The sequence below is a fragment of the Psychrobacter sp. Sarcosine-3u-12 genome, assembly GCF_002836005.1.
In the GTDB taxonomy this organism is placed as follows: domain Bacteria; phylum Pseudomonadota; class Gammaproteobacteria; order Pseudomonadales; family Moraxellaceae; genus Psychrobacter; species Psychrobacter okhotskensis.
This window is the reverse complement of the sequence record NZ_PJBY01000075.1, coordinates 1-41,362: the sequence shown is the minus strand read 5'-3', so window position 1 is coordinate 41,362 and position 41,362 is coordinate 1. Positions and strand designations below refer to the sequence as shown.

Here is a 41,362-nt window from a genome sequence, read left to right as displayed (position 1 = left end):
TCATATAAGCGGCTGTCGTTGTTATAATTATTAATATTTGAGAGTTTTTGAAAGCCGAGAACTATTAAGAATCGAGAACTATTAAGAATTAAGATTGTCGTGCAGTTGACCATGATTGGGCATGCCATACCAGTCTAGCAGTTGCAGAAACGGCAAATCTGCCAGGCTGTCACCAAAGCCAAAACTTGGACGCTGACTGTCTAAATGATGGTCTAATAAAAACTGTACCGCATGATGCTTATGAACCGCATGTGGCAGTATCGCTAGATTGTTAGCGTTAACATGGACATAGAAATCCTGATCAAAATCACGTATTAGATTGGGTAAATGTGCAGCTAATTCTGCCAATGCTTGATGATCTTTTTGCGCGTGTTTAATAGCCAGATAAATGGTTAGCTCTTCATTAACAGAACCATTATTAAAACTATCAATATGCGGTGTAAATACTAGCTGACTGTTATCGTTTCTACTGTGACCCGCGAATAATTGGCTCAGTTGGTTAAGTTTGTCTTGCAAAGGACTCAGCTGTTCATACATACGCTGTTGCCATGCGCTTAACAGCTCGCCATTAGCTGTCAAAATAATTGCACCGTGAGTCAAAACTTGCCAACTGTCAAAAGGCAGCTTTACACGTTTGATTTCGCTACGGTCGCGCGCGGTAACCACTATTAATTCAGTGCTAGCAAGCAACCAATTAAAAAACGTCGCTTGACGTTGGCTCATAAAACTTAACGGCTCGGCTTGTTTATTTACCGTGGCGCAGACTAAGCTTTCAGATTCAGCCGTTGGCAAGTCCCATGCATCAATTTTGCGTTGGGTTTGAAATAGGGTATCGTCTAGATCCATTAGCGCGTAAGGTTTGATAATGTTGGAGTCGCTCTTGAAGAATGGGATGGTCATAAAAGTGTCCGTAGTAATAGATTTGAAAATCAAATAGTGGCTTAGAGGCTAAGTTAAATCGAAGGACTCACCACCAATACATTATCCAAACCTTTCCACATGTCATCAACGCTATCCGCTGATGTCTCTACACACAAGACAATCACATCCCAATCGCTAGGCTCAACATTATAAGCAAAGTTGGTCATACCAAGCCCATAGTTATCGCTAAAACTTAGCATAGTGGTAATTGCGCCACCAAGGGCGATCGGTGAACGTGTTAACGCACTAAAATTAACGGTAGCGTTTTGAGTTTGCGTCTCAAGCCATTCCGCCAATAAAAACGGCAACCACACAAACTCATTACTACCCAATACTAAAATACGCTCAGGCAACTGCACTTCATTAAACTTTGCTTGTTCATTAAAATTGGTAAATGCTGCTTGAAACCTCATCAGATAATTATCAAAACCATCGGTGCTATCAAGTGTCGGAAAGCGCCCCCAATTTCCCGTGTCTCCTAGCGCCTGACTGCCAGCTTCCGTCGTACCGACAGATGGCATGGTAATTGGCTCAGGGTTGGGCGCATCCGCCCATTGCCACGCACCAGATAATAGGTGATGACGATGAAAGTCAATGTTAGGCAAACGTGCAGATATATTGTCGTCTACGTCAACTTGAGCTTGGTTCTGATTTAGAGACCAATCAACCAAAGTGGTCAGATGTACTTGCTCTAATTGATCAAGCCCTGCGTTACGAAGGGCGGTAACTACATTGACGCAAGTATTGCCCGTTGATGCTTCGTCATCAACCATAATCAATGTTTTGCTCGCTAGTAGCTGTGCTTGGATAGCTTTATCTGCACTTTGATAAATCAGATGCTGGCTAGCGTGACTGTGATCTTCGCTAAAAGTTGTTAGCAAGGTTTCAGAATTATCGTCGTTATGTTGTGCGTGACGGGTAGAGTTCAGTAGTAAGGCATTGGGATAACGCGTTTGTAGCGCTTGATGCACCCCAGCAGATAACCCAACGGCAGTCTCTGCCATACCGATGACCAAAATTGGCTCGGGCAAATCGCTCGGCACTAGGCTTGCCAAATCAGTAAAAGCATGTCGCATGGTGTTAGGGGCGACTGGAATATGGCGACCTAAGACTTTTGACACAAACAAAAATGCGCGTTTAGGATTAATGCGCTGCGCAAAGCCAAGCAAGTCTTCTAATTGATAGTGATTGCTTGTTTTTGTTCCATCTTTTGCAGTGGCTGAATTGGTTTGATAAGTTAAATCAAGAGTGCCGCGTGGTAGGGTGATGCTGCGTTTATACATAGTATTAGATATCATGGTATTAAGTATTGTGTTATTTTTAAGATCAGTCATCGCTTATTTCTATCCCATATTTTTCACAAAGATAACGTAGGTCGCCATCTATATTTTGATGCCTTGGCATAAATTGCCATTGTTTGCCTGCTCGGTTTAATGTAAATAGAATCAAACTTTTGCCTGACTTATCTTTTATGTCAAATTCACCTGAAAATAATAATGCATTCTGTTGCTTGTCAAGGATGCTCAGCTGAATAGGTGTTTGTGGAGGATCAGTCGCTAAGTTCTCAAGCTCACTTGATAAAGCAAAGTTAAGTTGTTCAATATTGGCAGGCTGAAGGTTTAGATCACAACTAAATTCAGATATGGACTTCTCAGATTCAAGTTGTTGATCCAGTTCGACTGCACCATCTTCACTATGGGTCTGTCCGTAAAATATCATGTCTTCATCGCCCCGTACTTTTGCAGTGGCATCTACTCTAAACAATACAGCATTGATAGTAGGTGCCGTTGTTATTTTGACAATAATGGGCGCAGCGGCAAAGAGGTTGGATGCTGATTTAGAAATTTGTTTTTCATGAATGGTATTATTAGTTTGTAAGTCTAACGCTGATTTACTGTTAGTCATCACAGGAGATTGTGTAATTTTTTTACTTTTTAATTTAATTAACATAACCTTATTTTCACGGCGCACATCGTATAGACGTAGTGTCGTAATAAGATCAGAGAATTTTTTATAGCCATATTTATCTAGTTTGATATTTTCATGGTTTTTATGAATTTGGCTAGCAATATAAGATAGGTTTGACCAACCATCTTTAGCATTAGGATTTTCATTGATTAGTTTATTTATTACGCCAATAAGATGATTTTGGGTATGTAATTGCTTAGTCGTCCAACGTTCTGATGCAATGTTTGAAGATGGGGTATCATTCTTATTCGGTGTAGGACTGACTGTAATGGAGTCGTTTTTAGCAGTTAATAAATCCTCTACATAAAAGAATTTATCACAAGCCTGTGAAAACGCGCTAACCGTATTACGCTTTCCAAAGCCAAATACTTTTACATGGTTTTTGCGGATACGTAGCGCTAATGAAGTAAAATCACTATCACTTGAGATCAAACAAAACCCATCGTAATTATCACTGTATAGCAAGTCCATTGCTTCTATAACCATGCCGATATCAGTGGCGTTTTTGCCTTTCACATAAGCGAAATGTTGCATAGGGTCGATGGCGTATTTAAGCAATGCTTCTTGCCAACTCTGGATATGCGCATTGCCCCAGTCGCCATAGATTTTTTTACAAGTGACATGTCCAATATTCTCTATCTCTTGCAGAATATGACCAATATTTTTTGCTGAGGCGTTATCGGCATCAATAAGTACGGCTATACTTTTGAGTTTAGCGGTCATCTATTTTCCTTAACACACTTTGTTAAAGTGGCTATTTTTATATTAACTTGATTTTATATTAACTTGCGTTGCTTAGATATTTTAACCCTGACAGCCGACCAGCCAAAGCGCTCCGCGACTTTGTTTACTAAGCTGCGGGGTAGTCAGTGCAGCAGTTGTAGAGCTAGATGTGGTAGACGAGCTAGCCAAACTAATGCCAGCGCTCGCGAGTAGGGCCGATAATAACTGGAACTTCACCGCATAATTCATGTTTTGCGCATGCTCATGGACGAGGCTAGCAGTCACCATGCCGATGACTTCACCTGTCGGCAAGAGCAGCGGACTGCCACTAGAGCCGGGCTGAATCGGTGCGGTAAATTGCATATAACGAATATCATCACTTAAGCCTGTTAATCCTGAGATACAGCCTTGTGTGACTTGTAGCTGGCTACTGAGTCCTGATAGCGGAAAGCCCAAAGTGGTAATGGTCTCGCCCAAGATATCCGAACACTGCTGCGCTAATGGTAGGTGGCAAGCCAAAGGATCGTTTACTCTGATAATGGCAGAATCGCTACCGATATCACTAAGTACCACTTGCGCCTCACGGTCAGGCTGGCCCTGCTGGCGCACACCAATCATCGCCGCCGACTCAATGACATGATAGCAAGTCAATAGATGATAAGGGTCAATAGCAAAAGCCGTGCCTGTCCATGTTTCACCAGCTTGGACTTGGCGGGGCGGGCGAGAGTCGCTATCTGGGTAACCACGCTGCTGCTGCTGCGCCGCTTGAATGAGTGCATGAGTATCTGGCGGACGAATATCAAGACTGACTTGCACTCGTTGCTCAAGGCTTGTCAGTCCTTGGGTCGAGCTTTCACCAAGAGCGCGACATTTAAACTGCCCATTACGCTTGTAAATCTCAAAAACAATAGCGGCTTTGACATGGCGCTCGCTTGCTATGAAGTCATAGTGAATAGCACCATTGTTTAAAGTTAGGCTTATATTTTTTAATTCGACAGCGGGCAAATTAAGTGTCGGCTCCTGATAAGTATAAGCGATTAGTTGTAAGAAGCTCACCCCTTGCGTGTCAAATAACGTGAGTAAATCCAGCTGCCATTCGCTGGGACTGTCATCATCGTCTAGCTTTGCCCAGTCTTTAGGCTCATGCAAATAGGCGGGGCTACAGACTGCCTTGCGCTGCTCATTTAAAGGTAGCCATAATAGTCCAAGCTGCTGCCCAAACCTAAGCGAATTTGAGGTCGTAAAAGCAACAATACAGCGCTCTTGAGTGATCACCGTGTTTGCGCCTAATACTAATGTGGTCTGTGCTGTCATCACCCGCCCCCTCATTGACTTTATAATGGCTCAGTATATTTTTATTATCCTAAGATATTTTACTTATTCAACGATGTCTTCTTCAATTTTTACACTTACCATTAGCGAGCGCACCTGACAAGGTTTAATTTTTTGAGCAATGTTTTCTAACTGTGGCTTGTCCGTTAAGCCCAGCCAATAGGCAAACCCCAGTTGTGTGAGATCGATCCCGCTATGCGCCGTATAACCGATGCCACCAGAAGGGCGACTGTTAATTTCAAGCACACGGTGCTGACCATCATCATCTGCTTTAGTTTGAACACTGACGATACCATCGCAGCCAAAGACTTTGATTAATGGTATCACCACCTCCATGACGTCCTGCTCGTAACCGACATGCTGGATTTTTCCCGTTTTATGACGAGTAACGGCTGCCAGTACTTCACCATATTCACAGACCACATCGATAGAGTACTCTTGCCCTGATAAATAAGGCATCAATAACATGGGAATAGGGCGCTCACGTATCATTTGGCTGTTTGTGTAAGCATTGACAAACTGCGCTGTATTAATTTTTTTCTCTTCGGTAAAGTATAAATGCTCAAAGCTATCGTACTGCTCGCCATCGTCTTTGGCCAAATCAAGCCGCCAAAAGCCTTGTGCAAAAATACCCGTGACCGGTTTGACACATAAAGGCTGATGACCATGCTCGCTAAGTAGGGCCTCAAGCTCAGCAGTATTGTCAAAGCGCCACGCGTCTGCCACTGGAATATCGTGGCGATGACATTGCTGCATAAAGGCAAATTTGTCATCGATACACTCTAGGGCTGCGACGCTGGTTGCTCCTGTTAATAAGCGAATACCAACAGCATCAAATGCTTCACGCTGTGCTTCATAATCGATACCATTACGACCAGTCAATAATACTTTTACATTGTGTTGCTTGGCTTGCTCCAGTACAAACTGCCAACGCGGTGTGACGGGTTCAGATATGACTTGCTCATCGCTGTCGAGCGCCGTTGCAGACGGCTCAATATATACGCTGTCGGCAAATTCAAAAATCTCGGGTCTGTCATGGCGGTGTGAGGCGATGATATTAAAGGGCGAGTGCGTTTGTGCTTTTAGGGCTTGCAAGCTGGCTAACATATCGCGTTGGCTAGACTGACCTTCGGCCAACCAAGCAGCTGGCGTTATAAGGTTGTCATTGGCAAGGCTATCGTTAGCAAGGTTACTCATAATTCTCTCAGCATTATTATCAATGTTATAGATAAGGGTTATAGGTATTGGATAACTGGGTGTGATTGTCGCACGTTTCATATCAAGATGGTCAATACTTATCTGTTGCCAAAAAAGCCACGCTGCGCCGTCGTTGATAGCAAAGTCTATTATATAGAAATGCTACGCTCTAGGGCGTGTCCGCATTTAAAAAATGGCGATAAAAATGAGATAAGTTGTAGTCAGACAAGGAAAACAGCGCAGATGATATCGAGATATTAGTCAACTATTTGATATTGTTTGGCAAGATTTAGCCATTTTTAATCCATTTAGATGACCATCGATTGAGTTGAGAGCACGCCTTAGTGTGCTGATTAAAAGTCTGGCATTATCCATGCTACTATATAACGATAGTGAACATAAAAAACGCTAATATAATAAATTTAAAGGATATAAGATGAGCCAAACCGAACCACAAAAGCTGATTGCTGGTGCCAATGCGCCACTACCGACTGACAGTATCAGCATCCGAATTTTAAGTCAAAACGCCATCGATTGTGCCGCTTATCGTCTGACTACTGATGGTAAAGTGCGCGGTGATGGCGATATGATATTTTATGGGCAGACGCGTAGTGATGACGGCAATGTCAGCTTCCGAGGTCACGACAGTGATGGGTTTTTCGACATTAATTTAGCAGCGCAACCGGCGAATATTGATAAAATTGCCTTGGCATTTTCTAGTACGCAGACATTGGCGCAAGTTGGCGATGTAGATATCCAAGTATTGCAAGGCAGCCAAGTGCTGATGACTTGTCAGCTTAGTAGTGCTGGGCGTAATGAAAAAGCCATTATTTTAGCAGAATGCTATCGTCGGCAGGGCAGCTGGAAGTTTCGCTTTATTGCCCAAGGTTTTGAAGGTGGCTTAAAGCCTTTGTCCGAACATTTCGGTGTAGAGATTGCCGATGAAGCACCAGCGCAGCCCCCATCTCAAAATAGCAATCAGGCTCAACCTATCAATACTCAACGTCCAATCAATACGCAAAAGGCGGGCAGTGCCACTCAAGCAAGCGCGCCGCCACCGATTCCAGCCAGCCCTTCGATCAACTTGAGCAAAATTACCTTAACCAAAAACCAATCCAGTATCAATCTAAAGAAACGTGATGATTTTGGTAAAATTTCTGTCAACCTAAACTGGAACCAACGTCCGGATATGGACAAGCAAGCACCGAAAAAAGGCTTGTTAGGTGACCTGTTCAAACAGCATAAAGCGGGCGGTATTGACCTTGACGTCGGGGCAATGATTCATCTAAAAAACGGCGAAAAAACTTTGATTCAAGCCTTGGGCAATCGCTTTGGTAGTTTGCAGTCAGCACCTTACGTCTGTCTGCGTGCTGATGATAGGACAGGACAAGTGAGTGGCGGGGAGTGGCTCGATATCAATGGTCAGCAGTGGTCGCAAATTGAGGAAGTATTTATCTTTGCTTTCATCTACGAAGGTGCGCCGAATTGGGCAAAAACGGATGGGGTAGTGACCATTCATGTGCCCGATCAGTCGCCGATTGAGACGCGTTTAACAGAAGGCACAGGCAACTTGCCAATGTGTGCCATTGCGCGTTTGGTCAACCAACAAGGCAGTATCAATGTTGAACGTATCAATCAATACTTTAAAGGCCATCAAGAAATGGATAAAGCCTTTAATTGGGGCTTTAGCTGGAAACGTGGTAGTAAGTAAGTGCTTGAATAGCATCCATTAATACAAAAAATCAGCCCGTCTATTATTAATAATAGACGGGCTGATTGCTTTTAAGTGTTAACGTTTTAAAGCGTTACAAGTAAAAACTGTTTAGACTTTATAGGCCTTTAAGCATGTGGCGTAATAGCAGGCATCAAATCATGGAAAGTACGACCTGAGGCAGTTTCGCCAATGGCATGCATTTTCCATTCATTGTTATGACGATAGACTTTTGCCATCACCATCGCTGTATGACTGCCTTGCGCTGATAGGTTATAGCGCGCGACCTCTTGATTATTATTGGCGTTCACGATACGGCAAAAAGCGTTTTCTACTGTTTCAAACGTTTGACCAGTGAAGCTATTGACGGTAAATACCAGCGAGACGACATCAGCAGGGATTCTTGAAAGATCGACGTTGATAACTTCGTCATCGCCATCACCGTCGCCAGTACGGTTATCGCCAGTGTGGACGATACTGCCATCTTTTGATTTAAGCTGGTTGAACCAAATGGCATCGACTGCTTGTTTATTGGCATCAAACATGATGCACGAAGCGTCTAAATCGATAGAATCGCCGCCGCTGCCACCTCCAAACAACTTGCCTAAGAAGCCCCCTTTTTTCTCTTGCGGTCCTTGTGCTACGTCCCAACCTAAACCCAATTTTACTTGAGTCAGATCGCCACCGGCTTCTTTGCTTAGGGATATCTTTTGTCCCTTTTGTAAACTAACTGCCATGATAAAATCCTTATATCACTCTCAAAAAATACGGTTAGTGGTGTCAAACTAGCTTAGTCTACAGAGCGTAGTACTTGCACTTGTTTTACTTGCTACTCGAATTTTCGTAAATGATATGATAATAATTGTGAGTGGAATACTGCAACGTTCAGTGATATTTTCAGTTGTTCATTTTGGTTAAAAATCGAGCTATAAAATATTATCTAAAAAGCCGCCACCGCCACCACGACCTCCGGAGCTACTGCCCAAGATGCTTTGTAGCCAGCCTTGATAGCTGTCACGATTGCGCGAACAGATAATGACTTTACCAGTGCCAGAGAAGTTCAACACCATACCTTCGCCACTGGTGACCGAGTTAATGATGCTGCTCATGATACCTTTCTTCTTGCTGGTTGAGACCGACAGCTTGTACTCAAGATTTGAGTCCCAGCAGACCACATGACCATTATCGATGATGACGTCTTTGTCTGGGGTGACATCAATCTCAAACAACGAGCCAAAGCCAGATACCACGACCTGACCTTGACCTTGCGTCTGCATAACCATAAAGCCACCAGTATCACCAAACACCGCGCCGCCGAGGTTACGCTGAATATTGGCTCTGATATCGACACCCGTTTGTGCAGCGACGAAAGCGCCATCGCTCAAGGTATATTGCTGAGCGCCGCAATCGATAATTTGCATATCACCATCGAGCGTCGGTGCTAGCAAACAATCGCCTTCACCGCCCGTCGCCTCAATCTGCTGCTGAAACAGTGATTCGTCATTAGCAAAGCGGCGCATCAATGACTGCATAAGGCCACCTTGCAGCTTACCTTTTAGCTCAAGGTTAGATTCCATCATGACCATGGCATTGGCTTCACAATAGATCGAGTCACCCTTTTTGAGGTTGCAATGTAAAAAAGGCTCAATGGTACCGATTAAGCTAAATGTTGCGGCCATGGGTGCAAATCCTTATTCTAATGCTTTGACATATACTTTGAAATTCGATAGATATTCTTTTGATACGTTGTTTTTCAATTTTAGAGGAGCTATTAAATTTAAAGCCATCAAATGCTTTAAAAAGGCACACTTGATAGCTTATATAGCGGGCAATCAGCTAGCTGACTGCCGCTGTTAACGATCTAAACGATTTAAATTAGACGTTTACGCCATAAGAGGCAGCTAATGGTCCAAGACCACCGCTGAAGCCTTGACCAACGGCGCGGAATTTCCAATCGCCGCTATGACGATACAATTCGCCAAAGATCATTGCTGTTTCAGTGCTACCGTCTTCTGATAGGTCATAACGAGCAATTTCAGTATCGCCATTGTCGTTTACGACACGGATATAAGCTTCGCCTACTTGACCGAAGTTTTGGTTACGGCTTTGACCTTCATAAATGATGGCGCAAATAGCGACTTTGCTGACGTCAGCTGGGATGCTAGCAAGGTTGATTTTGATTTTTTCATCATCGCCATCACCTTCACCAGTGCGGTTATCGCCAGTATGCTCGACCGCGCCATTGTCTGACTTTAGATTGTTAAAAAAGATAAAATCTTGATCGTTACGTACTTTGCCGGCTTCATTGACCAAAAAGCCAATCGCGTCTAAGTCAAACTCTTGACCGTCAGTGGCGCGTGGATCCCAGCCAAGACCGACCGTAATATTGGTTAAACCAGGCGCTTCTTTTGATAAGTTTACGTTGCCGCCTTTCGTTAAGCTAATAGCCATATAGATATCCTTTAGATTAATAATTAAGTGGATTGGGTTTTCGAACGAACGAATTAAAAATTATGCAGTTATGGTAGTGTTAGTATAAAAGTTAAATGAATATACCTGTATGCCACGTCCTGCATATCATTACGTTTTACTATACTAAGCGAGTGCTCACTAAGCAAGGTCTATTTTGTGCGCTTACTAGATGGTTACTAAGGGACATATCAGTGCTGTAACTCTGATACTTTTTAACAAACTGAGCAACAGTGGTTAAGATATTGTTATCGCAAAGTATTTTACCAATCGCCAGTAATTAACCAAAGAGCAGGGCGATAAGCAGCTAAAATACTTTGTAAAAGTTGCATGCCGTAAATAAAAAATGCTCATAAACGAAAACAGGTTATACCAACTTTTTGGTATAACCTGTCATTAAAACAATATGATGCTTACTACGCTTCAAACTTGCAGTTTATCAGCTAATCGATTTTGCTTCTTGCTTGCGATAATTGAGTGAGGCCACGAACGCCCAACCAATAAAGGCAATACCAATCAGACCAGTGATAATTTCTGGCACATGGAATTTCACTGACAATAGCATGATAATCGCTAAAGCACCGATAGCATAATGCGCGCCATGCTCAAGGTAAACAAACTCATCAAGCGTGCCTTTATCGACTAAGAATATCGTCATCGAACGCACAAACATCGCACCGATTGCTAGACCCAGCATAATAACGATAACGTCATTGGTAATCGCAAATGCGCCAATCACGCCATCGAAACTGAATGAAGCATCAAGAACTTCTAGATATAAGAAGCCGATAATACCGCCTTTCATAATCGCGCTGGTCGCCGCAGCGCCCGAGCCATTTTCTTCATTTTCTAAATCTGCTTCAAGGTCACCTTCAAGCATACCCGAAACCACTTGTACGCCAAGGTATACCAAGATACCCCATACGCCTGCAATCAATACCGCTGCTGACTGCTCAGGGTTAGCAAATGATACCGCAATCATCAACACGATAAGCGCCACAAACACACTCATGGCATCGACTTTACCCAGTTTTGCCAAACGGCTCTCAAGCCAATCAAACCAATGTACTTCTTTATCGTCAAAGATAAAGTTCAAGAACACCAGTAATAAGAAGATACCACCAAATGCTGAGATTTCAGCATGATGCGCCAATAATCTGGCTGAATATTCTTTAGGATCGTTTAACGCTAGGTCGACCACTTGCATAATACCCAAGTCAGCAGTAACCGCAACGATAACGATAGGGAATACCAAGCGCATACCAAATACAGCAACTAAAATACCAACCGTTAAAAATATCTTTTTCCAAAACTCATCCCAGCCTTTGAGGACTGAGGCGTTGACCACCGCATTATCAAATGATAATGAAATCTCCATGACGGCCAAAATAGCAGTAATAGATAGGGTGGTTATCAAGCCGCCCATACCACCATGTGAATATCCCCACCACGCCGCGACCGCTAAGGCAATGGCCGTGAAGATAAAGTCTAAATAAAAATGTCTCATGACACATCCTGTCTGGTTGCGTAAAGCTAAGGTCGGTCTATTATAGACTCAAACCACAAAAAAAGTGGCTATTGCTAACCACTTCTTAGTGCATAATTTTAAACGAAACATAAAGCATTATTGGTCGTTTGGCTATCAATAATTGTGGCTATTTTGCAACTAAAAGTACGTTGTAAAGTTACTCGATAATTCGCCCATAAAATTATTTTGTATAACTGGCTAATAAAGCTGCTTTAAACGCTGGTTTTAGTCTTGCTAATCATCCCAACCATGATGACGATACCAACCTAAATACGGCTTTAGATATCAACGCCGTATTGCTGACACATGGCTTGCAAGCCACCAGAGTAGCCTTGACCAACGGCGCGGAATTTCCACTCACCGTTATGGCGATAGACTTCACCAAATACCATCGCGGTCTCAACAGAGTAATCTTCTGCCAAATCAAAACGTACCACCTCGGTGCCGGTTTCTTCATTAACGACGCGAATAAAAGCGTTGGCTACTTGACCAAAGTTTTGACTGCGAGCCACTGCATCATGGATAGTGACAGTGACGACGATTTTGTCGACATCAGCAGGTACTTGGGTGAGGTTTACTTTGACGACTTCATCATCACCGTCGCCTTCGCCCGTACGGTTATCACCAGTATGCTCAACCGCGCCATTGTCAGATTTGAGTTGGTTGTAAAAGATAAAGTCATGATCGCCGCGCACTTTGCCTGCGGTGCTAAGCAAAAATACACTGGCATCAAGATCAAACTCAGCACCAGAGGTTGCGCGCTCATCCCAACCAAGACCAATAAGCAACTTGGTTAAATTTGGGTCAGTTTTCGTTAGCGATAAGTTACCGCCTTTATTAAGTGATAAAGCCATGGGGCTGTCCTTGTTATTAGAGTAAATTAAAGTTATTAGAGTAAATTAAACGTTTTTTTTAAAAGTTTGATATTAGGGTTTGTTGAACATTCAAATGTGGCACTGGCAGTGGCTATTTTTTAGACAATACGCAGTGAAATTTTTGACGCCTAGTCATTCTAGGTTAGACAATTTCGCCATGTATTGGCAAAAAATAGCCCTGCCCTGAAAGGCTGATACTGAAATCACCCCAAACGTTGTTGTAAACCTAGCTAAGATCTCGACATTATCGTCGGTTTACGCCTAGTTTGGGACGATTTTAGCGATCAGCAGTCCTAATATTTGAATGTTCAACAAACCCTAATTTTATAGAAGTAAAAGCGTTGCTAGAGTCAGAATTATCCCGAGACCAACGCTTAATCACGCTCTATCATAACAACAAAAAATGACCCAATCAAAGTAGATTGAGTCATTATTGTTTTTAAGTAAAATTTGGTCATTTTACTGAGCGTTAGAAGGGTTGCAAGGCTTTCATTTACCCTTGACGATGACGAATCTCAAAACTTTGATGAATCGGCTTTTTGATATTAAAATCGAAGCCAATGGTTTTTTGTGTGATATCAACGATGTCATAGCGCTCGATTAACTGCTCATCGAGCTCAAAACGGGTAAAGTTGTTTGAGAAATATAAGACGCCATCAGCGGTTAAGCGATTCATCGCGCGATTAATAATAGCAGCATGATCTCGCTGCACATCAAAAGTACCTTGGAACTTTTTCGAGTTTGAAAAGGTCGGTGGATCGATAAAGATAATATCGAATTGCTCGGTATTTTCCTTAATCCACTCAAAGATATCGGCAGCAACGAATTGATATTTATTGCGGCTGACGTCCAAACCGTTGAGCACAAAGTTTTGCTTGCCCCAATCGAGATAGTTCTGTGACAAGTCAACGCTGGTGACTTTTTTGGCACCCGCCAATGCCGCATGCACACTTGCCGTACAGGTATAAGCAAATAAATTCAGTACTGATTTATTACGACTGTTGTCTTTAATCCGTGCGCGCATATTACGATGGTCAATAAACAAACCGGTATCGAGATAATCGGTAAAGTTGACGTAGAAATATGCACCATCTTCGCGAGCGACATGAAACTTGCCGCGCTTTTCTGTGGTGTTCTGTTTGCTATATTGATCATTACCAGATTGGCGTGCCCGAGTTTTGATAAAGATTTGTTCGCGGTTAATATCGAACACTTCACGAATACCCATCAAAGCTAGATTAAAGCGTTTTTTGGCGGTCTCGGGTGGTATGGTTTTCGGCGGCGCATATTCTTGCACATGCGCGTAGTCACCATATAAGTCGATAGCCACTTTAAAATCAGGCAGGTCAGCGTCATAGACACGTATATTACTGACATTGTCTTTTTTAGCCAGTTTTTTCAGCTTGGCAAGATTCTTTTGCAGGCGGTTAATAAAGTCTTGACCGTCTTCTACTTCAATCTCACGTTTCTCAAAGCGGCTCACAAGATTGCCTGTTTGCCCAGCAATCAATGTGCCATAGCGGAAATAAACGGTAATGGCACCATTATGACAGCGTAAGGTTTTTGGCTCTCTAATCGGCAAGATATCGACTTGCTCGACATGAGAGGCCAATATACCAAGCATCGGATCAATGCCGCTACCGGCAAAGCTGTCTTGCAGAATAAGCCCAATCGCTTGATACAATGGTTTAATCATCTCCTCATCGCCCAAACGCTCACCATAAGGTGGGTTGGTGATAATTAGAGGGTTGCTCAATCGACCATCATCGACCAAAGGCTTTAGCACACTGCTTAGCCGGTCAAGGGCGCGCGTTTCAATGTCGAGTAGCGGTAGCAAGTCTTGTAGGCCAGCGGCAATCAGGTTTTTTTCTGTGGCGATAATCGCGCCACTATCTGCATCAAATCCCAAAATCAGCGGTAGGGTGTCTGGCTGCTCATTAGCGATGGCTAAGCCTTCACGGAAACGTATCTGTGCATCATCAATCATCTGCTGCCATAGCGTCTCGTCATGATGTTGCCATTGATAAAAACCAAATTGATTGGCGGCTTTGTCGATACCCACAGCATAATCACAATGCATGAGTAGTGCTTCAATAATAAAGGTGCCTGAGCCACACATTGGGTCGATTAACGCATTATAAAAAGGTGCATCGCCAGCGTCGTTCTTCTTATGCCAGCCTGCGCTATACAGTAGGGCTGCCGCCAAGTTTTCTTTGAGGGGCGCTTCGGTCATTGCCACGCGATAACCACGGCGATGCAAGCTGGTACCTGATAAATCTAAATACAATTCGGCTTGCTTGTCATTAACGGTCGCAAAAATAGCAAAATCTGGGTGCTTGCTATCGACGTTAGGGCGGCTGTCATAAACTTCATTAAAGGTATCAGCAATGGCATCTTTGATACGTAGCATGGCAAACTGCTGGCTAACAGCGACGCGTTTGTCGACAGACAGACGAATGGCAAAGGTTTGCTCAAGTTTAAACTGCTCTGTCCAATTGACCGACTTTGCCAAACCATAAAGCTGCTCTGCCACATCATATTCGGCATTAATATTTCTGCGTTTAATCAGCATCAACACCCGTGATGCCACTCGCGACCACAGACAAATCGTATAGAGATCACGCAACGTACCCGTAACGGTTAGACGACCGGTACTTTTGATGTCGCTTGCAATACCAAAACTCGTCAGCTCAGTCTGTAGTGGTGCCTCAAGCCCATCGGCACAAGTGATAACCAGCTCAAGTGATAACTCTGCTGAGATCGCTGGTGAAGGTGCTTCTGACAACGCTGGTGAAGAGGCGGCGGCAAGGGCTGGCGCGGTTGTTTCGGTCATACGGATACCTGTGGGCTAAATTGATAAATAATGATAAATAAGGCACATCATAAAATAAGATGTTTAACCGCCAATTTTACCATAATTACGCTATGGATGGTTTAAGTGGCTTTGATTAAAAGACGGCGTTTAAAATTTTGGCGTTAAGGTATTATTAAAATCATTATTATCTATAGTGAGTGAAAAGTAATACAGATACACCACGCACTACTGATATCAATTTTTATTACTTGCTATGCCTGCGCAGACAGAGGCTACACACAATTGATAGCAGCAATACTGTCGCGTTTTTAGGATATTTTGGCTATAGCGTCAGATTAAAAAAGGGTTCATTATTGGGTTTTAATGCAGGGCGTGTCCTCATTTTAAAAATATTAATAAAAATGAGATAAACCACAGTCAAACGAGGAAAATAACACCGCTCAGCGATAGAGGTTCTTGTAAAGAACCATAAAAAAACTGCGTAGCCCTTATGTTCAAGGACTACGCAGTTCGACAGTATTCGAGCCTTAGTATTTGAGCCTTTATAGACGCCTGATAATACTATTCAAGACCCAATGTACTTAAGTGTTGTGATTAAGCATTACTTTTTAAATAATCTAACATGGTGTCTGCATCTGATACTTCAAATGGGTCTATTGGGCAGTTGTCACCAAAATTAGGTTCCTTAAACACTTTTTTGATGGCTTTATTATCGACGTACATCGAATAACGCCATGAGCGCATACCAAAGCCTAGATTACTCTTATCAACAAGCATGCCCATTTTACGAGTGAACTCACCATTACCATCAGGAAGCAAGAAAACATTTTCACGGTTTTGCTTTAGGCCCCATTGATACATGACAAAGGCGTCATTGACAGAAATGCAAACGATTTCATCTACGCCTAACGCCTTAAACTCATCGTAAAGCGCTTCATAACGAGGTAGATGGCTGGTCGAACAGGTTGGTGTAAAGGCACCTGGTAGTGAGAACACGACCACTTTTTTATTGGCAAATAGCTCATCTGTGGTTAAGTCTTGCCATTTAAATGGGTTGTCTCCTTCGATAGAGTCATCACGAACACGGGTTTTGAAAGTCACATCAGGTACATGGGTAATCATTATTTACTCCTATTTAGGTTATTGTCTTTTGTTTTTAAAACACTTCATTTATATGATAATAGTTATAGCAATCCATAAGCAAATCTTTAAGCTGATATTTGCTATATAAGGTATCAAACTATATGAGATTTTTCTAGACCTTACAAGCTATGTGAGCTGCTTAGGCCCTATCCTAGAGAGCTATGTTTGAAGTAGTCTCTGTCGTTTAAGGCTTTTGCACTTGCTTCTCTAGATTAGGGACATCCCTAATAAACGTTATTTATTACCCTTGGTTAGCGGTAGTTTTTCTGATACTACCTGCGTTGTAGTCGCAAAAGGTTTGGTCGCGATAGGATAATCCACGTCTTTTGGCATCAGCAGGCGCATATGCGGATAAGGGGTGGATATATTGGCCGCATCAAAGGCACGCTTGATATCTTCTCTTAGACCTTCTTTAATCTTGGGCATACGCGCAACAGCGGCCGGTTTTACCCAAAAACGCACGATAAAGAATACCCCATATTCGCCAATTTCATCGACGGTTGCTGAGGTTTCAGGACGATTAAGCACCACGTCATTGTCGGTAAGTACCTGCAAAATCTCTTTGCGGGCGTTATCAATGTCATCTTCAAACGCAATACGCACACGGACATCAAAGCGGATAAAGTTTTTTGAGGTTAGATTGGTTACCTCAGAGGAGGCAACGTTAGAGTTTGGAATAATGACAGTGATGTTGTCTCGAGTCAAAACGTGAGTGGTACGTAGGGCAATCACCACCACACGACCTTCATTATCATTGATATTAACCCAGTCGCCTACTTGAAAGGACTGCTCAAGCAAGATCGTAATGCCAGCGATAAAGTTGGCAAGCGTCGATTGGGCAGCAAAACCAACTGCTAAACCAGCGATACCGAGACCTGCTACTAAAGACACAATATCAAAGCCAAACTGCGCCATGACGCTGGCAAGCCCCAATACCAACAATAATACCGACAAGATGTTTTTAAGCAGCTGCTCAATAGAGGCATTGAGGCCGTAATGCTGCAATACTTTGTGAATGATTTGTCCAGAAGACGTCCACAACACGTAATAGATGCCCGCCCAAGTACTGGCCTTAGCCGTGGCTTTGATCGTCTCTGGTTCAAAGCTAATCTGACTCATAATGGCAATCAAGCTGGCAACGATCCAAATATAACGCAAAACTGAGCGCACTATTTTTGACCGGCGTTCATTCAGACGGATTCGGGATTTGCTTTTTTTGACAATATAAATAGCCAACCAATAAAAAAACCCTAATACCGCAAGCAGTATCAGGATTTTAATACCCGTGCTGGTCAGCTCTACCGCTTGCGACGTCCAATCGAATGACTCCTCATCGACTGAGCCGCCGAGAGCAAGGTAAAGGCTAGTATGTAAGTCACGAATGATCTCTTGAAAAAACTCGGTAATACTAGCGATTGCCATTGTGTCGTCCATGCAAAGTGTTTTTAGATGACCTCAAGTCGTGACAATCAATACAACACGACATGAGCGAAGATTGGTACTAAGCATAATGTTTAAAAGCGCTACTATTTAGGTTATTAAGAAGTGCTTTCTTGAGTGTCCTGAGACTGAAAAGGTATCTTCATTTTGTGTTGGACATCGCGTAGCGCGGTACGCAAACCTTCTAGGATAGTCGGATGATAAAAAGGCGTGTCCAGTAATTGCTTAATACTTAAGTCATTGGTGATAGCAACCGCCAATATATGACCGATATATTCGGCATCGGGACCGACCATGCTCGCACCTAGGATTCTGTCTGTTTTTTTGCAGCCATAGATATGTAGCAGGCCACAGTTGACGCCCATGACTCTGCTGCGTCCTTGGTTGTCGAAACTCACGCTGCCAACCACGTGTTCTAGCTCTTCATCCTCTTCTATTTCGGGGAGAGACTTACCGACGTTGATGATTTGTGGCGAACAAAATACGATAGAGAAGGGTACAGCTGGTGGGCGAATATAAGCATTTTTTACATTGTCACAGACCATATTGCCCGCACTAAATCCTTCATCACTGGCCACATGCAGCAGTGGAATATGGGCATTGGCATCGCCAACGATAAAGACATTTAAATCACCAATTTGACCGGTCTTTTTACTCAGATTCTTTGGACGATTTTTGTCATCGAGCTCAACCCCTAGGTTTTCAACGCCTAACTGCTCAATATTATTACGGCGACCCGTCGCAACCAGTACATATTCACCTTGCCACTGCTGTGTCTCACCTGCGCTGTCTTCATAATCAATAAAGGCGAGCGCTCCTTGACTACCTTTAGCCGCTTGCGTGCCAATATCGTTGATTTTACTGCCCAAGTGCATCGTCAACTCACGGCTTAAGCAGTCGATGGCTTTATTACTAATGTCTGAGTCTTTCAGTCCGGCTACCTTTTTAACACGGTTAAATAGTGTCACCTCTACACCCAAGCGATTAAATGCTTGCGCAAGCTCTAAACCAATAGCACCGGCGCCAACCACCGCCATAGATTTTGGTAAATCTGGCAGCTCAAAAACGGTATCAGACGTCAGTAAAGTCTCGCCCAGTTTATCGGTCCAATCTTCTGGAATAAAAGGAGAGCTGCCAGTGGCCACGATGATTTTATCTGCTTCAATCACCTCGTCATTGACCTCAATGAGACCTTGCTCATTGATATGAGCGCGACCTGCTATTTTTTTGTGGTCAGGCCAGCTATCGACTTGCTTTTCAATATAGCTTTCAAAATGACTGCGCTCAGTACGGACGCGTTCCATGACTTGTTTGCCATCTATTTGAGCGCTGCTATGAATCCCAAATTCCGCAGAGTGATTGGCATCATGAGCGCGGTCGGCTGCGGCAATGAGCAGTTTGCTGGGCATACAACCGACCGCAATACAGGTGGTCGTCCAAAAACCATCATTAATAATGACGATATCATCTTTGGTTTTACTGGCTTGGCGAAAGGCATTCTGTCCTGCTGTCCCTGCGCCAATGACGGCAACCGATACCTTGCGCGTGACTTGATGGTATGTACTAGCGGCAGTGCTGTCTGACTGGTTATTCATATTATTCTCAAATGGTTATATTTTATAGGATGTGAGTGACTGATACCGATAAGGCGTTGGCTTTTAATCGTTTGCGCTTAACGACTCAATAAGCGCTATTTTATGATCAATAATTAGTGCCAATAACCATAATAAAAGTTATGGCGCTAACGTCGTCAGTAAGCGCTCGGTATAGTCCTTGGCACGTATATTGCGTTGCGCATGAGTAAGATTGCCGTCTTTATCAAATACGAAGGCTGAGCGTACCAGACCTAAGGTAATCTTACCGTACATGTTTTTTTCTTTAATGACGTCAAAGTACTGGCATAGTTTTTCGTCGTTATCACTGATCAGTGGAATCTGTAAATCATATTTTGCGATAAATTTTTCATGAGATTCCACACTATCGCGCGATACCCCAACGATATCATAGCCTAAGCCATCGAACTCACTAAGGTGCGCTGTGAACTCTGTCGCTTGCGTGGTGCAACCTGGGGTATTGTCTTTTGGATAAAAATAAAGAATCAGTCCTTTGTTAGTATGCGCAACCAAGTCTTTTAAGCTAATATCGTCATGAATAAAATGACCATCTAACTCACGTACCATCGTCACTGGAAAGTCGGGCAGGGCAATAGTCTCTGTGGTTGGCTTAGCCATGGTAAAATCCTTAGTTGTTTTATGGTTTTTTTAGATTATGGTGGTCTTATTATAGGCAGATTAGCAGAAATAAATACTCAGTTTTACACTTCACTTATTCATTCGCAACAAAAAAGACTGGTCATTGCCAGTCTTTTTTGTATTAACCCATTTATTGCTTATGCAGGTTTTTGTGGTTGCTTTAAGTCTAGGCCAACAGTGCATTGCTGCAAGTCTTTTTGCATTTTCTTTACATAGGGTAGGCCTGACGGGTCTTTTTTGTCTTGGGCATAGCTCTCAATTTCCCACATTTGACCGATTGTCATGTTGCTACGGACATCAATAGTGCAATTGCATAGCTTGGTCGCGTTGCTCTTGTCAGCGACTTTATACTTGACGGCACCGCTCACGCAAGTATTGATATTGTTTTGCTTAATATCGATAGCATTGGCTTGTGGCATGGCAAACAGCGCAGCGAGGGCTAGGGGTAATACGGGCAATAACTTCATAAATATCCTCTCAAAGGTGGCAGCAATTTTGTAGATTTTTACGCAGAGCAAAATAAAATGACGGTAGATAAAAAATGGAGATAAATAGCACTTTTTCTCTACCATTTGTCTATTTAATGACAAATATAATCGTTCATACCATAGCAAGTATCACAATTAAAATACAACGGCGGCGTGCTGTGTTAATGCAAGCGAATGTTTCGCTAATGTTTAGTCATGGCGTCCGCTGCTATAGTCGAGGCAATTTTGAGTCAGTACAAAGCAACTGAGCACAGATATGACAATAGTAAATCATGCGAGGTTATCACCGTACCAATTTACAAATGCTTTGGTTATATATAGTCGATACTAAATAGAGTAGAGACACAACATGAAGGTGCGTGACTGTTACAAATTTTTCTTGCTTGCTGTGCCTACGCAGACAGAGGCGGCAAAAAATTTATATCGGTCACGCTGTATCTTTTTTATATTGACCTGCTATAACCCATATAACCAATCCAAGCGCTAAGATTGATAATGGGTGGGATCAGCGACACCTGCTTGGGCAAACCCTTGACGACGTAAGGTGCAGCTGTCGCAAACGCCGCAGGCAAGACCGTTGGCATCGGCTTGGTAGCAAGAAATCGTCTGGCCATAATCGACACCCAATGACAGCCCAAGCTCAATGGTCTTCGCTTTGGATAACTGCTGCAATGGCGTCTGAATGGTTAGATGATGACCAGTCACACCCGCTTTAGTCGCTAGATTCGCCATGTGCTCGAAAGCGGCGATGTATTCAGGGCGACAATCTGGATAGCCAGAATAGTCGACTGAGCTGACGCCAATGACAATATGGTTGGCATCGATGACTTCAGCGACGGCTAGGGCATAAGATAAGAATATGGTATTGCGTGCAGGCACATAAGTGTTTGGAATGGCATCGTTATCAATCTCATCGCGTTTCTTATTAGGGAACTTCTCTGCATCTCCGTCAGGAACGATCATGCTGTGATCGGTCAATGATGAGCCGCCCAACTGAGCGATATCAATATCGATAATACGATGATTGACCGCGGCTGTTTCTGCGATACTTTTTGCGGCGACAAGCTCACTATTGTGACGCTGACCATAGTTGAAGCTGACCGCAGTAACCGACGCATAACGCGCCTTGGCCCAATATAAGCAAGTCACTGAATCGAGACCACCAGACAGTAGCACAACAGCATTTTGGCTTTTATGCAGTGTTGTTAAGCGCTCATCGGCTGTTTGATTTTGGGCGTTGGCTGGTGTGGTAGCGTTAGTCATAGTGTTGTCTATTATTGATTGGCGAAAAACGGCTATTTTAGCAAAAATACGGCTATTACAGAACCATAAAGGCGATAAGATTTTGTCCCTCGCATCGATTTTCACTACATTCTATGATTGTTTGCCCACAACGATAGCATTTATGCTAATAATTTAGCCTCATCTTTTCAATACCTTAGTGATTTTTGTTATAATCGCTGCGGCTTTTAGCGTCTCACTCGTGTGTCACTATTAATATTGAGACGCCTTCTGTTTTATAGCTTGCTTTATAGTCACATCATTATAGTCACATCATCCTTGCAAAGATATTGAGTAATTTATGACCGCAGCGACCTTGTTTACACCAACATTCCCTCCTCAATTTAACGAGGTGTCTACCAATGCTGACTTCGATAATCATTCTTTAGAGACTGATAGACATAGTATGGAATACGATGAGGTGAACGACGAGCTCAATGATGCTATGGACGTGGCAGCTGATAGTGAGCATGCTGGTGTTGACTATGGCAGTGCTGAGCAATTGGCTGACGAACAAGCACTGACAGAAACAGCGATATTTCGCAAACTACAAAAAAAGCTGCGCCGCCAAGTATCTTGGGCGATTCGTGACTTCAATATGATTGAAGATGGCGATGTGGTGATGGTTTGCGTGTCAGGTGGTAAGGACAGTTATACATTGCTTGATATTTTATTGCTGCTAAAACGTATTGCGCCGATCAACTTTGATATCGTCGCGGTCAACCTTGATCAAAAGCAGCCCGGTTATCCTGAGGATATTTTGCCAGCGTATCTGAACGAGCAGGGCATTGCTCATTATATTTTAGAAAAAGATACTTATAGTATCGTCAAAAGCGTGGTGCCAGAAGGCAAGACTTATTGCTCAGCATGTTCGCGTTTGCGTCGTGGCTCGTTATACGGTTTTGCCAAGCAGATTGGCGCGACCAAAATTGCCCTTGGTCATCACCGTGACGACATGCTCGCGACTTTCTTTTTGAACTTATTTCATGGCGGCGCGCTAAAATCGATGCCGCCAAAATTGCTCAGCGACGACAAGCAAAACATGCTCATTCGCCCTTTGGCATACGTTGAAGAAAAAGACATCATTGAATACGCACGCCTCAAAGCGTTTCCGATTATCCCGTGCAACTTATGTGGTAGCCAGACCAATCTACAGCGCGCTATTATTAATGACATGCTACGCGAATGGGATAATGCTCATCCGCAGCGTTTGGCCTCTATCTTTAAGGCCATGCAAAACGTTGCTCCTTCACAATTAGCAGACCGTGAGTTATTCGATTTTGAACACTTAAGTCTCGACCGTGACGACAATGAGCGCTTATTTGAAGGGGATAATATTCAAGCAGGGCAGACAGATAGCTTGGCTGACATCGGCCTACCAGTCGCGCCAAAAACGCAAACTTTTAATCCAAAGTTTGCTAGTAAGCAACAGACAGACAAAGCGATAGAAAGCAGTCGACCAACACAGAAGATTCCAACGATCAACCCTGTTATCTAGTGGTCTGTTTTATTGAAGGGAATTTGGAAAGATTGCTGACTATGGTCAAAATATCCTAAAAGCGCGAAGATATTGCTGATATCAGTGTTTCGTAGCCTCTATCTGCGCAGGCACAGCAAGTCAGAAAAATGGATATCAGCAGTGCGTTATGGTTCGATATTACTTTTCATTGACTATAGCTAAATGATAACAATAAAAAAACCAGCTCATTATTGATTAATGGCTGGTTTTTTTATGTCTTAATAAGGTGATTATTCGCTGAATATACGAAATCTAATTTATATAAATTAACTTTCTGCAAAGACCGGTAGCGGGTCAAAACTAACCTCTGAACGTGGTAATTTCGCCACATCTTGCATACGCCAATCGTCTTTGCCTTCATTACTCACTTGCAAATAATACTTGGCTTTTACCGGATCAATATCTGCTTTGGCAGTGTATTTATTGCCTTCTTGATGCTGTAGCACCACATCACGATCTTTTTTAATGTCGGTGGCATGCGAAATCGATAAATCCAAGGTAGCTGGATAAGTAATTGGTGTGCCATTAAGCAACTTACCTGACTGCAGGCTCTGTTCAGGATAATTTAAATAAAACACAATATTGCCATTATCGGCAAATTGCATTTTGCCATGCAGGTCCAAATCATAAGTTAGCTTATCACGTGACACGTCATGATAGAGCGTCTTGCCATCCATATACCAGTCGTCACGAACCACACTGTCACGAATCTGGTAGGAGTAATAAACAAACCAGAGGCAAGCAATCACCACAAAGGCTGGCATGCCAATCACAAAGATAACCACCATATAGTTTTTATACCATGGCTGGCTATCTTGATGCTTAAAGTTCGGTGCTGGAGTAGACATAAAATACCTATTAATCAAATAGCTGTTCATAGACATCTGGTTATCAGATAGCTATACAGTGGTATCGACAGATAAATTGACGGCTAATGCCTGTCAGTTTAATGATAATGTACAACCCGCTTGCCGATGACGAACGGGTAAAATATATAAGTCTAGACGTAACAGACTCAAGTGTTTACTGACCTTGGGTAGTAAAGACGTTTTGTTTGCTGACCATATACTTGCCATCATTACTATTCACATTTAGGGTAACCGGTGTTTGACCAGATTCAACGACATCAGGATCACCATAAATACTGACAGGCATGTCAAAGCTTTCACCCGCTTCTAATGGTACATCGTTAAAACGCAATTCTAAACTCAGGCCTTCTTGCGGGGCAAGGGTTATCTTATAGGTATGCGGTTCTTGGGTTTTATTGGTCAGCTTGACGATATAGCTGTTTTCAATCATACCTTGAGTGTTGATCGACGATAACTGGTTGCGGTCACGGCGAATGTCAATCTCTAGAGGTACGCGATCGGTCAAGGCATAAACAACACCACCACAAAGTACAGTCAGTAAGGTTAAATAGGCAAAAAAGCGTGGGCGTAGCACTCGACTTTTCTCTTTCTCTGCCAGTTGCCGTTCTGTGGTATAGCGAATCAAACCACGAGGATAACCGACCTTATCCATGACTTCATTACAGGCATCGACGCACGCAGCACACTGAATACAAGCCACTTGTAAGCCATCACGAATATCAATACCAGTCGGGCAGACCTGTACACACATTTGACATTCGATACAATCCCCTAAATGCTCAGGATTGGTCCCTTTTTTTCGTGCACCGCGAGGCTCACCGCGCTCATAATCATAGGAGACAATGAGTGTATCTTTATCAAACATGACGCTTTGAAAGCGACCATAAGGGCAGATCTGAACACACATCTGCTCACGCATGTAGCCGGCATTTACATAGGTAGAAAAGGCAAAGATAAAGACCGATACCCAAATCCACGTGGGCCAATCAGGGAAGGGAATGGCGCCTATCATCTGCCAGCTATGATATAAGCTGTCGGTGCCAGAGACGTAGCTGACGAAAGTAGTCGCCGTAATCATTGAAAAAACAAACCAAATAGAATATACCAAACCACGTTTAAAAGCTTTTTTTGCACTCATTGGTTCTTTATCGAACTTCATGCGCTTATTACGGTCACCAATCACCCATTTTTCAACATACTGATATAGATGTGTCCAGATCGTTTGGGGACACGCATAGCCACACCATACCCGACCGGCGTACACCGTTACCATAAACAAGGTAAAAGCGGCGATCAGCGCGAACGCAGCAATGAAATAAAAATCCTGAGTCAAAAAGGTCATACCAAAAATATAGTAATGCTGCGAGGGCACATCAAACCATATTGCCTGCCTATCATTATAACGCAGCCATGGCAGTAACAAAAACAGCGCCAAAAAGGCATACATACTAACGACGCGGATATTTTGATAAAAACCCGTGATAAATCGAGGATGAATACGATGCTTGGTGGCATCAAGATCAATCTGCTGTACAGGGATTTTATTGGGTTGTGGTGCTGACATAAACGTGCCTCTTTAAAAAAAGAATCAGTCTGCTGGCATGATGAACAAACACCTATAATAAAAAGATGTTGGAATGTGCGATGTTATCAATGTCAGTAAGTAGCTGAGTAGGATAATCACTGTAAAAAACAGCGAACCCTGCTACCAAATGAGCGATTGTAAATAGCCAATTACGATTGAACCACTCATACTAAAAATAGCGACAGATAAGTGGTGTTTAAGTTTTGCTATTTTAACATTCTCCCTACTATAAATGGGGTGATAATGTTAAAAAACAATCATTATATAAGAATAATAAATGTCATGTAGTGATATAAAATAAACTGGTCGGCATAGAGGTGCAAGTGCAATTAATTGGCCAAATAAAGCGAATATCATGACAAGGATAATGAGGTCATTAACTCAACACCTTTAGCACAACAGCCAAACAAAAGGGAGAACTGCAATAACAGTCCTCCCTTTTTTCTATCTTATCCATTTATCGTATCAAGAATGACTAAAGCAATCTTAGTTAACAGTAGCTGCTGCTGGTGCTGCGTTTGGCGCAGTAGCAGTAACAGGTAGCGCTTGAGCGGCTTTAGCGGGCTTGTCTGATAAAGAGTAAATATAAGCAGCAAGTAGCATGATACGCTCATTACCTAGCTTGGTTTCCCACTGCGGCATAACACCAGCACGACCATAACGTAGTGTATTTCGTACCGTTTCGCGATCGCCGCCATACAGCCAGATATTATCAGTCAAGTTAGGTGCACCTGCTGAGATCATTCCTTTACCATCTTTATCATGGCACAAGGCACAATTTTGCTGAAAGATTGCACTGCCTTGAGCGACCAAAGTTTGATCGAGCTTGCCGTTATCTTTGCTACCGTTGTTAGCAGATAGTGATAGTACATACTCTGATGCTGCACGCACGCCATCTTCACCGATCTGATCGCGCCATGCTGGCATACCACCAACGCGGCCATTGTGTAGCGTCGTCAAGATGTTTTGTGCTTCACCACCGTACAGCCAGTCGTTATCAGTCAAGTTCGGATAACCCGTTGCACCTTTCGCATTAGAACCATGGCATACCGAGCAGTTCTGTAAGAACAAACGGCTACCAACTTTCAACGCATTTGGGTTTTCAGAGAGCTTTTCAACATAAGGCGCAAGCTCTGCAATTTTTCCATCGATCTGCGTTTGCAAATCTGCAGGTGGTGTTTCACTACGGCGCATTGTTGCTTGCAAATCATTGAGTGTACCTAGCGTTTGAGCAGCTCCGGCAGCGTTTGCTTTAACCAAAATACTTTTTTCAAAGTTATCCGTAAATACTTTGTTGTTCTGTTCAAGTTCACTGTTTAGCTCATTGTGCGAGGTCCAAGGTACCGTTTCGCCATCGACTTTTACTGTGGCAATACCGTCCCAATGCTTAGGAAACATGGCTGGGAAAAACACCCAGTAAGCGATGCCCCAGACGATTGAGCCAAAAAATATCACTAACCACCACTTGGGCAGGGGTTTGTCGTATTCTCGGATGCCATCATATTCATGACCTGTTGTACCGTCTTCTTCTACTTCTGGCTTGTACTTTAGAACCATCAAAAGGACGCCAAGAATAAATAGCCAACAAGCAAAACTAAATACAGTGATCCAAGAACTCCAAAAAAATGTCATCGTTTATCCTTATTGCGCTGCTCTTCAGACAGAGACTTTATATCCTCGTCATCAAGCGCAAGTTGTGCATCTTCTTCGAAGCGTTTTTTGTTTTTTGGCGAATACGCCCACCATGCAACGCCTACAAAGGCAACAAAGGCAGAAACGGTCGCAATTGTTTGTAATTCACCAATACCCATTAGCGCTGTCCTTCCATTGCAGTACCCAACTGTTGGAGATAGGCGACCAAAGCATCAAGCTCAGTGGCACCAAGCACCGCATCAGGAGCACCTTCGATATCTTCTTCAGTGTAAGGTACACCAAAGCGATCACGGAATAGACGCATCTTAGTTTGAACGTTTGTACCATTCACTTCATTGGTCGCAAGCCACGGGAAACCAGGCATCACAGACTCAGGAACTAATGAACGTGGCGCAATAAGATGCTGCTTTTGCCAGTCTTCTGAATAGCGTCCACCAACACGTGCTAGATCTGGTCCAGTACGTTTTGAGCCCCATAAGAATGGGTGATCCCACGTAGATTCAGCAGCGCGTGAATAAGGTCCATAACGTTCAACCTCAGCACGTAGTGGGCGAACCATCTGCGTGTGACAAACGTGACAACCTTCACGAATATAAATATCACGACCTTCGAATTCAAGCGCAGTCCATGGCTCCATAGCAGGTAGCGGCGCGTTCACACCACCGTCTTCTGGACCCTTGTTATCATAAATCAGCGGTACGATTTCAACGAGTGTTGCAAAACTAATCGCAATAACGATACCGATGACCAACAGGCCTGTATTTTTTTCAATAATTTCATGCGGTGTACCAGCCATGATCGCTCCTTATACTTTAGCTGTCGAGGTATCGACACTAGGTTCGTGATCCGTAGGATCAGCGACATCTACAGGCTTACCCTCTGGCATTTTGAGCGTTTGATAAACGTTATATGCCATCACAAACATACCTGACACATACAAGAATCCACCAAAAGCACGCCCGATATATGGGAAATGCGAGAACTCAACTGTATCAACGAAGCTGTATACCAAAGTACCATCTGGATTAGTAGCCAACCACATCATGCCTTGACCAATACCTGAGATCCACATTGATACGATGTAAAAGATAGTACCTGCAGTCGCTAGCCAGAAATGGGTGGTGATTAAGCTGATAGAGTACATTTTTGGTTTGTTATAAATACGTGGTAATAGTACATATAGCGAACCAATGGTAATCATACCTACCCAACCAAGCGCGCCTGAGTGTACGTGACCGACTGTCCAATCCGTATTATGCGATAGCGCATTAACGGTTTTAATAGACATCATTGGGCCTTCGAACGTCGACATTGCGTAGAATGACAATGCTACGATCATAAAGCGAATGATTGGATCGGTACGTAACTTATCCCAACTACCAGATAGCGTCAATACACCGTTAATCATACCACCCCAAGAGGGTGCAAATAAGATGATTGAGAATACCATTGCTAATGACTGCGTCCAATCAGGAAGCGCTGAATAATGCAAATGGTGACCACCAGCCCACATATAAGATGCAATCAATGCCCAAAAGTGAACGATAGACAAACGATACGAATAAATAGGACGACCAATCTGTACTGGAACGAAGTAATACATCATTCCAAGGAAGGCTGCCGTCAAGTAAAAACCTACCGCGTTATGTCCGTACCACCATTGCACCATCGCATCAGTTGCACCGCCAAATAGCGAATAAGATTTGAACGCGCTAACCGGAATCGCCATGCTGTTTACGATATGTAGTAATGCAATCGTAATAATAAAAGCGGCAAAGAACCAGTTGGCCACATAAATATGTGAGGTTTTGCGTTTGATGAGTGTCCCGAAGAAAACAATGGCATAAGATATCCATACCAGAGCAATCAAAATATCGATTGGCCACTCAAGCTCAGCGTATTCCTTAGTCGAGGTCAAGCCTAGAGGAAGGGTGATAACGGCAGAGACGATAACCGCTTGCCAACCCCAAAAGGTAAACCAAGCCAAATAAGGGGCAAATAGCCTTGTCTTACAGGTGCGCTGAACAATATAGTAAGACGTTGCGAACAGGGCAGAGCCACCGAAAGCAAAAATCACTGCATTGGTATGTAGCGGTCTTAAACGACTAAATGTCAGCCATGGGATGTCAAAGTTAAGCGCTGGCCATGCCAACTGTGAAGCAATGAACACGCCAAGGCTCATGCCGACGATGCCCCATACCACGGCCATTATCGTAAAAAATCTTACGATGGTAATTTCATACTCACGGTCAACTGGGGCGACTGCTGTGTTTTGTAAACTCATTGGATGATTCCTTTACAGCCCGAATTATCAACAGAATTAACTAACTCTCCGCATTATCTGCAGCAACCATACTGGTGCAGGCAGATAGTCATCGCGGTACATGCTGTCTCTTGACTCAATTATTATCTTAAGGTTATTAACTATCAAGCTAAGCTTCCACTCAGTATCAGTTGATGCAAAGAGGAAGAGGGTAGCGCTAGGAACATGCAGCGCTTACAGCCAGTTGATAGTAGGATTGTTAATAACTCGTTAAGGTAAATAAGGAGTGACACCGTATAGAAGCATCAAACATCTAGTGATATTAAGGATTTATCTTAATTATTACTGAAAACAACAGCAATAACGAAGATAGACACTGATATCCATCTGGTCGTAAAACAGCATGGACCATTGATGTATGCTAGCGGTGGCTGACAAAAAAACAGGTTAACGTAATGTTTAGTTAAAACTCCCGACTCTGTTTAAGGGTATTGTAACGCAATCCTAATTAAATATCATCAGAACTATGCGGCAAAATACAAACTCTTTGGTAAAAATCTGCGTAGGCAACTTATTATTGCTACGCTATCAGCCTATTTTATACCCAATTTTAAGACTATTCTAGAGGGCAGAATCCTATGAATCATAGGGTATAAGTACAAAATATAGAGAAGTTTTTGTAACAATGGCAACATTAGCCTTATAAATAGGTTTTACTTATCGGTAAATCGCCCCTTATAATGAGATTGAAAAGTATCGACAGTAGTTTCCTACGCATTGTTATAATAACGATGACACAATAACGATTTTAATCATTTGAATACGATTGGGCGGCAGTAAGCAGTAATTGATACGGTTAGCCTAGCACCCTATTCATTAAGGACAATAATATGGCAGTTTTTTTGACAGATGCATGGTTTGATGACGTTGAGAAGTTAGGTAGCGAAGCTGGTGAGCTAAATTTGCCACCCGCGCTGGCTAATATGGTTATCAACCTAAAAGTGTCTGACACCGATGGAGATATCGAAGCCAACTTTGCTGATGGCCTATTGCATCGCGGCTTAAATGATAATGCGACCACCACATTATTGCTTGACCGTAGTATCTTGCAATCAATCATTACCGACTTTGATACCAACGAAATCATGGGCGCATTTATGAGTGGTAAAATTCGCGTTGAAGGCGATATGTCACAATTGATGGCGGTACAAACGGCACGTCCAAGTGCTGAGCAAAAAGAATTGTACAAACGTGTCAAATCTATGACGACGATGGCTTAACGGCTTAAGTCTATATCTTTCACTTTTTCAATTGATTTTTTTTATCGATATTGTCTAAGCAAAGCACAAAAAAGCTCCTAATTTTATATTAGGAGCTTTTTTACGAATGATAATATGAGTAAGAAGAAGTAATTGTCGCAATGAATGCCTAGCGATGCTGCTTACTTAGACTATTTAAATTAATTAAACGACTTAAGTTTCTTGAATGTTTAGCTGGCTTTTGATGCCGCCGTCGCATCTTGTGACTTTTGGTTTTCTTTATACATCGCTGCCTGTAGCCAGACATTCGCTTGTACATAGTCATGTACGTTAATAGAAGCAGTCTCTGTCGTATTGAGCGCACCAATACGCACCACGAATGGATCGGCGTCTTGTTCACGTAGTATTACCACATCAAACAAGATAATGGGCTTGCCATTAAAGAGGGTTTCTTGCTTGCCAAGTACTTGACCTTGGCACCATGCCTCGTCTTCTTGTCCCAGAGTATCACCGAACAAATAAGCACACATATGACCTAGGTTAATCTCGACTGGCGCCATTTGTTCTTTGGTCTCAGGCTTCCACTCTTTGATTTGCTCTTGTAGATCATCCGGTATTTGACCATCATTGGCGGCGACGATATCGTTAAAGGCACGATGGTAGCGAATGGCTTCTTGATCTTCTACCATAATAACTTCGTGCTGCTCGCTTAGCTTGATTTCATGTGCCCAAGCACTAAAATTCACGAAGTAAGACGTATCGCGTTGATACAAATGACGGTTGGCGGTATAAAGCTGGTCAAAGGCATAAATAATACTGCCGTCAGCCGTGCGCAAACGCAGTACTGCGTCGTGTGAGTTGTCGTTGGCAATGATACGCTCGATTTTGCAATGTAGCCCATAAGGACTGTCGACACATGGATAGGCGTTGATAAAGCATTCGGGCTTACCGTCTTTCATCGCCAGCACTTGGTTGATGTGGCAAGGTTGGTCTTCAGATAGCAACAAGCAACTGTCTTTGGCGCTGACGTTGGGGTTGAGACCTTTCGGCATGGCCGCCTTTTCGATCATCTTTTGCAGCCACTCTGGCACATCATGACTCATATCATCGGTTAAAATACGCCAATGATCGGCATGACCGGCAGCTTGCTCGTCAGATAAGGTGATTTTGGTAGGAGATTGGATGTTTTTATATTGATAATTAATGGTCATGAAAATACTCAAACTTAAGTCAGCGATGAGGTTTGGACCTAACGCTGACATTGCTCATCTAGCATCCAATATTTATAATCATTGGTCTAAGATAGCTAGCAATGTCGGCAGTATAGGGTCAGCAAACAACAAGGAGGGGTTATTGACAATTGTCCTTAGCATACAATATATAGGTATAGACGCAAGTAATAGCAAGCCCCTCATAAAAAATAATAACAAAACCCGGTTTTTTGGCAAAAAATACGCGCAGTTTTTGCTAATGACTGGCACATATCCGCCAAATTGTGTCAAACTAGCTCCCTTTTGATGGCCAAATTTGGCCTGTTTTAAACCCTATTTTTGTGTTCAATTTATATGTTGGTATGGCAGGCGCACTCTATAGGGCGTTTGTCGCTGCTCGTTTTGGCGCATATAAAAGTCGCACGTAGATAAGATAAAGAGTTTGAATATGTTTCGTCCTTTAGCGTTATTTATCGGCTTACGATACACCCGAGCAGAGCGTAGTAATGGCTTTATCTCCTTTATATCGCTGATCTCGATGATAGGTTTGACCCTTGGGGTTGCCGTATTGATTACGGTTTTGTCGGTGATGAATGGTTTTGACCGTGAGTTAAAGACCCGTATTTTGGGCATGGTGCCGCAAGCAACCGTTATCTCAACCGAGGTGATTGGTGATTGGGAGCAATTGGCTGATCGTATTAAAGAAGATCCAGAAGTCGCTGCCGTCGCGCCCTTTATTCAGCTGCAAGGCATGCTGACCTCGAATGGTCAAGTGGCAGGTATCATGGTCACAGGTGTCGATCCTCAGTACGAAAAAAATGTCTCGATCATTAACGATCACATGACTGAAGGCAGTATCGATACTCTACAAGCGGGTGATTTCAGTATTGTGCTGGGTGAAGAGATGGTGCAATCGTTGGGCTTGAGCATCGGTGATAAGGTGACTTTGGTGTTGCCAGAAGCATCGCCATCACCGGCTGGTGTGATACCGCGCTTTAAGCGTTTTACCTTGACGGGTATTTTCAGTATCAGCCCAGAAGTGGACAGCCTCATGGCCTTTATCCCGATGAGTGATGCCGGTAAGTTGCTCCGCCTCCCCGATGGCGCTCAAGGTATCCGTATGAAGCTAAACGATATCTTTACCGCGCCCATTGCTGCCCAAAAAGCGGCTGCGATTGCTCCTGATCGCCTCTATCCAAATGACTGGACGCAAACGCACGGCAATCTATTTGGGGCGATCCAAATGGAAAAAGCCATGGTCGGGTTGCTACTGTTCTTAATTATCCTAGTGGCAGCATTTAATATTGTCTCAAGTCTGGTCATGCTGGTCACCGATAAAAAAGCTGATATTGCGATTCTAAAGACTTTTGGGGCATCTCCTCGTCTGATTACACAGGTCTTTATGGTACAAGGCGTGGTCATCGGCTTTATTGGTACGATTGCAGGTACGATTTTGGGTGTGATATTTGCGTTGACAGTGAGCGATATCTTAGGCTTCATTAATCAAGCCTTCGGTCTCAATCTCTTCGATGCTTACTTCGTTAATTATCTACCATCACAGCTGCGCTTAACGGATGTGATATTGATCACTGGTGCGTCATTTGTATTGAGCTTTTTGGCCACTATTTATCCAGCGCGCCGAGCGGCTAAAATTCAACCTGCGCAAACGTTGCGTTATGAGTAATTGATACTCAAGCGAGGCGTAGTTATCATTAAAATGAGAAGCCATTAAAGTGAGAATAGCCTCGTTTTAAGCAACTATGCTGCAGGTGATAAGTGTTAGCCAGATTAAAAAATCATGAATATCGGTATCAATAAAATAAAGGAAGTGCTATGTCTGCCATTTTAAAGGCGACCAATATCAATAAGATATATGATGAAGGCGCGGTTAGTACCCAAGTATTGACAGGCTTGGATTTGACCGTCAATGCTGGCGAGCGCATCGCTATCGTTGGCACCAGTGGCTCAGGAAAAAGCACCTTGCTACACTTGCTGGGCGGATTGGATACGCCAACCAGTGGTGAAGTCTGGCTGCATGGTCAGTTGTTAAACAGCATGAATGAGACTGAACGCGGGGCGATGCGTAACAAGCACCTAGGGTTTATTTATCAATTTCATCATCTGTTAGCAGAGTTTACAGCGATTGAAAACGTCGCGATGCCACTGCTGCTGCGCCCTAAAGTATCGACGACTGAGGCAAGAGACCAAGCGATTGCCATCCTAGAAAGCGTTGGTCTGGAGCATCGTTTGGCGCACAGGCCAGGCGAGCTGTCAGGCGGTGAGCGTCAACGCGTGGCCATTGCCCGTGCCCTCGTCACCAAACCCTCGCTCATATTGGCAGATGAGCCAACAGGCAACTTGGATTATGACAATGCACAAAGTGTTTTTGGCTTGTTATCAGAGCTGCAAAGTACCATGCAAACAGCACTATTGATGGTGACCCATGACCGTAACTTGGCGGCGCTGGCAGATCGCCAAATGTTGCTACGTAATGGTCATTGGGAACAGTATTAATGCGTCGAAACTGTTTAACCGTACCATTTGCCTAGAGCGTGTCCTCAATTCAAACGCTTGTATCTAAATGGACTAAAAATGGCTAAATTTTGCCAAACATTGTCAAATAGCTGATTAATATCTCGATATTATTTGCGCTATTTTCCTCGTTTGACGGCAATTTATCTTATTTTTATGACCATTTTTAAAATGAGGACACGCCCTAATGTAGTCGATTTATATAACATTGACGACAGTAGTCCTGTCTCACGTTACAAGGATAAATACAATGAACGAAGATGAAGATCCAATCGCTGCTTTCGGCAGTGCGGAAGAGGGCAATGAACCATTAAAACCCTATATGGATCCAACCCTATTTGACACCATTGATAGGCAGGCGCAGATTGAACTGCTTACCCCAGTTTTTGATGCTATTACGCTTGCGGGCGTTGATTATGATCTAAAAGCACAAGACAGCGCCACTGGCAAACGCTATACGCTGCTCAAAGATGAACAAGTGATCGATATATTTGAGATGGATAGCAGATTTACAGACAATGTCATTGCGGCAATAGAGAAAGAGAAAGAAGACGATTGATCAAAATGCCTAAGCGCTGTATTGAAAGCATCAATCAGCGTTTAGGTGTCTTGTCGATAGGTTTGTGTTGGCGTTTTTGCCAGCTGGTGACGGTTTTATAACGCCAAATTGCCTTAAATGCCAAGCCACAAACGATGCTAGTAATGACGGCAAGGATAGTGATACCCACACAGAATGCGGTTAACGATACAGTGCCTTGATATGTGATAAAGGGGTTGGCACCATCAGATAGTGCCCACAAGCTAAAGTCAGCAATCATTCTGCCAATAAGCCGTAAACTGATCATCGGCACGTCAAGAATTTTGGCACCGATGTAGTAACCAGCGTAAAAGATAGGTAGGCTAGTGACAGGGTTGGTAATCCAAGTTAAACCAAGCGCCATAGGGACATTGGCACGAAAAATTAGCGAGCCAATTAATGCTAATAACATCTGTCCGGGTAGCGGAAAAAATGCACTGAGCACGCCGATATAGACCGCTTTATTTAAGCTGTGCCGGTTAAAATGCCATAAGCGCGGATCAGCCAAATGCGGTGCAAATAATTTTAAAATGCGGCTTTCTAGAATTTTCTCTGGTGTGGGCAGCAAGTTTTTAAGACGTTTTTGGGACACAGCATCGCCTTTAATCGTTATCAACCGCTGGTTCAATCACATTGATGGGCTGATATAAAGAGATATTAGGAATAAAATACGGGTAGGAATAGTATCAGAAAAACAAAGTAATGGTATTGAATAATCAGTATTGCAATATGTCCCGTGAGTATAGGGTAATAAAAAAATAAATGCTATTGCTGGACGAGGGCGTGGCCTCGATCTGAATGGTAGCGACTAAAGGGTTAAAAAATGGCCAAATCTTGCCAAATGGCGTTAAATAGCTGGACAATATCCTGATATTATCCGCGCTACTTTTCTTATTTTGTTACCATTTATCTCATTTTTATCACTATTTTCAACATGAGTACACGCTCTAACGACAGTCTTTATTGCTAGCGTGAAGCTATAGATTCCCGCCCGTTTTTGACTGGCAACACTCAAGCAAAATTGGTCGTATTTTAACGTTCAGCTCATCAAGCAAGGAGCGCTGGTGTACTGGTTACTTGGCAGTTTAGTGATTATCGCTATGATGGGGGTGTTGGCAGTCGCAGATAGTATGGCGATACCATTTAACTCGTTAATAGCTATGAGCGGCGCCACTACGTTGTTAGCGCTACTATTAGTCATCGTCGCTATTATTTTGATAGCTATTAACCAGCGTCAAGCTCTGTCTATAAGCTCAGTGGACGTCCATAAGCTTTCTTCTCAAGGCGACTTCTCTCAGCCTTCTGTTCCTCAAAATACCTCTCCATACGGTTCTTCTCCCTCTAAACTCCCCATTCGAATGATCAACTATTTGCTGATAATGATACTGGCAATAGGGTTAGTGATTGGTAGTGCATTACAAGCTTTGATGGGTTACCAGCGGGCAGAAGCAACAAAAATTATTGAGCCTATACGTGTGCAAGCGTTGGTTACTATCGAGGGTATTAGCGATAGCGTTTATGATGACGTCACCAATAGCGGCTATCGACAAATCGCTACCATTAGTCATATGTCGCCATTGATCTCTGAGCTAACGGCTCAGGAATTAGATAGCATTGCGGCCGATTATGTTGCAAATATTGATAATAGCCTAAGCAATAATAGTTTAACTGGCGCTGATTTGAACGAAAAAGCTGAAAACATTGCTAACGACATCAAATACCGCGTGCTACTCAATGCTTATCCAAAAAGCGGCTCTAAAAGCTCGCAGATGATTGACGTAAACCAGCTGCAGCCGGGTGATCAGTTATTTATGACGCTAACACTCGCAGCGCTTGCTACCTCTGAGCAAGCGATTAATAACCCTTCTGGTTTTGACAGTTATCGCTGGTTACGAGGTCGTCATATCGATGGGGTAGCCAATATAGTGGCGACTAGCACCTTGCCTTTTGCGCTCGATGAGTCGTCTGCATTGGACGCTAATTCTCATTCCTATCTTAAGCGTTTTCGTACTCGGATTGACCAAGGGCGTTGGCAATTGCGGCAGCATTTTTATCAAGATTGGGCGGGACAGACTACCGCTGCGCAGCAAGCAAAAGCGGTCACTTTAAGTTTGCTCACAGGTGATCGCAGCTTGATCAATCGTGATACCAAGGATCTGTATCAGTTGGCTGGTATTTCACATTTGCTGGCTATCTCTGGCACTCATGTGTTGTTTTTAGCGATTATGCTGGCAGGAGCAGTTGTATTATCGTTCAATCGTCTGTATCCAGCCCTATATCGTCGCATACCACGCTGGCAAGTGCGCTGGTGGGTGATGATCAGTGCCGCTTTTATTTATGCGCTATTTACTGGCTTTGATGTGCCGGCAGCGCGAACCGCATGGATGTTACTGGCGATAGGTCTGGTACGATTAACCTTACTACCGATTAGTACGATGCGAGTATTGTTAGCGCTAGCAGTCTTGATGGCATGGCTTGATCCTTATGTGCTGTGGCAGGCTGGTTATTGGCTGTCTTTTATCGCTGTGGCGCTCTTGCTAAAGTACGATAGTGGCTCACAGGCGCAAAACAACTCAGCATTATCGCAATCAGATATACCTTTCTCTCATGGTGATAGTAAATATAGCCGTATTTTACTTAGAAAGGCATGGCTCACAGGCAAGCGTGTCTTTAAACTGCAATGCTGGCTATTTATCGCCCTGCTGCCCATTACCTTGCTGTTGTTTGGCAAAGCCTCGCTATGGGGATTGGTCATTAATTTATTTGCGATTGGTTTATTTGGCTGGGTTATCGTACCGCTCAATCTATTAGCAGGGCTTTGTTATTTATTATGGCCTGCACTTGCCGATAGTATTTGGGCGCTGGTCAGTACCATTGTCGCTAGCTTACATGATTTGATTAGGTGGCTGACTTCATTACCAGCGCTGTCAGAGGCGTGGTTGTATACGCCAGTAAATATGGCGATATTACTGATGGTATTGCTGGCAATATTGCCTTGGTTATTACCGCGTGGATTTATCAGTCGTTGGCTGGCACTACCGCCTCTAACGCTATTAATGATGACGGTATATGCCAACCAGCAGTCATTATCTACGTCACCAACTTTATATGTCTTGCCCACTGGAGATCGCTATATAAGCGCTGCTGTGCTGCAATATCCTATAATGAATGAGGTTGGGGGCATTGGAGGCAAGTATAATAAGGCGCAGTCAGCAAAGGATAGCGTGAGTTGGTTATTTTTGGCAGACCATAGGCCTAATGCTACGCGTACCATGCCAAGTAATTTGACGGCAGAGAAGCTGTCCGCAACACTAGAACAGCAGTTGCGCACCTTGTCGATTAAACGTTTAGAAGGGCTCATAGTGCAGACAGCCAGTACAGGACTGACGGATACGCTCACGACTCATGAGGCAAGCAATACATTTAAACCTAATGCCTCTGAGCTGTTGCCGATGACGGTTGCTCAAATAAGTCAACGCCTACCGATTAGCCAGTATTGGCAGGCAGGGCGCAGTAATCGATGGTTCGATCGAGAGAAGTTTTATAGAAAAGCAAGCCAAGCTGATGATTCAGCTCAGATCACTAACAAAACGTATATCAGCCCGAAAGGCTGTGAGCAAGGTGACTCATGGCAGCTCGCCAACGGCGCTTTATCATTAGAGGCTATCACGGGCTGGAGTGAGATAGACGATGCCAGTGTGTGGGAGTGCACGCTTGTCATTGATAGCAAGTTACCTATTAATATACGGCAGTATAATGCAGCCGATCCCCTAAATTCACCGCTTGCTAGCGCGCAAATGATAAAGGCAATACCTTCTATATCAAAAAGTACGCAAACAGACAATCAACACCTTACTGCGCAAGATCAGTCACTGCCATCACGTATTATTGTTAATGCGGATACTCATAAGCGTCTTTGGCAACTGTGGGCATTGATCTGCCAAGCTGAGTCGTTTGAGGATAATAGAACCGACAGTCATGTTACTTGGCTTGGACACAGTACCTCGCAAATAACGACGGAGGTCATCAGCCGTCAGCAAATAAGTGAAGCAATAACCTATGATAATAACGCCTTAGAAGCAGCATTAGCTTTTGAGACCACTCCATAAAAATTGTCCTCATCCTAGCAGCGTTATAATAAGGTGATATTTCACGGTTACACTATTGAACCACAACCAAAATGGCACCATACTTAGTAACCTATTAATATAGATGACCGAGACAGTGAGAAAATTTGATTTCTTACTGACCTCATTTTCTATATCATCTCTTTTATCGTTTTAGATTGTTTCTGACTTAGGAAGTTATATGCCCAACTGGCCACCAGACCCTAACAAACGTCCTGACAATTCGGCAAATCAGCCAGCGCCGATGCCGCAGTCAAGCCAGCCGAGCGGACAAGAATGGCGCTTGATTGAAAATACCTTGCTCGCTAGTGTGGTAGAGCAACGCCGTGCGCGCCGCTGGAGTATCTTTTTCAAACTCTTGACCTTTGGTTATATCCTATTGATATTTTTGACCATTGGTCGTGGCTGTAGCAGTAAAGCGCCAACGGCTCTTGACGGTATGGATACCAGCAAGCCACATTTGGCCGTGGTTGAGTTGCAAGGCACTATCAGTAGTGGTGATGTCGCCAATGCTTATGATGTCAACGAAGCATTGACGCGTGCTTTTGAAAATAATAACTCAAAAGCAGTGGCGCTAGATATCAACTCACCTGGTGGCTCACCTGTACAGTCTGATGAGATTTGGCAGACAATGAGGGATCTACGCCAAGAGTATCCAGATAAAAAACTCTATGCGGTGATCGGTGATATCGGCGCTTCTGGTGCTTATTATATTGCCTCAGCGGCAGACGAGATTTATGTGAACCCATCAAGTTTGGTTGGTTCTATTGGCGTGATTATGCCAAGCTACAATGTCGAAGGCTTGATGGATAAAGTCGGTGTTGAAGATCGCACTATCACTGCTGGTGAATATAAAGACATCTTAAGCTTATCGCGCCCGCTTACCGATTATGAAGAAAAGCATGTCGAAAAAGTGCTGGCCAATACTCATAAGCACTTTATCAATGCGGTAAAAGAAGGACGCGGCGCTCGTCTAAAAAACCCAGAAGAGAATAAACTGTTCTCAGGATTGTTCTGGACTGGTGAGCAATCGATTGCCTTAGGTCTCGCTGATAAAAAAGGCAGTATTTCTAGCTTAGAAAAGCAATTAAAGCTCGATAATGTCGTCAATTATACCCCAACCGATCCGTTCAGTTTATTTATGGATCGCTTTGCAGTTAAGTTGGGCGCGGGTATCGGCTCAAGCGTCAAGCTTGATGTTTTGCCACAAACCGATGGTAATGCAGAAATGCGCTAAGCCTATGGTGTTAGGTTTACTGTGACCAATAATTAAGGCTGAGCGTATTATTATGCTCAGCCTTAATTATTGGTCAGTACAAATTTATGGATAATGGGCATTCCAACGGAATAGCGTATTCGAAAAGCATTAAGTCCAAAAAATACCGAGGCCAAAAAATACCGAGGCCAACAATACCTTTGGTTGGTCAAAATTGCTTTAACCAAGCAGTGCTTTATTTACGTCAGTAATTGGTCTGGTTTTCTTTCGCCATGCTCATTTTTTGAATGCTATAATCTTTGATGATTATTAATGGCACAGCGACTATTCAAGGCATTCTTACTATTAAAGTAACCACTATTTAGGGCGTATCTCTATTTTGAGAATGTGTTCATTCTGAAAATGACC

General features: G+C 43.3%; 33 protein-coding genes. 8 read left to right on the top strand and 25 right to left on the bottom strand.

Annotated elements, in window-relative coordinates:
• Positions 1–81: 81 nt before the first annotated feature.
• The 5 genes from CXF65_RS02950 to CXF65_RS02930 form a co-directional block, all read right to left on the bottom strand.
• Entirely contained in the window at positions 82–900 is an 819-nt protein-coding gene (locus CXF65_RS02950; RefSeq protein ID WP_101210984.1) for an HAD hydrolase family protein, read from the bottom strand.
• A 53-nt stretch (positions 901–953) separates the two neighbouring features.
• On the bottom strand, positions 954–2,219 hold the full coding sequence (locus CXF65_RS02945; RefSeq protein ID WP_198551954.1) for a phosphoribosyltransferase domain-containing protein: 1,266 nt from the start codon (positions 2,217–2,219) through the stop codon (positions 954–956).
• A gap of 28 nt (positions 2,220–2,247) precedes the next feature.
• Positions 2,248–3,612, bottom strand: coding sequence for an NYN domain-containing protein (locus CXF65_RS02940; protein WP_101210983.1), 1,365 nt, complete (start codon positions 3,610–3,612; stop codon positions 2,248–2,250).
• 81 nt (positions 3,613–3,693) lie between these two features.
• Entirely contained in the window at positions 3,694–4,926 is a 1,233-nt protein-coding gene (locus CXF65_RS02935; RefSeq protein WP_101210982.1) for a S1 family peptidase, read from the bottom strand.
• Between the two features lie 63 nt (positions 4,927–4,989).
• A complete protein-coding gene (locus CXF65_RS02930; protein ID WP_025650990.1) occupies positions 4,990–6,141 on the bottom strand; it encodes an ATP-grasp domain-containing protein in 1,152 nt (383 codons plus the stop codon).
• Positions 6,142–6,577: 436 nt separating this feature from the next.
• On the opposite strand from CXF65_RS02930, the gene CXF65_RS02925 reads away from it, so the two are divergent.
• Positions 6,578–7,852 carry a TerD family protein gene (locus CXF65_RS02925; protein ID WP_101210981.1) on the top strand — a complete coding sequence of 425 codons (1,275 nt, stop codon included), beginning with the start codon at positions 6,578–6,580 and terminating at the stop codon, positions 7,850–7,852.
• 128 nt (positions 7,853–7,980) lie between these two features.
• On the opposite strand, the gene CXF65_RS02920 is transcribed toward CXF65_RS02925, so the two are convergent.
• The 12 genes from CXF65_RS02920 to queC form a co-directional block, all read right to left on the bottom strand.
• Complete coding sequence (locus CXF65_RS02920; protein WP_025650992.1) at positions 7,981–8,589, bottom strand: TerD family protein; 609 nt, start codon at positions 8,587–8,589, stop codon at positions 7,981–7,983.
• A gap of 189 nt (positions 8,590–8,778) precedes the next feature.
• Complete coding sequence (locus CXF65_RS02915) at positions 8,779–9,531, bottom strand: TIGR00266 family protein (RefSeq protein ID WP_025650993.1); 753 nt, start codon at positions 9,529–9,531, stop codon at positions 8,779–8,781.
• A gap of 196 nt (positions 9,532–9,727) precedes the next feature.
• Complete coding sequence (locus CXF65_RS02905; protein ID WP_025650995.1) at positions 9,728–10,303, bottom strand: TerD family protein; 576 nt, start codon at positions 10,301–10,303, stop codon at positions 9,728–9,730.
• Positions 10,304–10,760: 457 nt separating this feature from the next.
• Positions 10,761–11,828: a DUF475 domain-containing protein gene (locus CXF65_RS02900; protein ID WP_101210979.1), complete on the bottom strand. Its 1,068-nt coding sequence runs from the start codon at positions 11,826–11,828 to the stop codon at positions 10,761–10,763.
• Positions 11,829–12,127: 299 nt separating this feature from the next.
• On the bottom strand, positions 12,128–12,703 hold the full coding sequence (locus CXF65_RS02895) for a TerD family protein (protein ID WP_101210978.1): 576 nt from the start codon (positions 12,701–12,703) through the stop codon (positions 12,128–12,130).
• Between the two features lie 514 nt (positions 12,704–13,217).
• The gene (gene rlmKL, locus CXF65_RS02890; protein WP_101210977.1) at positions 13,218–15,557 is read right to left on the bottom strand and encodes a bifunctional 23S rRNA (guanine(2069)-N(7))-methyltransferase RlmK/23S rRNA (guanine(2445)-N(2))-methyltransferase RlmL; all 2,340 of its coding nucleotides are present in this window, start codon (positions 15,555–15,557) and stop codon (positions 13,218–13,220) included.
• Positions 15,558–16,133: 576 nt separating this feature from the next.
• Positions 16,134–16,661 carry a peroxiredoxin gene (locus tag CXF65_RS02885; RefSeq protein ID WP_101210976.1) on the bottom strand — a complete coding sequence of 176 codons (528 nt, stop codon included), beginning with the start codon at positions 16,659–16,661 and terminating at the stop codon, positions 16,134–16,136.
• Between the two features lie 255 nt (positions 16,662–16,916).
• Positions 16,917–18,104, bottom strand: coding sequence for a mechanosensitive ion channel family protein (locus CXF65_RS02880; protein WP_227523184.1), 1,188 nt, complete (start codon positions 18,102–18,104; stop codon positions 16,917–16,919).
• A gap of 116 nt (positions 18,105–18,220) precedes the next feature.
• Entirely contained in the window at positions 18,221–19,717 is a 1,497-nt protein-coding gene (locus CXF65_RS02875; protein ID WP_101210974.1) for a dihydrolipoyl dehydrogenase, read from the bottom strand.
• A 138-nt stretch (positions 19,718–19,855) separates the two neighbouring features.
• Positions 19,856–20,353, bottom strand: a complete 498-nt coding sequence (locus CXF65_RS02870; RefSeq protein WP_101210973.1) for a peroxiredoxin — start codon at positions 20,351–20,353, stop codon at positions 19,856–19,858.
• Between the two features lie 158 nt (positions 20,354–20,511).
• Positions 20,512–20,841 carry a hypothetical protein gene (locus CXF65_RS02865; protein WP_025651003.1) on the bottom strand — a complete coding sequence of 110 codons (330 nt, stop codon included), beginning with the start codon at positions 20,839–20,841 and terminating at the stop codon, positions 20,512–20,514.
• A gap of 504 nt (positions 20,842–21,345) precedes the next feature.
• Complete coding sequence (gene queC, locus CXF65_RS02860; protein ID WP_198015410.1) at positions 21,346–22,062, bottom strand: 7-cyano-7-deazaguanine synthase QueC; 717 nt, start codon at positions 22,060–22,062, stop codon at positions 21,346–21,348.
• Positions 22,063–22,549: 487 nt separating this feature from the next.
• Here queC and ttcA point away from each other — a divergent pair, with 487 nt between their 5' ends.
• Entirely contained in the window at positions 22,550–23,641 is a 1,092-nt protein-coding gene (gene ttcA, locus CXF65_RS02855; protein WP_413772491.1) for a tRNA 2-thiocytidine(32) synthetase TtcA, read from the top strand.
• A gap of 287 nt (positions 23,642–23,928) precedes the next feature.
• Here ttcA and CXF65_RS02850 read toward each other — a convergent pair whose 3' ends face one another.
• The 6 genes from CXF65_RS02850 to ccoN form a co-directional block, all read right to left on the bottom strand.
• Positions 23,929–24,510, bottom strand: coding sequence for a FixH family protein (locus tag CXF65_RS02850; protein ID WP_101210971.1), 582 nt, complete (start codon positions 24,508–24,510; stop codon positions 23,929–23,931).
• A 175-nt stretch (positions 24,511–24,685) separates the two neighbouring features.
• Complete coding sequence (gene ccoG, locus CXF65_RS02845) at positions 24,686–26,095, bottom strand: cytochrome c oxidase accessory protein CcoG (RefSeq protein ID WP_101210970.1); 1,410 nt, start codon at positions 26,093–26,095, stop codon at positions 24,686–24,688.
• A 507-nt stretch (positions 26,096–26,602) separates the two neighbouring features.
• The gene (gene ccoP / locus CXF65_RS02840) at positions 26,603–27,748 is read right to left on the bottom strand and encodes a cytochrome-c oxidase, cbb3-type subunit III (protein ID WP_101210969.1); all 1,146 of its coding nucleotides are present in this window, start codon (positions 27,746–27,748) and stop codon (positions 26,603–26,605) included.
• Complete coding sequence (locus CXF65_RS02835) at positions 27,745–27,927, bottom strand: CcoQ/FixQ family Cbb3-type cytochrome c oxidase assembly chaperone (RefSeq protein WP_010199605.1); 183 nt, start codon at positions 27,925–27,927, stop codon at positions 27,745–27,747. The genes ccoP and CXF65_RS02835 overlap by 4 nt, the downstream gene beginning before the upstream one ends.
• Complete coding sequence (ccoO, locus tag CXF65_RS02830; protein ID WP_025651295.1) at positions 27,927–28,565, bottom strand: cytochrome-c oxidase, cbb3-type subunit II; 639 nt, start codon at positions 28,563–28,565, stop codon at positions 27,927–27,929. The genes CXF65_RS02835 and ccoO overlap by 1 nt, the downstream gene beginning before the upstream one ends.
• Before the next feature lie 9 nt (positions 28,566–28,574).
• Complete coding sequence (gene ccoN, locus CXF65_RS02825) at positions 28,575–30,053, bottom strand: cytochrome-c oxidase, cbb3-type subunit I (protein WP_101210968.1); 1,479 nt, start codon at positions 30,051–30,053, stop codon at positions 28,575–28,577.
• 869 nt (positions 30,054–30,922) lie between these two features.
• Here ccoN and CXF65_RS02820 point away from each other — a divergent pair.
• Positions 30,923–31,312 carry an SCP2 sterol-binding domain-containing protein gene (locus CXF65_RS02820; protein WP_025651293.1) on the top strand — a complete coding sequence of 130 codons (390 nt, stop codon included), beginning with the start codon at positions 30,923–30,925 and terminating at the stop codon, positions 31,310–31,312.
• A 209-nt stretch (positions 31,313–31,521) separates the two neighbouring features.
• On the opposite strand, the gene CXF65_RS02815 is transcribed toward CXF65_RS02820, so the two are convergent.
• A complete protein-coding gene (locus CXF65_RS02815; protein WP_025651292.1) occupies positions 31,522–32,502 on the bottom strand; it encodes a hypothetical protein in 981 nt (326 codons plus the stop codon).
• A 448-nt stretch (positions 32,503–32,950) separates the two neighbouring features.
• Here CXF65_RS02815 and CXF65_RS02805 point away from each other — a divergent pair, with 448 nt between their 5' ends.
• The 3 genes from CXF65_RS02805 to CXF65_RS02795 all read left to right on the top strand — a co-directional run bounded on the left by CXF65_RS02805 (position 32,951) and on the right by CXF65_RS02795 (position 35,593).
• Positions 32,951–34,186 carry a lipoprotein-releasing ABC transporter permease subunit gene (locus CXF65_RS02805; protein WP_025651290.1) on the top strand — a complete coding sequence of 412 codons (1,236 nt, stop codon included), beginning with the start codon at positions 32,951–32,953 and terminating at the stop codon, positions 34,184–34,186.
• Between the two features lie 149 nt (positions 34,187–34,335).
• A complete protein-coding gene (gene lolD / locus CXF65_RS02800) occupies positions 34,336–35,016 on the top strand; it encodes a lipoprotein-releasing ABC transporter ATP-binding protein LolD (RefSeq protein ID WP_101210967.1) in 681 nt (226 codons plus the stop codon).
• A gap of 268 nt (positions 35,017–35,284) precedes the next feature.
• Positions 35,285–35,593, top strand: a complete 309-nt coding sequence (locus tag CXF65_RS02795) for a hypothetical protein (protein ID WP_025651288.1) — start codon at positions 35,285–35,287, stop codon at positions 35,591–35,593.
• A gap of 34 nt (positions 35,594–35,627) precedes the next feature.
• Here CXF65_RS02795 and CXF65_RS02790 read toward each other — a convergent pair whose 3' ends face one another.
• A complete protein-coding gene (locus tag CXF65_RS02790; RefSeq protein WP_025651287.1) occupies positions 35,628–36,203 on the bottom strand; it encodes a DUF2062 domain-containing protein in 576 nt (191 codons plus the stop codon).
• Positions 36,204–36,675: 472 nt separating this feature from the next.
• On the opposite strand from CXF65_RS02790, the gene CXF65_RS02785 reads away from it, so the two are divergent.
• Together CXF65_RS02785 and sppA are read left to right on the top strand one after the other, a co-directional pair.
• Positions 36,676–39,720 carry a ComEC/Rec2 family competence protein gene (locus CXF65_RS02785; RefSeq protein ID WP_101210966.1) on the top strand — a complete coding sequence of 1,015 codons (3,045 nt, stop codon included), beginning with the start codon at positions 36,676–36,678 and terminating at the stop codon, positions 39,718–39,720.
• 199 nt (positions 39,721–39,919) lie between these two features.
• The gene (sppA, locus tag CXF65_RS02780; RefSeq protein WP_101210965.1) at positions 39,920–40,975 is read left to right on the top strand and encodes a signal peptide peptidase SppA; all 1,056 of its coding nucleotides are present in this window, start codon (positions 39,920–39,922) and stop codon (positions 40,973–40,975) included.
• The last annotated feature ends 387 nt before the right edge of the window (positions 40,976–41,362 follow it).

Coding starts and splice junctions, on each gene's coding strand:
- CXF65_RS02950 (WP_101210984.1), bottom strand. CDS start 900: ATGACCATCCCATTCTTCAAGAGCGACTCCAACATTATCAAACCTTAC.
- CXF65_RS02945 (WP_198551954.1), bottom strand. CDS start 2,219: ATGATATCTAATACTATGTATAAACGCAGCATCACCCTACCACGCGGC.
- CXF65_RS02940 (WP_101210983.1), bottom strand. CDS start 3,612: ATGACCGCTAAACTCAAAAGTATAGCCGTACTTATTGATGCCGATAAC.
- CXF65_RS02935 (WP_101210982.1), bottom strand. CDS start 4,926: ATGACAGCACAGACCACATTAGTATTAGGCGCAAACACGGTGATCACT.
- CXF65_RS02930 (WP_025650990.1), bottom strand. CDS start 6,141: ATGAGTAACCTTGCTAACGATAGCCTTGCCAATGACAACCTTATAACG.
- CXF65_RS02925 (WP_101210981.1), top strand. CDS start 6,578: ATGAGCCAAACCGAACCACAAAAGCTGATTGCTGGTGCCAATGCGCCA.
- CXF65_RS02920 (WP_025650992.1), bottom strand. CDS start 8,589: ATGGCAGTTAGTTTACAAAAGGGACAAAAGATATCCCTAAGCAAAGAA.
- CXF65_RS02915 (WP_025650993.1), bottom strand. CDS start 9,531: ATGGCCGCAACATTTAGCTTAATCGGTACCATTGAGCCTTTTTTACAT.
- CXF65_RS02905 (WP_025650995.1), bottom strand. CDS start 10,303: ATGGCTATTAGCTTAACGAAAGGCGGCAACGTAAACTTATCAAAAGAA.
- CXF65_RS02900 (WP_101210979.1), bottom strand. CDS start 11,828: ATGAGACATTTTTATTTAGACTTTATCTTCACGGCCATTGCCTTAGCG.
- CXF65_RS02895 (WP_101210978.1), bottom strand. CDS start 12,703: ATGGCTTTATCACTTAATAAAGGCGGTAACTTATCGCTAACGAAAACT.
- rlmKL (WP_101210977.1), bottom strand. CDS start 15,557: ATGACCGAAACAACCGCGCCAGCCCTTGCCGCCGCCTCTTCACCAGCG.
- CXF65_RS02885 (WP_101210976.1), bottom strand. CDS start 16,661: ATGATTACCCATGTACCTGATGTGACTTTCAAAACCCGTGTTCGTGAT.
- CXF65_RS02880 (WP_227523184.1), bottom strand. CDS start 18,104: ATGGCAATCGCTAGTATTACCGAGTTTTTTCAAGAGATCATTCGTGAC.
- CXF65_RS02875 (WP_101210974.1), bottom strand. CDS start 19,717: ATGAATAACCAGTCAGACAGCACTGCCGCTAGTACATACCATCAAGTC.
- CXF65_RS02870 (WP_101210973.1), bottom strand. CDS start 20,353: ATGGCTAAGCCAACCACAGAGACTATTGCCCTGCCCGACTTTCCAGTG.
- CXF65_RS02865 (WP_025651003.1), bottom strand. CDS start 20,841: ATGAAGTTATTGCCCGTATTACCCCTAGCCCTCGCTGCGCTGTTTGCC.
- ttcA (WP_413772491.1), top strand. CDS start 22,550: ATGGAATACGATGAGGTGAACGACGAGCTCAATGATGCTATGGACGTG.
- CXF65_RS02850 (WP_101210971.1), bottom strand. CDS start 24,510: ATGTCTACTCCAGCACCGAACTTTAAGCATCAAGATAGCCAGCCATGG.
- ccoG (WP_101210970.1), bottom strand. CDS start 26,095: ATGTCAGCACCACAACCCAATAAAATCCCTGTACAGCAGATTGATCTT.
- ccoP (WP_101210969.1), bottom strand. CDS start 27,748: ATGACATTTTTTTGGAGTTCTTGGATCACTGTATTTAGTTTTGCTTGT.
- CXF65_RS02835 (WP_010199605.1), bottom strand. CDS start 27,927: ATGGGTATTGGTGAATTACAAACAATTGCGACCGTTTCTGCCTTTGTT.
- ccoO (WP_025651295.1), bottom strand. CDS start 28,565: ATGGCTGGTACACCGCATGAAATTATTGAAAAAAATACAGGCCTGTTG.
- ccoN (WP_101210968.1), bottom strand. CDS start 30,053: ATGAGTTTACAAAACACAGCAGTCGCCCCAGTTGACCGTGAGTATGAA.
- CXF65_RS02820 (WP_025651293.1), top strand. CDS start 30,923: ATGGCAGTTTTTTTGACAGATGCATGGTTTGATGACGTTGAGAAGTTA.
- CXF65_RS02815 (WP_025651292.1), bottom strand. CDS start 32,502: ATGACCATTAATTATCAATATAAAAACATCCAATCTCCTACCAAAATC.
- CXF65_RS02805 (WP_025651290.1), top strand. CDS start 32,951: ATGTTTCGTCCTTTAGCGTTATTTATCGGCTTACGATACACCCGAGCA.
- lolD (WP_101210967.1), top strand. CDS start 34,336: ATGTCTGCCATTTTAAAGGCGACCAATATCAATAAGATATATGATGAA.
- CXF65_RS02795 (WP_025651288.1), top strand. CDS start 35,285: ATGAACGAAGATGAAGATCCAATCGCTGCTTTCGGCAGTGCGGAAGAG.
- sppA (WP_101210965.1), top strand. CDS start 39,920: ATGCCCAACTGGCCACCAGACCCTAACAAACGTCCTGACAATTCGGCA.